We start from the raw sequence: 55,111 nt of genomic DNA on the forward strand, positions 1-55,111 counted from the left end.
CACCGGGTCATCGGAGAACACCGTGGAATCTTCCATGCGGCCCTGGCGCAGACGAACACAGGCACCGTCTTTGAGATCGATAGCGGGAATAATCAGCATCTGGCAAACCTTCAAATTCGATTGTTCAGCTTCGCTCGAAAATCAGTTTTTCTCGAGCGCCCACAAGTCGCTTTCGATGCTTTCGAACCTCTCTTTGAGGTGCGTCTGCACATCGAAAATCGCCCTGTTGTAATAGTGCGGAGCAATTTCACGGGTAAACAGCTCAAGGATTTCAGCCGCTTCGAACGAACCCAGGTCCAGTTCGAAGCGATCTTCCATGAAGCGTTTGATCTTGTGATTGGCCTCGGCCTCCTGTTCGGGAGTGAGGGTCAGGATCGGCGGCTTCTTCTTGACGGCCATTTACCAGCGACCATCCCACGCAGCGAAGTTCTGCAGCAATTGCAGGCCATGGGTATGGCTTTTCTCCGGGTGGAACTGCACGGCGAAACGCGAGCCGTCGGCCAGCGCGGCGGCGAAATCGACACCGTAGTGACCGCCACCCACCACCTGCCGCGCGTTGCCGGCAGCGATGTAGTAGCTGTGCACAAAGTAGAAACGCGCCAGGTCCGGAATGTTGTGCCACAGCGGGTGACTCACCGTCTGCTTCACTTCGTTCCAGCCCATGTGCGGGACTTTCAGGTGTTCGCCGTCTTCGTGCAGGTCCTTGCCGAAGAACTTCACCTGACCCGGGAACAGGCCGATGCAGTCGACGCCGTCGTTCTCTTCACTGCTGTCGAGCAAGGCTTGCATGCCGACACAGATGCCAAGGAACGGACGGTCCTGGCTGACTTCACGCACCAGCGAATCGAAGCCCAGGCGACGGATCTCCGCCATGCAATCGCGAATCGCGCCGACGCCGGGGAATACCACCCGGTCAGCTTCGCGAATCACATCGGCATCGCTGGTGATCAGTACCTTGCCGGCACCGACGTGCTCGAGGGCCTTGGCCACCGAGTGCAGGTTGCCCATGCCGTAATCGATAACCGCGACCGTCTGCATTACAGAACGCCTTTGGTCGACGGCATTTGACCAGCCATTCGGTCATCCAGCTCTACCGCCATGCGCAATGCGCGGCCGAAAGCCTTGAACACGGTTTCGATCTGGTGGTGGGTGTTGTGCCCACGCAGATTGTCGATGTGCAGGGTGACGTTGGCGTGATTGACGAAGCCCTGGAAAAATTCCTGGAACAGATCAACGTCGAAACCGCCGACGGTGGCACGGGTGTAGGGAACATGCATCTGCAGGCCTGGACGGCCGGAGAAGTCGATCACCACGCGCGACAGCGCTTCATCGAGCGGCACGTAGGCGTGGCCGTAGCGACGGATGCCTTTTTTGTCGCCGATGGCTTTGGTGAAGGCCTGACCCAGGGTGATACCGACGTCTTCCACGGTGTGGTGGTCGTCGATATGCAGGTCGCCCTTGCTGACAATATCCAGGTCGATCAGCCCGTGACGGGCGATCTGGTCCAGCATGTGCTCAAGAAAAGGAACACCGATATCAAATCGGGCCTTTCCGGTGCCATCCAGGTTGATCGAGGCTTTGATCTGGGTTTCCAGAGTGTCGCGCTCGACTGACGCCTTACGTTCGGCCATCACCAGCTCCGCAAAATCATTGGGCGAAAAAGGCAACCATTATAGGGGCGCGGGCCGGAAACAGAAACACGAGAGGTGATATCACTGACGGACAGAATCCAGCGCAGTCGGGGATAGACATGTCCATACAACCGATTTCGATGCAAAACCGCAAAACAAATGTGGGAGCGAGCCTGCTCGCGATGAAGCCATAACATTCAACATCTCTGTCGACTGTCAGACCGCTATCGCGAGCAGGCTCGCTCCCACAGGGGTTCGATGCCTTGCAGGACTGGTCCGAAGACCAGTCCGAGGCAATCTTAATGGAACAGTACCGCTGTCTTCTGCAGGGTCACCCAAACACCCCACGCCAACGGAATACCTACCACCAACCATGCAGCAACCGCCAAAGGCTTGGTGCCCGCAGCCGCTTTCCACTCCAGCACGGTGCTGCTGTCAGCGCCCTTGTCGTGGCCCAGCGCCTGTTCGGCAGCCAGCTCAGCGTCGGTCATGAAGTACTTGTCGGCTACCGGACGCACCAGCAGGTTGCAGATGAAACCCAGCACCAGCAGGCCCGCAAGGATGTACAGCGTGATGTCGTAAGCCGCGGCACGTTCAACGCCGATGCTCAATTGATACTCACGCAGGTAGTTCACCAACACCGGACCCAATACGCCCGCCGCCGCCCACGCCGTCAGCAGACGACCGTGGATCGCACCGACCATTTGCGTACCGAACAGGTCAGCCAGGTAAGCCGGTACCGTGGCAAAACCACCGCCGTACATCGACAGGATGATGCAGAACGCCGCTACGAACAGTGCAACGTTGCCCAGGTGACCGAGGTTCGGGATCAACGCGTACAGCGCGAAACCGAGGGCGAAGAACACGAAATAAGTGTTTTTGCGGCCCAGGTAATCCGAGAACGAGGCCCAGAAGAAGCGACCACCAATGTTGAACAGACTCAGCAAACCGGTGAAACCGGCAGCAATCGCGGCGATCGAGGCCAGTTGCCCGGCGTCCAGCTGACCGAACGTCTGGTCAGTGCCCAGCAGTTTGCCGGCGAACACTTCCTGCAACAGCGGCGAAGCCATGCCGAGGATGCCAATACCGGCGGATACGTTCAGGCACAGCACCAGCCACACCAGACGGAATTGCGGCGTTTTCCACGCCACATTCACGTGCACGTGACGATGAGTGATCATCGCGTTCGAGGCTTTTTTCGCCGGAGCAGTCCAGCCTTCAGGCTTCCAGCCAGTTGGCGGAACGCGGTAGGACAGTGCGCCACCGATCATGAACACGAAGTAGATCGCGGCCATCACCAGGAAGCTCTGCCACACGCCGACGCTGGTTGGCGAAGCGAAGTGGCCCATCAAGGCTGCTGCCAGCGGAGCACCAACCATCGCACCACCACCGAAGCCCATGATCGCCATGCCGGTCGCCATGCCGCGCTTGTCCGGGAACCACTTGATCAGGGTCGAGACCGGCGAGATGTAACCCAGGCCCAGGCCAATACCGCCTATGACCCCGGAGCCGATCCACATCAGCCAGATCTGGTGGGTATAGACCCCCAGCGCCGAAATCAGCAGACCGCCACACCAGCACAGCGCCGAAACAACACCAGCCTTGCGCGGGCCTGCGTGTTCGAGCCAGCCACCCCAGATCGCTGCCGAGCAGCCGAGGAAGATGAAGAACAGGGTGTAGATCCAGCCGAGCATCGAGATCGGCCAGTCACACTGGGACGAGAAAACTTGCGAGATGAAGCTCATGTCCGGCGCGCAGGCTACTGCTTTAGTCACGCCCAAGGCTTTGGACAGTGGCAGCCAGAACACCGAGAAGCCGTAGGCCATGCCGATGCAGAGGTGGATGGCCAGAGCGGCCGGTGGCACCAGCCAACGGTTGAAACCGGGCTTGGCGATGATGCGTTCCTTGGACAGGAACGAGGGCTGGTCGGCTTTGATGCCGTCCGCCGTAATGCTCGTGGTCATTGTGTATCCCCCAATTATTAGTATGGTTCGCCTGCACTCCTCACCCCCAGCCTTTATGCGCACGCATGACTGTTTTTTAGGGTGAAGCTCCATTTTGGTGCGACATCACGTCGCAGAAGGACGGACGAACTGGCAGAGGTTACCATTTGCACGTGACAGAAAAACCAAACTGATATCACGTTTTTTCAAGTCATCTGTTCTCGCACCACTTAAGGAACCGCCATGCCGATCATTGTCGAGCCTCTGAACGAAGCTACTTACCAGGACCAGCAAGACCTGCAGAAGATCTACCGCGATGCTCCGGACTGGCTGTTTACGCCTTTTTCCGGGGATTTGCAGCTGATCGAAGGCTGTCTGCGGGACGGTTCGCTGATCGCCGGTCGTTTCAACGATCGACTGTTGGGCGCGGCGCGCCTGCAACGGCACCAGAATGTCTGGCACTTGTCCCAATTGTGCGTACGAAAAGTCACCCGTCGCCGTGGGGTGGCCGAGCGCCTGGTGAACGAAGCACAGAAAATGGCGTGGCAATCGGGCGCGACTTTAAGGCTGCAGGCGCCGGCCGGGCACCTTGAGGTTCAGGCTCTGGCGGCCAAGTTGAAAGTGCCGCTGGATGTGTTGCCGACGTGATCGCTGACCGGTCGTCCGCTTCGGAGCGCTATACTCCCCGGCTAAATTTCGAATTCGACTAACTACAAGGACTCGCCCATGAAAGCGTTCGGCAAAATCCTGGGTCTGGTGCTTCTCGGGCTGTTGCTGATCATTGTGGCGCTGGGCTTTGCCCTGACCCACCTCTTCGATCCCAACGACTATAAAGACGAGATCCGCCAGATTGCCCGCGACAAGGCCCACATCGAGCTGACGCTCAATGGCGATATCGGCTGGAGCCTGTTCCCGTGGCTGGGTCTGGAATTGCATGACGCCAGTGTCGCGACCCTGACCAAGCCCACCGAACCGTTTGCTGACTTGCAGATGCTTGGCCTGTCGGTACGCGTGATACCGCTGCTGCGTCGTGAAGTGCAGATGAGCGATGTACGCGTCGAAGGCCTGAACCTGCGCCTGAACCGCGACAAGGACGGCCACGGCAACTGGGAAGACATCGGCAAGGCCCCGGCACCGGCCACCCCGGCCACGCCTCCCGCCGCCGCCAGCGAACCTGTGCCCGAGACCACCGCCCAAGGTGAAAAACCGGCCCAACCGACCCGCCTGGACATCGACAGCCTGACCATCAACAACGCCCGCGTTGAGTACAGCGACGAGAAGACCGGCAAGCAGTTCAGCGCCGAAAGCATCCAGCTCAGCACCGGGCCAGTGCACGATTCCACCAATATTCCAGTCAAACTCACCGCATTCCTGGGCACTAACCAGCCGGTCTTGCGCGTGCGCACCGAACTCAACGGCGAGTTGCGTTTCGAGCGCGCGTTGCAGCGCTACAAATTCGAAGACATGAAGCTGTCCGGCGAAGTCGCGGGTGATCCGCTGCAAGGCAAGACCATGACCTTCGCTGCCCAGGGTCAGTTGTTGCTGGATAAAGCCGCGAACGTCGCCGAATGGACCGGTATCAAAATCTCCGCCAACCAACTGCGTGCGCTGGGTGAGTTGAAGGTCAACGACCTCGACAAGACCCCGCAAATCAGCGGCGGCCTGTCGATTGCCCAGTTCGACCTGGCAAAATTCATCGACAGCATCGGCCAGAAACTCCCGGCCATGGCCGAAGGCAGCCTGAGCAAAGTTGAACTGGTCAGCCGTCTTTCCGGCACGCCGAGCAGTGTGTCGTTCGACGACATCAACCTGAAAGTCGATGACAGCACCTTCAGCGGCCGGATCGCCGTCGAGGATTTCGCCAAGCAATCGCTGCGCGCAACCCTCAAGGCCGATACCTTCAACGTCGACCGCTACCTGCCGCCAAAATCTGCCGAAGCCAGCAGCGCGACGCAGGCGCGTCAGGCCGAAGTTGCCAACACCGAAGCCGATGCCATGGCCGGCGCGGGCAGCACACCGCTGCCGGACGCCCCGACCAAAGGCGCGTGGAGCACCGAACGCCTGTTGCCGGTGGAACGCCTGAGCAAACTCGACGTGGACGCCGACCTGACCTTCGGCCAGTTGACCCTCGAAAAACTGCCCATTCAAAACGCTGCGCTCAAGGCCACCGGCCAGGGCGGCTTGCTGACACTGGAGAACCTGCGCGGCGACCTGTACGACGGCAACTTCGAAACCAAGGGCACCCTGGATGTGCGTCAACAGGTACCGGCGCTGAACATGCAAACGCGCATCAGCAAAGTGCCGGTGGAAAAAATCCTCGAAAGCCAGGGTAAAAATCCGCCGGTCAAAGGCCTGGTGACGGTCAACAGCAACCTGACCGGCAGCGGCAACAGCCAGAAAGCGCTGATCGAAACCCTTAACGGCAACGCCAGTTTCGTCATCAACAACGGCGTGCTGCTCAATGCCAACCTCGAACAGCAGCTGTGCAAAGGCATCGCCACCCTCAACCGAAAAACCCTCAGCGGCGAGCCACGTGGCAAGGACACACCGTTCGAGGAGCTCAAGGGCAACCTGACCTTCCGTAACGGCGTCGCCAGCAACCCGGACCTGAAAGTGCGCATCCCGGGCATGACCGTCAACGCTGACGGTGACGTCGATCTGCGGGTGCTGGGCATGGATTATCGCGTTGGCGTGATCGTCGAAGGCGACAAGAGCGACATGCCGGACCCTGCTTGCCAGGTCGGCGAGAAGTTCGTCGGCATCGAGTGGCCGCTGCGCTGCCGTGGCCCGCTGGAACTGGGCGCCAAGGCTTGCCGTCTGGATAACGAACGCATGGGCCAGGTCGCCACCAAACTGGCCGGCGACAAGCTCAGTGAAAAAATCGACGAGAAACTTGGCGACAAGGTCAGTCCGGAACTGAAAGACGCCTTGAAGGGGCTGTTCAAGCGATGAGAGCCGAGCAGTTTTCATCGGCGGTGCTGGATTGGTACGACCGCCACGGCCGCCACGATTTGCCTTGGCAACAGGGCATCACCCCTTATCGAGTGTGGGTCTCGGAAATCATGTTGCAGCAGACCCAGGTCAGCACCGTGCTGAATTACTTCGACCGTTTCATGGCCTCGTTGCCGACGGTCGAAGCCCTGGCCGCCGCGCCGGAAGACGAAGTGCTGCACCTGTGGACCGGCCTGGGTTACTACACCCGCGCGCGCAATTTGCAGAAGACCGCGAAGATTGTCGTTGCCGAATACGGCGGCGAGTTTCCGCGGGATGTGGAAAAACTGACGGATCTGCCGGGTATCGGCCTGTCCACGGCGGGTGCCATCGCCAGCCTGAGCATGGGCCTGCGGGCGCCGATCCTCGACGGCAACGTCAAACGGGTGCTGGCGCGCTTTACCGCGCAAGAGGGTTATCCGGGCGAGCCAAAGGTCGCCAAACTGCTTTGGGCGAACGCTGAGCGCTTGACGCCGCATGATCGGGTCAACGCCTACACCCAGGCGATGATGGATCTGGGTGCCACGCTCTGCACCCGCAGCAAACCGAGTTGCCTGCTCTGCCCGCTGGAAAAGGGCTGCGAAGCGCACATGCTTGGCCTGGAGACCCGCTACCCGATTCCCAAACCGCGCAAAGCCGTGCCACAGAAGCGCACGCTGATGCCGATGCTCGCCAACGGCGAAGGCGCGATTCTGCTCTACCGTCGCCCTTCTACGGGCTTGTGGGGCGGTCTCTGGAGTTTGCCGGAGCTCGATGACCTCGACGACCTGCAACATCTCGCCTCGCAGCATTCGCTGGAACTGGGCAGCCAACAGGCATTGCCAAGCCTGGTGCACACCTTCAGCCACTTTCAGTTATCCATCGAACCCTGGCTGGTTCAGGTCCAGGAGGCCGGCCATCACGTGGCCGAGGCCGACTGGCTCTGGTATAACCTCGCCACCCCGCCGCGCCTGGGCCTTGCCGCCCCGGTCAAAACCTTGCTCGAACGCGCGGCCGCCGTATTGAACGCAGGAGAGTCGTCATGACCCGCACCATCATGTGCCGCAAGTACAAAGAAGAATTGCCCGCCCTGGAACGCGCTCCATTCCCGGGTGCAAAAGGTCAGGACATTTTTGACCATGTCTCGGCCAAGGCCTGGGCTGACTGGCAGAAACACCAGACCCTGCTGATCAACGAAAAACGCCTGAACATGATGAACGCCGAAGACCGCAAATACCTTCAGGGCGAGATGGACAAGTTCTTTTCCGGCGAGGAATACGCCAAGGCTGACGGCTACGTTCCGCCAGCTGAATAATCCCGCTTTCTTGGGGGGCGGATCGTAAGCGACGGTAATAATTAAATATTTTTTGAAAACTTGCTTGACGCCCCCCTGAAAAACCCGTTTAATGCGCCCCGTTGCCCAGATAGCTCAGTCGGTAGAGCAGGGGATTGAAAATCCCCGTGTCGGCGGTTCGATTCCGTCTCTGGGCACCACCTTTCGTTTTCAGGTGGTTCCAACACCACCCGAAACACCCAAGAAACCCGCCTAGTGCGGGTTTTTTGCTTTCTACGGTTCTCAACCGTTCCCTTGTAAGCCCAAACATATGTGAGTAGATTTGTGAGTAGGCCCAGTTCGGTCTTGAAATCTACTCACACCAAGACGGCAAAACGCCCGCCTGGTGCGGCCTACAAGGAGGCTGCTTTGCCACTCTCAGATACCACCATCCGCACCGCCAAGCCGAAGGACAAGCTTTACCGGCTAACGGACGCCAACGGTTTATGTCTGGAAGTAGCACCGACAGGCACCAAGCTATGGCGTTATCGCTACCGCTTTAACGGCAGTGCAAAAATGCTGGCGCTGGGTAAATACCCTGCTGTCACTCTGGTGAAGGCCCGCCAGCTACGCGATGAAGCCCGCCAATTGCTTACGGAAGGCACCGACCCCGGCGAATACAAAAAAGCCGCCAAACAGGCTCAGAAAGTCGACGGTCTGACTTTCGAGACACTGGCGCGGGAGTGGTACGACTACAGCTCGCCACGGTGGGCGGAGGCGACTGCCTACAAAACCAAGCTGTACCTCGATAACGACATCATCCCCGGCATAGGTGCCCGCCCGATAAAAGCCATTACTCGTCCCGAGCTGGTCGAGCTGGTGCGCACAGTCGAGGCAAGGGGCACGCTTAATGCCGCTGGCAAGATTCGCCAATGGCTACACCAGATATTCCGCTTCGGCCTGGCAAGGGGGGTCGTCGAGGTCAATCCGGCCACTGACTTAAACGTGGTCGCTGCGCCAACCAAAGCCGCTCGCCATCACCCACACGTCACCTTTGCCGAATTGCCCGAGCTGCTGGGCAAGGTCGAGGCCGCGAACATCCATTCCCTGACCCGACACGCCATACGCCTGCTGACGCTGACAGCGGTTCGCCCTGGTGAGTTACGCCAAGCGCCATGGTCGGAGTTCGATCTAGACGCCGCCACCTGGACGATACCCGCCGCCCGCATGAAAGCCCGCCGCCCGCATATCGTCCCCCTGCCCCGCCAAGCCGTCGCAATCCTGCGCCAGCTCTACGAAATCACCGGGCGTTACTCGCTGGTCTTTGCTGGCGCCAACCCTGAACGCCCCATGAGCGAGAACACCATCAACAAGGCTTTGCGACTGGCTGGGTACGAAGGCCGACAAACAGGCCACGGCTTCCGCCACCTACTCAGCACCGAGCTGAACGGGCGCGGATACAACAAGGATTGGATCGAGCGCCAGCTTGCCCACGGCGACAGCGACGAAATACGCGGCACCTACAACCATGCTGCCTATGTCGATCAGCGCCGGGAAATGATGCAAGCCTGGGCTGATTCGATTGACGCCCTGTGCGCCGGTGCCAACGTGGTGAGCATCAAGCGTAAGGCATAGTTTCCTAGGTATGCGCGGGTTCGGTTGGGAGTGGTTGGGCTTTGCTGATAACATAATGGCTATCGCTGTACATTCGTACAGCTGGCGCATATGAGCTTGGCAGATGTCGGGATCTGGTGGGGACGAGCAGTTAGAACCTTTCGGGCGCATAAGGCTCGATAGGATCTATTCCGACTGGGCGTCAGGTCATCATATAAACCCTCGCCTTCTAGCATCTGAAGTCGCCGCTACGCTAGCAACGTCCTCTCGTTTGGATCAACCAATTAACACCATGCATGCGTGCATCTTTTTTGAAGGTCGATCTGACAGAACCATCCCGGTTACATACGGCGCACTCGTTGACTACTTCGACGCCGCCAGCGCGGGCCAACACGCCCAGACAATTGCAACCACCTCAGGCCCGATCCCGGCAACTAACGTTCTGATATGGCGGAAGTGGATTGAGCGCTTTGTAGATGAGGCCGCCGAGCGAACCGAGAATGCTGCAGGGTTTGCTCAGCCTGCAAATGACAGCGCCAGCATAGCGATGGTAGCCAACAGCAATCCAGCAAATAGCAAGGCAGCCAAACTACCCCACCTATCGGGAAGCGCCCCGTTCCTATTGCAAATCCAACAGGCCCGACTACGCCAGCAGGGCGAGGACAGTGCAAGCGAACAGCTCGAATCGAAACAACAACTCTTTGACCAAGCAATACTTGAAGCAGCTAAGTGGAAAGCCATGTACGAAACAGCTGAGATGAGGCTACAGGTGCGAGACGAGGAGCTAGAGAAAGTAACCCGCGAACTGAGCGCCAAGCATAGAGCGCTAGTAGAAGCGGAGGATGAAAATATCCACATGGAAGAACAGCTTGAGGATGCAATGGTATTCGCGGAATGCCTACGAGCTGAAAATCCCGTGTCGCCTCCAGAGATCCGCCTTGCCTTCCTGTGCTGGCGGCATCTCACGGTAGATGGCACGGAAAACCCGTCTGGTGCGGGAGGGCGCGGGGTTCACGGGTTAGTGAGAGGCTGGCTAAAAGACAACAACTACCAGCTCAATGAAGATCAGATAGTTCGGCTCTGCGCGATGGTTAGCTGGCGCAAGCGAGGAGCAGGGGCCATCCCCTCTAAATAAATACCCGGCCTATTTCAAGCCCCCGCTAGGCTTGCTCGAAAGCCTAATTCTCATACCCAACAAAACAGAATACCCGACCTAATTCTTAGATTACCCGGCCTATCCTGTGGATAAGTCAACGGCCAGCATAAGCCCATGTTCTCAACGCCACCCAAGGAGGCGCACAACATGGCAGGCCCTACCCTCTCCCAGCTTCACCAAAACTCGAAAGCCGAACTTGAACGACGCACGGAAGCCGCCATGGCCCGCCGCTTCATCAAGTTGGCCGAAGTCCGCAGTCTGACAACCCTTTCCACATCCGAGATTTACCGCCGCATTGCAGCTGGGCGATTTCCCAAGCAAGTAATGCTGGGGCCAAAGTCCGCCGTCTGGATCGAGGCCGAGGTAATCGCCTGGTGCGACTCGCTTGTCGCCCTGCGAGCGGAGGCAGCGTAAATGACAAACAAAAAAATGGCCGACCAACAGGCCAGCCACGAAATTTCTCACGTCGATAATACCAGCGGAACAGCACAGCGCGCTCGTCTTTTGGAGCGTTTGCAGGCTGGCCCGATTGACACCTTTACCGCCATCCGCGAGTTGAACATCGTCCGCCCTGGTGCCCGCATCAACGAGCTGCGTGGCCTGGGTCACAAGATCCTGACGCACCGCCTCGTCCTTACCGACGATCAAGGCCGCACCCATCGCGGTATGGCTCTGTACTACCTCAGCACCAACCCACCAGCCGGGGTGGCCGCATGAGCGCCCGCATCATTCCCTTCGACTACGAAGGCCAGGTCGTGCGCTTCAACGCGGACGGCTGGCTTCACGCGACCGAGATCGCGGAGAGGTTTGGGAAGGAGCCTGCGCAATGGCTTCGCCTCGACTCCACCAAGGAATACATCGATCGACTTTCCGAGCGCATGGGAAAAAGTAATGTGGGGAAATCACACATTACTCTGGTGACGACACGGCGTGGCAATACCGCAACCAGCGGCACCTGGCTCCATCCCAAGCTGGCGGTGAAGTTCGCCCGGTGGCTCTCCGTGGACTTTGAGATCTGGTGTGACGAGCAAGTAGACGCCCTGCTGCGCGGCGAGTCGAAGCCGTGGGCCAGCTCACGGCGTGAGGCTGCTATCGGCTACCGCGCCGTGTGTGATGCGCTGGCGCTCAACTGCGAAGCCCGCGGCAAGACGCCTCAGCGCCACCACTTCATCAACGAAGCCAGGCTCATCAACGAAGTAATCACCGGGGCTTTCACTGGCCGTAACCGTGACCAGTTAAACGCGGGGGAGCTTGAGCTTGTCACCCTGGCTGAGCTGCGCGACACGGCACTGATCGGCGCGGGCATGGCCTACGCCGAACGCAAATCCAGCCTGCTGCGCTATGTGCGTGAGTTGCAGAGCAAGCACCAGCGGAGGATTGCTGCATGACGCCCATAACCCACCCAGCACCGTCGGCGCTCAATCTGAAACCGAGGGTTGCACCCGCCATCACCCGCATGTATGGTTTGCTCATCGCCCATATGGCGAGCGGGCGTGAGAACCCGGCAAAGCAAAAGGCGCGCAGCGCCCCAGACTCTATCTCAGGCGTTTTTTTATGCCTGAAATATCGTTTTATGGTGGCTGTGTGTGGGCAGGCTTCGGCCTGGCTGGGTTCCTTTTGCCCCAGTATTCTCACCCCGCGCACAGCCGCCACCCCATCCCGTGAGAAGGATCGTGGCGGCTCCTCGAAAGCAAAAGGAGCTCCACCTATGCACGCCCTCATTCCGTCCGCAATTCGCGCCATTGCTCACCGCCGCATGGCCCTGAGCGCACTCCGCGCAGACTCCAGCCTTGCAACACGCCTCAAGCGTTACTCGCACCACATGGCCATCGTCCGCACCCTGGAAAACGTCGGAGGTGCTGTGTGACCTACCCTATCCAATCCGCTACATCGTCCGCCGATAGCACTCTCGATGACCTGCGCGACGTGCAAGGCATCCTTGTATTGCTGAGTCTGGCGCTTGCCGTCATCGCCTCGCCCACCACTCCAATCATCGTCGCCCGTGTCGCCGCCGTGATGGCGCAGCACACCGCCATGGCCTGGGCTGATCTGCTGGAAGACGTGATTGAGTCGAACGGGGGTGAGCAATGAAAGCCTCTGAAATTGCCGATGAAGCCCTCGAATTGGTACGGGCATCGTATGAGCGTTGTAATCAAATGGCAGCGCTGTTTCGGGCCATCAGTACAGGTATGGAACATGGCAGCCCTCCTGACTTAATAACACTTTCCGACCTTGGCAAAGAGATCATCACCGACTGGGCCAATCATCTCGACTGGCAGGAAACAGATTTGCGGCGGTCGCTCGACGCAGTGGAGGTGAGCCAATGAACGTCGCAGTTAAAGCCCCCATCCTTTGCCGTGAAGACCTGAGCTTCACAAAACGCGATGCCGAAGGATCGCTCATCAATTGGCCTCGAAACAATCCGGGCGTGGCTGCCGACTGGGAGAAAGGCATTGCCTTCTTCGATAGCGAGATTGCCGAGCTGGCGGCCAACGATGAAACCGAAGCATTCCACGCCATCGAGTTCGCAATTCTTGGCATGGGAGGGTGCACCACCTGCCTTGAATTCGGTTTTGCTGAGTCAGTAGCGAGGGCAGCGGTTCTAGGCCTGAGAGCAATGCGTAACGGCACCCAGCGGTTCGAACCTAAAGACTTCGAGGAGGCTTAACCATGACGATTTTAAAAAAGCGCCCTGTAGCGCTGACGGGATCGGCTTGCCCGAAGAAAGCCACTAAGCTCTGGTATGTCACCCACCCAAAGGTGCTTAAAGCACTGCTGGGGCCGTTCATGACCGAGGCTGACGCCGAGTGTGGCCGCATCGTAATGCGCAGCGCTGATGCCGTGGTGACTGCCTGTCTGGTCGATTCAATCGACGACATTACCTACTCGCACGCGGTGAACAATGGCCAGGTCTGTCGGGCCTTTGCTGGGAGCGCCAGCCATGGGTGACGTGATCCAGTTCGACCCACTCACCAGCATCGTGCGTGACGACGTACTGCCCCACATGGACGACTTCGGGCGCGTGCTGCTGATCGGCGCATTCGGTGATCTGGTGAAACTACGAGACGACGCGGCGGACAAGCACAGCCGCCAGAAGACCGACGCAATTGTTAAGCAGATCGGTCGTGTGTTGTCGCGATACGAACCGGAGGGCGCCGCATGATAGACGCCACGATCCTTTTCCGTGACGCGCTCCAGTCGGTCTATGGCCCACTCGACTGGATTCCCGTGCCCGACAGCACCATCCACCGGTTCCGCGTCCCGGACGACAAACCCGGCACCCTCAATGGTTGGTATGTCCTGTACCTGGACGGTATCGCCTCTGGTGCGTTTGGCAGTTGGAAGTCCGGAGACGCCAGCACATGGTGTAGTCGGGAGCCTGTGGACGCCCAGGAGGCCGCGCAGATCCGCGAGCGAGTTGATCAGGCCCGACGCCAGCGCGAAGCCGAGCAGCACCGGCGCCAGCAGCAGGCCGCTGAGCTGGCCAACCGCTGGTGGCGCAACGCACGTCGCGCCGCACCCGATCACCCCTATCTCGCCGCCAAAGGAGTTCGCTCCCACAGCCTGCGCCAGCGTGGCGCTGATCTGCTGGTACCGCTGTACCTCGATGGTCGCCTGGTCAACCTGCAGAGAATCGCCCCTGACGGCGCCAAGCGTTTCTTGCCTGGCGGCCGCGTGAAGGGCACGTACTCGCCGCTAGGCATCATCGAGCCCGGTTCCGTGCTCTGCATCTGCGAAGGATGGGCGACGGGCGCCAGCCTCCACCAACACGGCGGCCATGTCGTCGCCGCTGCCATGAACGCGGGCAACCTGATCCCAGCGGCAATGGGCCTTCGCTCCCGCTACCCGAGCCAGCCGATCGTTATCGCCGGCGACGATGACCGGCTCACTGACGGCAACCCGGGACGTACAGCGGCGAACGCAGCCGCGGCGGCAGTGGGCGGCCAAGTGGCTTTCCCGGAGTGGCCAGAAGACGCGCCCGATGACCTCACCGACTTCAACGACCTCGCAAACTGGAAGCTCGCCAATGGCTAAACCTGATACCAATGTGATCAACCTTCGGCCAGAAGCAGCGACCATCACGCCCGATCGTCCCTGCTGGGCCGTGTACGAGCACTGGGTGACCAATGAGAGAGGCCGCAAGCTACGCCCAGGCGTTTACTGGCACAGCTTTAAACGCTCCTCGACCGATCAGGACGACGCTGAAAGCGATGTCGGCGATCGACCTATCACAGATGAATGGATCTCCAGTCCTGTCACGGTATTGGCTCGCACCACCAACAGTGACGACGGCAGCGAGGGGCGGCTGCTCCGCCTGGTGACCGAGGGCGGGATCAAGGAATGGATCATTGCCATGGAAGTGTTCGGCGGCAGCGGAGAGGACGCCAGGCGCGCGTTGTTCGGCATGGGCGTCATCATTGCGCTCAAGAAGCGCGGCACGTTCATGGAGTACCTGCTCGATCAGCATCCTGCAGAAGTATTTGCCACCACAAGCCGGCCGGGCTGGCATGAGTCGGGGGCGTTCGTTCTCCCCGGGCGAACAATCGGCAGTGCCAATGTGCGGTACCAGGCCAGCAACAAGGCTCAGGTGTTATTCAGTCGACGCGGCGAGCTGGCGCTGTGGCAGTCGGAGGTGGCCGCCAAGTGTGCTGGTAACCCGGTACTGACGTTGGCGATCGGCTGCTCATTGGCCGGCCCCCTGCTAAGCCTAGTCGGCGTGCTGGGTGGAGGTGTTCACCTTGTGGGCGACAGCTCGAGCGGCAAGTCGCTGGCGCAACTGATCGGCTCGTCGGTATGGGGCGACCCGGGCGTGTTCGCTGCCAGCTGGGACATGACCAAGGGCGGGCTTGAGATCGAGGCGTCTAGCCGTAACGACACCATCCTGCCGCTGGATGAGATCAAGCGCGCCGATCCCAAGCGGGTACAGGAAATGGCCTACTCCCTCGCCAACGGCCAAGGTAAGGGGACTATGACCCGTGAGCGCGAAGGCCGGGCCAAACTGAGCTGGCGCCTGCTCACGCTTTCCAGTGGCGAGCGCTCGCTTTCCGAACACGCTGCAATATCCGGTAACGCCGCTCACGCTGGCGCCGAACTACGCATGGTCGACGTGAACGCCGGCACCCGCACGCACCGGGCCTTTGATGAATTGCATGGGCTTGAGGGGGCAGACTTCCACCGGCAGCTCACTGTGGCGGTTGGCGCTCACCATGGACAACTTGGGCCTGCGTTCGTCGAGAAGCTGCTCGCCAGCGATGACCGACCAGGACTGCTGAAGGACTTCGCCGGGATTCGCGCCAGCTTTGTAGAAGACAATGCCCAAGCCGGTCGTGTCGCAGACCGGTTCGCTGTGATTGCGCTCGCCGGCGAGATGGCGACCGCTTACGGCCTTCTACCTTGGGAGCCTGGTACAGCCCTTGCCGACTGCCGTTTGTTGTATGGCGAATGGCTCAGCCGGGTTGGCAGCGGCAATGCCGAGGATCGCCAGATCCTAGCCGGCATTCATGACTTCATCGATCGCCACGGCAGCAGTCGCTTTTCCGATATCGACGACCAAGTACCTGACACCAAAGTGTTCAATCGTGCGGGTTACTGGGAGCTGGTTGGCACCAACCGGCTGTACCTCTTCAACAAGCCGGCGCTTATCGATGCCGCTAATGGCTATGGCCTGAATCGCATCATCAAGGCACTGGAGGGAGCCAGCGTTCTCGCCTGCCATAACACCGAACGCAAAACCAAAAACTACCGACTCCCAGGTGGCGGCCAGGCGCGTCTCTACGTGATCGATCCAGAGAGCATCGATCGCGAAGGAGGTGGAGCATGAACGTCCCCCAAGCACCATCCGCCCGGAATGCCCAACTTCACAGGAACCTAGAATCACTGGCAACAGTGGCAACACCGGCAACGGCCTTGTGGGGTGTGGCTTGCAGCCGTTGCCACCCTATAAAAAAAGTGGCAACAACTGGCAACGCACACCTCATTTTCAACTTAAGAGAGCGGCTCAGCCCATCGGCTTGGGTATCACTGTTGCCAGTAAAAATCCGGTGGCAACGATTTGGAAGCATCGGCAACACCTGTAGGCCACGACTTACGGGGCTGTTGCCATTGTTGCCGCTGTTGCCGGTGTTTTTAAGATCACAGGAACATTGGATTAGGAGCAATCAGGGCGAGGTGGCGCAATGAGTCTCCTTTCACCATTGCTTGATCACGTTTTGCCAGCCTTTATCGGTACCGAACCCGAGAAAGCCGGTAAGCCAATGTCACGCACACACCTCGCGCTGGTCACCCCCGCGGAACGCCCTCCTCAGTTCGTCACCGGCCCGCATGCGAACGCCGCCACCGCCACACCCAAGTGGCGACAGACTCGCGACCAATACCTGAACCACCTCATGGTTTGCAGCGCCTGCTATGCGCCTACAGGGCGCCATTGCACGGCTGGCGCCACCCTGCGCGCCAGCTATGACAACGCGTCAATGGAGAGCAACCCATGAGCCCCGTTCGGCCCGAAGCTGCCGCCCACTCTGAGCAACGTCGGCAGGTAAGCGACCTGACACGCGACACGTTTTGCGGATAACGAAAACGTGTCGCGGCATCGAGCAACAAAACCGGGCATCAGCCCATGACCAGCGCCAGCGGCGCACCAGAGGTACACATGACTGAACAGGACAGCAATACGGCGAGCAAACCGCCAACACATGAGGAACGCTTCGCCGAGGCGAGCAAGACAAACAGCTTTGAGTCGTACCCAATGAAACAGGGACCTGATTCTGGATACCTGGCGTGGGATGTCCAGCACGTCCGTGATGGACAGAAGGTGACTATAGACGGTCCTTTCTTCACCGAGGAAGAAGCGCGCGTCTCGGCCGATCTGCTCCGCGGGACGTTCCGTGGCGCCCGGGCCTACAAGGCGATCTATGACCGGATTTGGAATTACGACCCGCAGCGTGAACAGGTGACATTCGACCAGGCGCGGATGTCGCGATTCCTTCTCGCCATCCGCCTAGGCGTGAGCGCCCCCACTAACAGCGCCACGGGCGCGCCGGAGTAAATCATGACGCTTACCACTAGCCACAACTGGGAAACCCGCTTCCAATCCGATGCAACTGTTGAGGTGCTGCAATGAGCGATATCGTTAAACACCCCATGACCCGCATTCTCCTGTCCGGCAGTCTGGCAAAAACCTTTGGCCGCGAATATTTCCGCCTATTGGAGACGGGCACCACTCGCGAGGCGTTCAGCGCTTTGCAGCACACCGTCGAGGGCTTCGCCGACTTCATCCGCGACTCTGCCCGCCGCGGCCTGCGCTTTGCCATTTTCCGCAACCGTGAAAACGTTGGAGAGCGCGAGCTCACCTTGAGCGGGACCGCCGAGATACGAATCGTGCCAGTGATCGCTGGCAGCAAGAGCGGTGGGATATTTCAAACTATTCTCGGCGTGGTGTTGATCGCAGCATCCGTGATCATTACCGCCGTGTCTGGCGGCTCGGCAACGCCATTTACATCCGGAATGATGGCGATAGGTATCGGGATGGCCTTGGGCGGCGTCGTCCAGATGCTCACACCGGTTCCGAAGTCAGGCAGCCAGCAAGAACAAGCGAGCACCGAAAACAAGCCGAGCTATCTGTTCAACGGCGCGTTCAACTCGACCCAGCAAGGCCTTCCTGTGCCTGTGGTTTACGGAAAGATGCTGGTCGGTTCAAGCGTTGTTGCAATCGGCACCTGGGCAGAGGCTTTGCCCGTCTGATTGAGCAGTTAGACGCACCAAGGCCTTACACAGATGTTAGAGACCGACGGTAACGATCGCCGAGGTCGTTCCGTCTGTCTCGCTGCCCGGCGCTGATGTCAACAGAGCCAGTAACACGGCAGCCAGCCGTTCACAACCTGCCTGTAGGCGCGAGTGGGCTTGCTTAGGGCTGGATAGTCCTTTCATACCTTGGCCCGTCACCAGGAACCAGACGCAGTCTAAATTTGTTCATTTGGCCGGAAGTAATTTCCACCTCCGACTCGCCCGGAGGCTCACTGAATGGATTTGGATTGCCTTCTGCTACAAAAATATATTTGCCGGGCGCCAGATAAATTTCCACTTTCTCGCCAGCCTTCAGTGCCGCTATAGGGCTGGTGTTGACCTTAAAAATCATTTGCACACCGCTACCCATAAATCCGTTATCTCGTACAACAGTTACGAGCTCGCTTCGTTGGGTATCCGGCCTTAGGTAGCTCCGGTCGAAAACCCGCTCCTGAGGTGGCAAAGGGGCTGATTGGCTAGGAGCGGGTGTGGTAGCACACCCCGCAAGCAGACAGAATGCGACGGCTAAAAAAACCAGAGACCTCCATTTCATGCTTCAACCTTCCACGTTAGTTATCAAAGGCAGTCGGTATTCACCTAATACCCACAGCTTAGGCTGATTCGGCGCTGATACCACCAGAGCAGCATTAACACTGGTAGCCACTAAGGTAGCCAGTAGCTTTTCGCTGGCGCTGCGCAACCTTAACAATTGCTAACAAAATGGCGGGCGAGGGCTCACCGACGCACATCAAACTGCTATTTCCGTAGCAGTTTCCGACGTTAGGTTTTGTTAGGTTCTGGTGCGCGCTCGATGACAGGTTTTGACAGGTTTTCGCCCTGAAAAAAGGTTAAGTTTTGATAAGTCGCTAGTGCTAACCAAGTCGCCCGGTAACCACTCTGGTACCCACCAGACCGGGCTTTCGAGCCGGATACCAGCTCCAGTGATTAAGCGCGGCGACCACCATCAGTGACCACTTTTCGCTGATCACAAAACCATCAAACCAATTTGGGGAAACACGACCCCATGAATGAGCCGCGTCAAGTGCCTATCGGCGTGTTTTCACGCAGCCGTCACGCATGACGATCACGCACCGTGAACGAAGCGTGAGAGCCGGCAACCTTGTATGGATTGTTATAGTTCGCACCGATAGTTCGCACCCGCCAATGCGAACCAGTGACCACCTTTAGTGACCATTTCGGCGGTCGTGAACGCATTGAATGCGTGTTTGGGAAATCAACCCCATGGAAGGCCTGCGTCAAGTACCGACTGGTATGTTTTTGCGCAGTCTTTCGCGCACGATCTTCACGCACCTGGAGTGCGCGAAACCGCCTCAGCAGTAGGGTGGTCCGGCATTGGGTCGCAGGCTGGTACGCACCATCGGTACGCGCCCGCAAATGCGTCCCGGCAGCAAGTTCGCACCAGTAGTTCGCACGATAAGTTCGCACTTCTGGTTCGCACCTTCCCACGCGATGCTGGCGCGAACCTGGCTGTTACCAGCGCGGTTACCACGAAAAGTTACCAGAACGGTCAGTTGCCAAGCGTCAGGTTTCCACTGTGGTTTCCACGGTATTGCAGTGGTTTCCACTGGCAACTTGATCAGTTTCGGAACAAACCTATGGAGCTGGCGCAGAGAGCTTACAGCCCCTTCACAAACGGCGACGGCCGCGTAGGATCAAGTTGCGCAAATGGGAGGGCGCCCCAATGAAATTGATCATGGACTTCAAGGCTGACTGGCACGACACACTTAAGGAAATCATGAGCAACGAATGGGGGATGGACACGACAGGACTTACTAAAGACGTCCCCGTTCATTACTTCAACGCAGCACAAAGACGCATATCCGCGAGGCCTAGGACGCTACTTGTATCGGATACCTTCCAGTGCCCAGCAGAGCACCAAGCCGGCTGGGATCTAATTCAACAGAAAGTGAAAGATGGACAAGATCTAACCCCATATCTGAGCAAGCTGATTGATAAGCCGGAAGCAACAGATCCGATGCTTAACGATTGGGGGGTCTACCACTTACACCTAGGCACTGAGATACAGAATGGCTTTGCACGTAGGACAGGGCCTCTGCTCTTTGCCAGAGTCACGGATGAGTATTTCTATGCCATAGATGTTTTCAGCCATGGCGCCTGGACAGAGAGCGAAATCGTCGAGACAGTCCATCGCAACTGGCCCAAGTCTGTTGCGCATTGGGTAATGCAAGGTACGCGAGGAAGTCAGCTCACAAACGATCAACGAACTGCGTTACGGAAGAAACACCTCAATGTCTTCTTTCTTACCAAGGATGGCACTACCTACGGCCCCATAGGCGGCGGCATGATGGCGTCGGGACACAATTTTTCCTCAGTCGTCCAAATGGATATCGAGCATGATCGCCTTGAGTGCTTGGAACGTCGGCTGGCTGAAATTACCGACGAGGTGCTGCCAGAGCTCAAAAAAGCTGGTTACACAAACGCGGCGGAAGTGACTGCCAAGCTCGTTCTTACGGAAGGCTTTTACGCTGCCCTCTTCCCTGAATACCGGCTCCTGGTGAGCTTCTATCCCCGCACCGCTTGAACGATTCGTCGACCGGTATCGAGTGTTTGGTTGAGCGCTAACACTTTGACCACACTTTGACGGAATGTAAGACAAGCATGAGACGAAACCCGCACCGTGTAGGCGTCTGAGTCTTATTCCATGCGGGAGCCGTCAAACAAGGGGATTTGGCCGTCTCATACCACAGACAGACCCCAGTCGAATTCTGGACAGGCTCTAGACGGATTGTGACCAACCGCAGCAGCCTGATCGCCCGTAAAGCAGCGGCAGGCCTGCTGTGCAGAGGATCGCACCGCATTCGAGCTCCGCACCCCGTCAAGAATTGCTAGCACCTTGACCAGCCTTGACGAAATTTTTGACAGGGTTAGACGGATTGGCGGACCACGATGCGCCAGCGCCTGGCTGGACGCTTTGATCTTTAAGGGCTGGCGCTTACTTATCGGGTCGACAACAAGTGCGGCCCGTCAAAAATTACCGGGGCGCTCGTCAAGGGACGATTTATCAGCGGTGGCTGGCGCCAGTATGGGGAAGATCCGCAGGCTTGCCAGGGAATCCCCGGGCACCGAAATTACCAGTTCAAGTAGTCTCGACCGATATTGGTAGTTTCGGCCTGGTGCGCGCCGAACTACCGGGATCACGGCAGTTATCAGATAATCGAACTCCAGCTCAACGACCGTTGAACACGGCCACATCTGCGAGGGCTACCCCATGTCCATTATCGACTGCGACTACCTGCCCGCCGACAAGGTGGTGTTCCCGCCCGAGTTGGCGCTGCTGATAATCAGAAAGGCTGAAGCTATGGCGGCAGCGTTTGAGGAGCAGGCGCTCGATCAGCTCACCAAAGACGCGAGGCGCGCGCTATCCCTAGGCACTGAGCCGCGGCGAATCATCAGGGAAATGCGTCTGTAGGCGCCTTACTCGAACTAACGGGATTCCAGCAACTACCCTACCGACTTGGAAGGCCAGGTTCAGCAGGGGCCCTCCAGATCAACCGAACTTCTGTTCGAGGCTTGTCAGCTTGTCACTAAGCAAGTTGGCCTCTTGATCAACAAATGCGTGAAGGTCCGAAAACTTGCTGGCCCAGACAGTGAAGTCATCTGGCGCAAGCACGTCGCTCGCCTTATCTGTAAATACGTACAGCGATACAAGGCGCGATTCCAAAAAACCGCATATGTTTGAAAGCTCCACACCGTTTCGAGCAGCCAGTACATCGATCGCCGCACAGGAATCTTTCAAAGTAGCGATAAGCATCTCGGTAATTTTACGATCGGCCAATACTGCGTTGACGAAGTACTCGTTGTGGTTGTTGTGGAAGCGGAAGAAAAGGTTTGCGCTGGCGATCGCCAAATGGGATTTAAGGCGCTGACTGGCCACCATCGCCTCCCAAATCAGGTTGAGATATTTTCCATGGGTGATCTGGCGCTTCCATATGTCGAATCCGAACACCGCTATCCCGGCAGCAGTAAGGCCGGCCGCGCCCCCGAGAAACGAGCCCACATGGTCCAGGGCCTCAAGTCCATCTTTCCAGCCGCTGCTCAGAAAGATGATCGTCAACTCTAGAACAATGACCACACCTAACAACGCCGCATTGACCATCCCTGACATTTTATCGAGCACGGCGCTAATCCCTGATCAAATCGAAGCGGCCATATTGAGCCAGCCACGTGTCGGTGAACACCCTTTAGGGATCAGTTGCAGCTTTGCGAAAACCGAACCCCATGAATGAGGCAAAACACCCAAAAACAACGCCGAACGCCCTCTTGGGGAAACACCCCATGAACGACCTCGATTGAACAACGCTGCTACGCTTTCATTTTCTCGAATGGAGTCGAAGCGATGCCCCCCCTGAATACTCTCTCCCTGATGTCCTTGAGCGCATGTATCACAACCAGCTAGCCCTCGAGGCGGCTCTGATGGAGCTGACACTGCTCGTCGAGAGCCAGGGTCATGTCGAGGCCGGCGAAAACGTCCGGGGAGCCTTGAACGCGATCGGCGAAAACGCCGGACATATCAATCAGGGGTTGGCCAGACTCAAGGCTCAGGGCGCGACATAAGCCAACAGCAGAACAAGGATTGCGTATGGACGATGAATGCGAAGTGGTGTTTGTTGTCGGCCTGGCAACGATGCTTGGCCGAACTGAAGCGTCGATCAGAGAGGGAATGCGCCGGGGCGTGGACTGGCTGCCCAAGAGTTTCAGGATGGGCACCAGACAATGCTGGCTCAAGGAGGACGTGCGGGAGTTCCTACGCGCATGCCGGGACGGCGAGAACAAGGCGCCGAAGGTCGGTAGACCGCGGCAGACACCGCCAACACTGAGAAATATCAGGAGATGACAGAAAGCATCGATCGTTTCCTGCGCCTCGACGAGGTGCTTCACATCACCGGCTTGGGCCGAAACACGGTTTATCGCCGGATCAGGGAAGGCACCTTCCCAAAACAGGTCAGGATAGGGCCCAACTCAGTAGCCTGGCGTCAGTCAGCAATCGCTAAATGGATGTCCGATTTGAGCCCAGTCGGCGATTGAAGGGCTGAGGATCGGGATGTAGGACAGAAACGAAAAGCCCGGCGCTTTGCCGGGCTCTCAATGGCCAAAGGCCTACATTATTTCAGGCTTTTCGGGGCATACATTGCGCCAATCTGTAACGCCTCGGCTTTGCCGCCAGTGAGCTGCGGCGCTTTTTTCAGAATGTACTCGGGAAATTTCGTGACCAGGTAATCGTATCTGAACCAGCGGCGAAATTCTGCGAGAGCGTCGTTTGGGTAGGCGCTGGCATCTTGCGGATTACTTTTTGATTGAGGATATCTGGCGGGGTAATGATGCTGGCACGAAACTCTGTCCCCAAATATCGAGGAGTAGTTGAATTCTCTCCAGTGCTTTGCCCACATAAGGCCGACGCTGATATCAGGAATCGTTTTATGATTCACCGTGAGATCAGCGTTGATTAAATCAACAATAAGACCCGTTATCTCATTGAAAATTATGAAATAACCAAGTGGAGCGGCGTTATTGAGGATTGAAACTCGCTCGTGGTGGAATTGCCATTTATCACCTGGGCTGTAGTTAAGCGACTCATAGATGAAGCGTCGAAGACCCAGCGCTGCAAAACTCCGGTAGTTATCCGTAGCTTGCTTATTGGGCGATCTAGTTTCGAACGCGTAATACTCGAGAATTGCCATGCAGACGACGTCTGGGTAGGCATAATGCGGGCTGCCGTCTCGGACGGTCTCGATAAAGAGCGAACGATCGGTGTAGCCGCGGCTGAACAAATACTCCCTTATGAACGAGATCCGATCCTTGGACATGACTACATCATCGAAGTGCTCAACCCACTCCTGAGTAATCTCCTGGATAGCGCTTCGTGAAGCCCCAGTTACCAGTGCCAGCCCGCGCTGAGTGAAAAAAGGGATTCCGTTCTCAAGAACGCCCATTTCAATCCCATTTACATCACCTTGCACCTCCACGCCGAGATCAAGCTTGATCTGTTGAGGGGTGGCCTGCAAACCTTTGCTTTTCATAGTCAAGTCCTTGATAAATATGATTAAAATGGCGGCCTGCTAGGGGATTTATTTAGCCTCGGACGTCTACATTTCCCCGCCACGCCAGATAACCCGGCCCTGGCGGCGGCTAAAGCAAATGACTATCTCAGCTATATATAACGCGAGCCAAAATGTAAACGAACAAACTGAGGAGCGCGAAAAATGCGCTATTTAACCGTCAGAAAATTTTCCAGCGACTCGGGATACACCGAGGCCGCGATTCGCTCGAAGATCGCAGACGGCACCTGGAGGAAAGATTACGTTTGGCGGAAGGCCCCAGATGGGCGAGTGCTGATCGATGTCGATGGCTACGAAGCTTGGGTAGAGATGGGCAAACCATCAACGGCTAATCGAGTAGATAAGTCTCGGTCGGGACAGAGCCCCGCGCCACCGATTAGCAAAGGGTCAAAACTCGGAAGTCCAAAGCCACTGGTTTGATACCGTCTGTCCGACTGATATGGCTACGAAAACACTACTGGCGGTGACGCGTAGATGATGGAAAAACGGTGCAAGATTATAAAAAGTGAGTAGATTTGTGAGTAGATTGTATTTACCGCCTACATATTATTCATCTAATACAGTAGGTTATATCACAAGTTCGATTCCGTCTCTGCACCAAATACCGAAAACCCTGAATCGCAAGATTCAGGTTTTTTTTATGCCTGGGATTTGGTGAGGCACTGTTCCAGTCACCATCGAAGCGCCGGACGAAGCATCAATTCCCCACCTCCTATCGCCACGCCAGCAAGCGCCTGAAACGCTTTCCGGAGCTGAGTCCCGAGCTGTGTCAGCATCGTCGATCGGCCCTTCTTTGCGTCTCTCGGGTTTGTCGGAACGCTCCGCATGCCTTAACGGAAATGGATGACATACGCTGATCATCGGATTGGGCAGAATCGGAGGAAGAGCTGCCGCATAACCGGGAGCAGATACACAACAGGGATGTAGACAATGACTGACGCCATTGAACAGGATGTCGAAAACGCTGAGCTTTTTACTGAACAAGAAATCAGAATTTTCAGCTTTAATATTCGGCAGTCAGCATGGCTTCACAAGTTCGCCGAAGAACTGGCCGCCATCGGCGGGCCGCAGGCACCAGGAGCCGAGTCCAAAGCCTCTCTGGCAGCCACAGAATTAAAGTTCTCGTTTTCCAAAGACCAATGCGAACTGCTGGCTGCCTACTCCAATGGCCTTGTTTGCGTGTTGATCTTTGAAGGGCTGCAAAAAATCACCGATGTCGGCCCTCCAAATAAACTACCAGACCTGACATCCCTGGATAATCGATACGACGTCCTTTTCCTGGCCGCCCGTAATCAGATCTTGTTGAAACTCGTGGATAACAGTTCCTTTGCCTATGACATGGATAACGAAGGAAAACTGGTTCGATTGGTGGCCAACTTCAAGGGTGGCGGACTCATCAAAATCAATGCAGAGCTGGAAATCAAAGAACTGAGTTCCCATTCCGGCCTCGCGCTTGGCCCGCATACCGAGGCGCCTTACTGGTGCGCCGTGAACGCGAAAGACGGGCACTCGCCCTCTCCGTCGTCGCTCATACTTTCCGCCCTGTGGAACCCGAGCCTGGAACCTACGCGTGTCATTCCGCTGCCGCCCATACTAGAAAAAATCGGCGTCACCAACTGCCTCGCACTGACCACGGGTAACTTCCAATTCACTCGTAGCGACTCCTTTGTCAGTGGCAAAGGGGAAGATGGCCGCAACGTTTCAATTCTGGAGTTTGACGACAAGGTCGGGCTCGCAGCCCGCTTCAACTCTTATCGCTTTTCGGTCAATGACAACGCCTCGAATTTTGTCAAAACGGCCTACGCCGCCCTTTGCCGGGGGGTAGGCGAAGCAACGCCAGTCGAGTACACGCTGACGCAAGAGTCGGCCATGGTCATCAATAACGTCCGAGCCCTGCACTGTCGCGATGTCATTAAAGACAACAGACGGGTCCTGGTTCGTATTTTCGGGCTTTCAAAATTTTCTTCCCCTATCGTTATTTCAGAGGACCCATTACTGCTGCAGGGCTGATTTTTTAAGTGTTCCGGCTGTTGAACGACCAGTCATGTGATTACTGGCCAATAACTATAAAGAGGGAATGTATGTCTTGGGATTTAATTGGCATGTTGGCGCTCGTCGCTTTTTGCGCCGGTTTTTTTGATGCGATTGCCGGTGGTGGGGGCTTGATCACCTTACCTGCATTGTTTCTGGCCGGTGTAGATCCGATCAGTGCAATTGCAACGAACAAGTTCCAGGCCGCTTCAGCAACTATTTCGGCAACTGTAACCTTTGCTCGCAAAGGAATGATCGAGTGGCGCGAAGGCCGCTTCCTCGTGATCTGCGGATTTATCGGCGGCGCCAGTGGTGCCTTGCTGGTCAGCTCTGTGGATAAGCGATATTTGGAAGTTTGCGTGCCTATTATGCTGATTCTGGTGGCCATCTATTTTGCGCTCTCTCCAAAGCTGGCCAATGAAGATCGACGCAAGAAAATCGGCATTCTGCTTTTTTCGTTTACCGTGGCGCCGATCCTGGGCTTTTACGACGGTATATTTGGCCCCGGGGTGGGCTCTTTCTTCATTGTCGGGTTTGTACTTCTCTGCGGCTTGGGCATGATGCGGGCCATGAGTTTTACTAAACTTGCCAACGCCTCATGCAACCTGGGTTCTCTGTCGGTCTTCATTACCAAAGGTGTGATTATCTGGCCGATTGCCATAGCCATGGCTTTGGCGGCCTTCATCGGCGCTCAATTGGGTGCACGAGCCGCTGTTCGGGTCGGCCCACGGTTGATTAAACCGATGTTGATCGTGGTCTGCTGCGCCTTAGCCATCAAACTGCTGAGCGTAGAAACCAATCCTTTGCGCGTCGCGGTCTTTAAATCTTTGGCTTCGTTATGATCACCGGTGCGGCGCTGAGCGGCGCTTCTTGTCTTCAGTTTTGATCGCAGCCGACCCGCCCTGCGCTTTACTTTTTAGAGACTTTAGAGGGCTATCAACTTGAAGGTCGCGTGCTGTCGAACCCCCGTGTCGGCGGTTCGATTCCGCCCCCGGCACCAAATACCGAAAACCCTGAATCGCAAGATTCAGGGTTTTTTATGCCTGGGATTTAGTCAGCTTCGACTACAGGCCGTTATCTACGACGTCGAACACAGTAATAAACCGCAGCGTGCTGCGGTTTATTACAGGATCAATTGAACGGTGTCGGGCGCGGAGTCTGCGCCGAAGACGGCGGCAATACAGGCAGCTTGAAGCTCGGTTGATCGCCGGTCAGTGTGTCGAGGAAAGCGACGATCTGACTGACTTCATCAGCGCTCAACTTACGCCCCAATTGCAGCCTGGACATCACATCTACTGCGTCCTCCAGTTTCCAGTAGGCACCGTCATGGAAATAGGGATAAGTCAGCGCGACGTTACGCAGTGTTGGCACTTTGAACATCATCCGATCCGTATCCTTGCCCGTCAGGCCAGCGACGCCCTGGGCCGGGTTTTTGGTGGCATACGGTTCGACCATTCCCATTTTCTGGAATGAACTACCACCCACTGCCTGACCATTATGGCAACCGACACAACCGATGCTTTTGAACAGTTGATAGCCTTGCAGGGCTGTCGGGCTGATGGCCTTTTTGTCTCCGAGCAGCCAGCGGTCAAAGGGAGCCCCAGGTGTGACCAGAGTCTCCTCGAACGCAGCGATGGCGTTGGTTACATCCTCGAACTTAATCCCATCATCGCCATATACCTTTTTGAACGACGTTCGGTATTGGGGAATGGAACGCAGCACATCCACGGCCAGATCATGAGTGAACCCCATCTCGCCCGGGTTGGCGATAGGGCCGCCAGCCTGTTCCTGGAGATTGGCCGCGCGACCATCCCAGAACTGCGCAATGCTCATGCTGGAGTTGAGCACCGTTGGGGAGTTGATCGGCCCTTGGTGCCAGTTATGACCGACAGATGTCGGTAAGTTATCGCTGCCGCCCATGCTCAGGTTGTGGCAGGAGTTACAGGAAATGAATCCGGATTTGGATAAACGCGGATCGAAAAACAGCTGTTTACCCAACTCAACCTTGCTTGCATCAGTGATTTTTGCAGGTTGCACCGGCAAGATGGGTTCACTGGAGGCTGCGTCAGCCGGAGCCGTGCCGCCCAGCATTAATCCTAAAATCAGTATCAACGGTCTGTACATGGCGTTCTCTCAACAGGCTTATAGTTTGAATCACCATGTGCCGAACAATGGCCTATTGCTATGACCCAGATCAATCAAGCGAACGCCCCGCCTGCGACCTGCTTTCGCAGGCTATGACCTGATACCGAAAACAACACTCGCCACCAGCAAAGCTATGTAGTAGCGTTGCGCCACTAACTCAACAGACGCCACGGAAAACGGCCGAGTTGATGCAAATGCAATCCCCCCTGCCCCAAAACGCAGTTGGGGTACGCAGCCAAAAAAAGGACAGGCAACGACGCAAGGAATGCTTCCCCTGCAATACCCACCAAAGCGTTACCACTACACATACCCCTAAGTCACAGGACATGGAAAAGTTATGTCAACAATCAATGAGCTAAAAGACAAAGTCGATACTAAAACCTTGAATATGTTCCTGCTGTCGCTAGCGACCGCCGGGATTTATCTTATTTTGTGGATATATAAAAATAACAAAATAATCAGCGAGACCACAAAAACACGACTGGTTGATGATAATTACATTATCTGGCTGGCAGTCTGCGTCGGGCTAAGCGGCGCGTTCACCAACTTAGGGGACGTGCTTTTCGACACGCTGTCCGGGATTTTCACCATTGCCTCTTGTGTGCTGTACATCGTGTGGGCATTCAAGGCCAAAAAGGCACTGTCGGAATATGCACTCAGCGAACATAAAGTCGACTTGAGAATGAACGCCTTTTATACATTCTTGTTCAATCTGTACTACATCAACTATTGCATCAACGATCTACCTGAAGAACAGCGTAAACAGCTGATTCTGAGAGGCCAGGCAGCGCAGGTCTGAAACGACGCAATGGGCGGACAGATTTGATTCACTGCCGCCCATTCGCCTGAACAAGAAATGGGCATGTTAATCCCTGCCAGATGGCGCCTAGTTTTCACCGGCCCAGTGAAAGACCAGATTGCGGGCGGCACTACTTCCTACGTCTGCAGTATCACGCCGCTCCTCACCATTGCGCGTCGCAACCACGGTGTACTTGCCGGGCGGTAGCTGGATATAAACCAGTGGACCAGCCTGACTCAGCGTCAACACGGTCTGGCCTTGGGCTTTCTGAATGACCACGTCAACATCGGGAATGTACTTATTCTCCGGCCCGACAGAAAACGTCATGTGTAGGTTATAGCCAGTGGTTTGCTGGATGGCCTTGGACTCATCCTCGCCGATACCACCAGACAGGTAAGTAATCCCGTTTTGCTCTTGCCGCTGAACTTGCACGCCTGAATTGTCGATCGGCTCAAGACTGGCGGCACTCAGCATGACTGGAAACATCAATGCGCCAATAGCGGCGATGGCCAACATGAATGAAAGGACGGACCTCATAATGGCGACTCCCGGGCTCCATTGAACCCAATCGTTACCCTCTTTAGATTTCCTGATGAATGGCCAAGTTTTAGATTGATTAGTACTTGAGCTCACTGCGAATCGGACTACACGCTGTATTCCTCAAGCGCGGATCACAGTCGGTGAAATCCCGCAAAATAAATCGATTGTCCGTCCGATTTACCAGACCCGCCCGGCATCGTCGGCCAACTCTCCCCTGCAATCCTCTTCTGCCTGTTCATCCAGCCGCGGAAGAATTCAATGCGGCTGTTTTATCAGCCGTTTCCAATTCGAGACGCACTGCGTCTCGAATTGAGCTGACCCCACTACCGCAGGCTGCTGCGAGTCGACAGTGACAAGGCACGCAACTGGTACATGGACGAAGCCGCCAACCAGAACTGGGCAAGTCGCGCCCTGGAACGCCAGGGCAACGAACAACTGTTCGCCAGCAAGTACAAACTGGTGCTGCCAAGCGAGGATGAACTCCGTGCAAAACTGGATCGAGAACGGGCGGCGCTCGAAGAGCGACTGCTCGATCAAGCTACACGATAAACACGGATGGATTGTTCACACGTTGCGCGAAGACTATCGTTGGCAGCTACCCGCAAAAGGTACGAAGCCGATGAATTTACAGGACATGCCTTCACTGGCCCCGACTCAGATTGAGTTGCCGCTGCCCACCTACACTGCTGGCGAACCGTTCAAAGAACCCGCCGCAGACGGCTTCATCCTCGGCGGTTTCACTTGGCGGCACGCCTCTCAGGACACCGAGCGCCCGGTCGTCATCATCAACGCCGCCACCTCCGTCCGCTGTCGCCACTACTCGCGCTTCGCCGATTACCTGTTCGCCAACGGCTTCGACGTCATTACCCATGACTACCGTGGCATTGGCGAGTCGCGACCCGCGTCATTAAGAGATTTCGACGCTTCATGGTCCGACTGGGGCGCGCTGGATTTCGAGGCGATGCTCAAGCGCGCTCAACGTGAGTTCCCCGGCCAGCCCATCGATGTCGTCGGCCACAGCTTCGGAGGCTGTGCGGCAGGCCTGGGAGCCTCTGGGCATCTGATCCGGCATCTGGTGACCGTCGGTGCGCAATTTGCCTACTGGCGCGATTATGCGCCCGTCCATCGCTGGCGGATGTTCGGCAAGTGGCATCTGGTGATGCCCTTGGTGACGAAGCTTTACGGCTACTTCCCCGGAAAACGTCTCGGCTGGCTGGAAGACACGCCCGCCGGCGTGGTCCGCGACTGGAGCACACCCACCGCCCACTACGAAAAGCGTCCCAGCGGTCGCATCATCCATGCACGGCTCGGCCAGCTCCCTTTCGCCAGAGTCACCGCGAAAACCCTGGCCATCAGCATCACCGACGATCCTTACGGCACGATCCCGGCCATCGAACGCCTGCTCGGCTACTTCACCGGCAGCACAAACAGTCACTTGCGAATCGCCCCCGAAGACATCGGCGAAGAAGAAGTCGGACATTTCGCCTTTTTTCGCAGCCCATACCAAGCCACACTATGGCCCATTGCATTGTCCTGGCTGCAAAACGGCGAACTGGCCCCCGATACCCCTGGGCGGCTAGTGCCACGCAGTTGATTGACGTGCCCACTCAACGAAATACGGAACGACGCCCATGGCCTCCGCCAACAAGCAGCAAAAACGCGCCACCCGCGCCAAAGCCAAGGCCAAGCAGAACCGCACCCAACGAGCCGCCGCGCCGGTAGAACTGGACCCGAACGACGATCGCATCGACTTCGAATCGGTGGACCTGACCGAACTGTTCAAAAAGATGATCGACGCCGAAAAAACCAGCCAGCAAGCCATGTGCGTTGCCTTCCTGGAAGACCCGCTACTGGAACTGGTGCTAGAGCAGGAAGGCGAAGAAGGCGCGATGGACTTCATCCTCGCCGCGCTGATCGAGTATCGCCAATGGTCCACCGAGACTGACGAAGCCGGCGCCCTGGCATGGATCGAATCCCCGGCCTTCCAGGCTGACTACGTTGCAGCGTCCGACATCATCGCCGCCCAAACCCAACAGAAACCGAACTGAGTTCCCATGGCATCCCTGAACAAGCAACAGAAACGCGCCAAGCGCGCCAAGATCAAAGCCAAGCAAATCAACATCCACGGCAGAAAACCCGCCGCACTGGACGATGACCTGGGCGAAATCGGTGAGCCGATCCCGGAATACACCTTGGCAATGTTCAGCAAAATGCGCGACGCGGAAGCCACCAGCCGCAACGACATGCTGCTGACCCTGCTGTCAAACCTCGCCGAAATCATCAGCGACCACCCAGAACTGCTGGACATGGAAAACGCCGACAACGAAGCCATGGCCGCCACTCACCTGGCCGCCGACATGCTGATCGACTACCGCATGTGGGCCGACGGCATGGACCGCGACGCCGCCCAGGCCTGGCTAACCGATCCGCAGTTCATCACCGACTTCGGCGATGCGCTGGACAGCTATCGCCAGTCACTGGACGCGCAGGAAGAAAAGGGCGAGTAACCATTCGCCTCAGAAACAAAAACGGCCGCTTGTCATCACTGACAGCGGCCGTTTTGCATCACGGAGTACGAATCAGTTCAGCACCACCGCACCCACCTTCTGCAACTTGCGACGGCGAGCCACAAACAACCCGGCAGCCACCACGCACAGGCTCAGCAAACCGGTCGCGAGGATCTCCACGCGATGGGCATCCTGGAACAGCATGATCGTCAGGGCCGCGACAATGAATACGATCACCGCGTAGGTCAGGCCCGGGAACAGCCACATGCTGAAGGCGATTTTTTCACCGCGAGCCATACGCTGTTTGCGCATACGCAGTTGCGAAATCGCGATCACCAGGTACACCAGCAACGCGATGGCGCCGGAGCTGGCCAGCAGGAAATCGAAAACGGCAGCCGGGGCCACGTAGTTGGCGAACACCGCGAGGAACGCGGCGCCCGTGGACAACATGACGGCCCAGTACGGCGTGCCGCTCTTGTTGGTGCGCTGGGAAACGGCCGGCGCATCGCCGCGCTTGCCCAACGAGAACATCATGCGCGAAGCGGTGTACAGCGCCGAGTTCAGGCAACTGGTCACAGCAACCAGAACCACGATATCGACGATCAGCTTGGCATTCGGAATGCCCATGCGTTCCAGCACGGTCTGATAGGAACCGACAGCGGCCAGTACCGGGTCATTCCAGGGCACCAGCGCCACGACGATGAAGATCGACACGAGGTAGAACAAGCCAATCCGCCAGATGACCGAGTTGGTGGCCTTGGAAATCTGCTGGCCAGGGTTCTTCGATTCCGCGGCCGCGATGGTCACGATCTCGGTGCCCATGAAGGAAAACATGGTAGTCAGAATGGCGCCCAGCACCGCACCCATGCCATTTGGCAGGAAGCCTTGGGTATCGAACAGGTGCGAAACACCACTGACCTGGCTGGTGGGCAGGAAGCCGAAGATCGCCAGAATGCCAAGACCAATAAAACCGATGATCGCCACGACTTTGACCAGGGCGAACCAGAATTCGAATTCACCGTAGTTCTTCACGCTGAACAGGTTGGTCACCGTCAACAGCAAGGTGATGACCAACGTGAAGGCCCAGATCGCCACATTCGGGAACCAGGCATGCAGGATGGTTGCGGCGGCGTTGGCTTCCAGAGGAATCACCAAAACCCAGAACCACCAGTAGAGCCAGCCGATGGTGAAACCGGCCCAGTGACCGATCGCGCGATCGGCGTACGTTGAGAAGGAGCCTGTGTCTGGCGATGCGACGGCCATCTCGCCGAGCATGCGCATTACCAGAACCACCAGAGCACCGGCAGCGGCATAGGCCAACAGCACGGCTGGGCCTGCTGCGGCGATGGCGTGACCCGAGCCGACGAACAGGCCGGCACCGATAACCCCGGCGATCGACAGCATGGTCACATGACGCGGTTTGAGCCCCTGTTCGAGGCCATTGGAGCTTGGGGTACTGCTCATTGAAACTACCTTTGTAAGGAAAAGCGAATGCATCCATCCCGCCTGGCGTTCCTTCTCGTAAAAAGAAACCAACGGGGCGTTCCTTATTCTGCACGCAATAATTGCGCCAAAATGTTACAAGCCCCTCAAACCCGGGGCCTATAGCGCGACCGGTCAGTCATCGCAAGCCATTGAGATTAATGGCAATTCGCCAGAGCGTTACCCTGCGACCCACTTTATGAACGAATCAGCGCACCAGAAACACACCAAAAAAATGCTCAACGCACAATAAAAGTGCGCATCAGGAACGTTTGGCCGGTTAGCGCTTCCAACACCCCGCCAAAGCTGGCAACATCGCGCCATTTTTTACGGGACAGCCGCGCCACGTCTGGTTCAAACGGCTGTTCGGTTGATAGCAGCGCGACAGTCTGCTGTACCGATGCGACAACCTGCCACATGCCACCCGTTTACCGCCCGTAGCGCTGTTGGCTGCCATTCAGACGCTATGCTAGCTTGGCCGCCTCGCCAGGAAGGCCCGCCAATAGCAGGAGCGCAACACACTATGAGGAACGCACATGGCTGAGGCCACGCCCGCGCTTGAAATCCGCAACTTGCATAAACGCTACGGTTCGCTGGAGGTGCTCAAAGGCATCTCGCTGACCGCCCGCGACGGCGATGTGATCTCGATCCTGGGTTCCTCCGGTTCCGGCAAGTCCACGTTCCTTCGTTGCATCAACCTGCTCGAAAACCCGCACCAGGGCCAAATCCTGGTAGCCGGCGAAGAACTCAAGCTGAAAGCCGCCAAGAACGGCGAGCTGGTCGCTGCCGACGGCAAGCAGATCAACCGCCTGCGCAGCGAGATCGGTTTTGTATTTCAAAACTTTAATCTGTGGCCGCACATGAGCGTGCTCGACAACATCATCGAAGCCCCGCGCCGCGTGCTCGGCCAGAGCAAGGCCGAGGCCATCGAAGTCGCCGAAGCCTTGCTGGCCAAGGTCGGCATCGCCGACAAGCGCCACGCCTACCCGGCGCAACTGTCCGGCGGTCAACAACAACGCGCGGCCATCGCCCGCACGCTGGCGATGCAGCCCAAGGTGATCCTGTTCGACGAACCCACCTCCGCCCTTGACCCGGAAATGGTCCAGGAAGTACTTAATGTCATCCGCGCATTGGCCGAAGAAGGCCGCACCATGCTGCTAGTCACCCATGAAATGGGCTTCGCCCGTCAGGTGTCCAGCGAGGTGGTGTTCCTCCACCAGGGCCTGGTAGAAGAGCAAGGATCGCCACAGCAGGTGTTCGAAAACCCGCTTTCGGCGCGCTGCAAACAATTCATGTCCAGCAACCGCTAACGGAGCTACCCGCATGCAGAACTACAAAAAAATCTTCCTGGCTGCTGCCGTCACCCTGGCCTTCAGCGCCGGTGCCGCCGCCGAAACCTTGAAGATGGGCATCGAAGCGGCCTACCCGCCGTTCAACAATAAAGATGCCAGTGGCAATGTCGTCGGCTTCGACAAAGAAATCGGCGATGCCCTGTGCGCCAAGATGAAAGTCGAATGCACCGTGGTCACGTCCGACTGGGACGGCATCATCCCGGCCCTGAACGCCAAGAAGTTCGACTTCCTGATCTCCTCGATGTCGATCACCGACGAGCGCAAGCAAGCGGTGGACTTCACCGACCCGTACTACTCCAACAAACTGCAATTCATCGCACCGAAAAACGTCGATTTCAAAACCGACAAAGAGTCGCTGAAAGGCAAAGTGATCGGCGCACAGCGTGCGACCCTCGCCGGTACCTGGATGGAAGACAACCTGGAAGGCGTTGAAGTCAAACTCTACGACACCCAGGAAAACGCTTATCTGGACCTGACTTCCGGTCGTCTGGACGGCATCCTGGCCGACAAGTACGTCAACTACGAGTGGCTGAAAAGCGACGCCGGCCGGTCCTACGAATTCAAGGGCGACCCGGTGGAAGAAAGCGACAAGATCGGTATCGCTGTACGTAAAGGCGACGCGATCCGCGACAAGCTGAATGGCGCGCTGAAAGAAATCGTCGCTGACGGCACCTACAAGAAGATCAACGACAAGTACTTCCCGTTCAGCATCTATTGATTCTGACCTGCCGGACCGGCGCCGTTTTCTGACGGCGCCAGTCCCCGGCATTGCCTGCCGCGATTTGAAAAGAAATCCATGACTATCGATCTCTACGGATTCGGCCCGGCGCTCGCCGCTGGCGCGCTGATGACTGTGAAACTGGCACTTTCGGCCCTGTGCCTGGGGCTGGTGCTCGGATTGCTCGGCGCCTTGGCCAAGACTTCCCCATACAAGCCGTTGCAATGGCTTGGCGGCACTTATTCGACGCTGGTGCGCGGCATCCCGGAATTGCTCTGGGTGCTGTTGATCTACTTCGGCACGGTCAACCTGATGCGTGCCTTGGGTGAGTTTTTCGGCAAGCCCGACCTCGAACTCAACGCCTTCGCCGCCGGCGTAATTGCGCTGGGCCTGTGCTTTGGCGCCTACGCCACAGAAGTGTTTCGCGGTGCGATCCTCGCCATCCCCAAAGGTCACCGTGAAGCTGGCGTGGCGTTGGGCCTGTCGAAATTCCGCATTTTCACCAAGCTGATCATGCCGCAGATGTGGCGCATCGCCCTGCCCGGCCTGGGCAACCTGTTCATGATTCTGATGAAAGATACCGCGCTGGTGTCGGTCATCGGTCTGGAAGAAATCATGCGCCACGCGCAAATCGGCGTGACCGTGTCCAAGCAGCCGTTCACCTTCTATATGGTGGCCGCGTTCATGTACCTGGGCCTGACGATTCTCGCCATGACCGGCATGTACTTTATGGAACGACGCGCCGCTCGCGGCTTTGCGAGGAGCACCCAATGAACTGGGAAGTCATCATCAAGTGGCTGCCGAAACTGGCCCAGGGCGCGACACTGACCCTGGAACTGGTGGCCATCGCCGTGATCGCGGGTTTGCTGCTGGCGATTCCGCTGGGCATCGCGCGCTCGTCGCGACTCTGGTACGTGCGGGCATTTCCCTACGGCTACATCTTCTTTTTCCGTGGTACACCGTTGCTGGTTCAACTGTTCCTGGTCTACTACGGCCTGGCGCAGTTCGACGCGATTCGTAACAGCTCAATGTGGCCGTACCTGCGCAATCCGTTCTGGTGCGCCACCGCGACCATGACCTTGCACACCGCGGCCTACATCGCCGAGATCCTGCGCGGCGCGATCCAGGCGATTCCGCCGGGCGAGATCGAAGCGGCACGGGCGCTGGGCATGTCCCGGCCCAAGGCGCTGTTCTACATCATCCTGCCCCGTGCCGCGCGCATCGGCCTGCCGGCGTACAGCAACGAAGTGATCCTGATGCTCAAGGCCAGTGCCCTGGCCAGTACCGTGACCCTGCTGGAACTGACCGGCATGGCCCGCACCATCATTGCCCGGACCTACCTGCCGGTGGAGATCTTCTTCGCGGCGGGCATGTTCTATCTGCTGATGGCTTATGTTCTGGTGCGCGGCTTCAAGCTGCTGGAGCGCTGGCTGCGCGTCGATGCCTGCCAAGGACGTTGATTCCTACGTGCTGACGGGTGAGGACCTACTCACCCGTTTCACGGCGCTGGATGCTTTTCTGATTGAGCATCAGGCGCTGTGGAAGCCTCGTCCGTTTACTCATCTGCGGCTTCCTTGGGAAGCGTCCTACCCGGAGTTGTCTCTTTGGCTACGGGGAAGGTCGCTGGAAGATGCGGAAAGCAGTCACAACCAACCTTGTTTGCTGGAGGCGCCGGAGCCTTTTGCTTCATTGACGGCATTGTCCCTTGAGTTGAGCGCGGCAGGTGAATTGCCGGCTCATGCACTCGAAGCGGCCGGGCATCGGCTGAATGTCGATGTGCCGGGGCGCAAGTGGCAACAGATTGAGGCGTTTGCCAGTCGCTTGGGTTTTACCGCTGCTCCGAAGCATTGGCTGGACTGGTGCTCTGGCAAGGGCCACTTGGGGCGACGGCTACTGCAAGCCGGTCAGCAGCTCACTTGCCTTGAACACGATCCAGCGCTGGTCCTTAGCGGCCAGGCGCTCAGCCAACGTCATCAACTGCATGCGCTGCACGTCGAGCAAGATGTACTCGCTGCGGACGCTGCCTCTTTATTGAATACCGATCACACGCCCGTAGCGTTGCATGCTTGCGGTGATTTGCATGTGCGGCTGATTCAGCTCGCGAGCGCGGCGGGCTGCAAACAAATGGCCATCGCGCCTTGCTGCTACAACCGGATCAGTCTGAGCGAATATCAGCCGATTTCCTCGGCTGCCCGGCGCTCTGACCTACAGTTATCCCTCGATGATCTTTCGTTGCCGATGAGTGAAACCGTCACCGCCGGTGCCCGTGTCCGACGCCAGCGCGACACTTCCATGGCCCGGCGCCTGGCCTTCGACCTGCTTCAACGGCAATTGCGCGGCGTTGACGAGTACCTGCCAACACCTTCCCTGCCCAGCGCATGGCTGGACAAATCTTTCGCCGATTACTGCCATCATTTGGCCGCACTCAAAGAGTTATCCACAATCGGCCCGCAGGATTGGTCAGCACTCGAAGCCGCCGGTTGGATGCGACTGGCCAAGGTACGTAACCTGGAGCTGCTACGAGGCCTTTTCCGACGCCCGTTGGAGCTTTGGTTGATCCTCGATCGGGCACTTTTCCTCTCCGAGCAGGGTTACGCCGTTCGCCTCGGAACGTTCTGCGAAACAGCGCTCACACCGCGTAACTTCCTACTGTTGGCAGAACGCTGCTAAACAGCCGCAGCCTGTGGATAACTCTGTTGATGAAATTATCGTGGATCCAATATCCATGCCTGTTTCAGGGCTGAAACTAAACTGTTCACTTTTCGTACACATGAATAAAAAACCGGAAAAACAGGCATTTGCGAGAAAATGAGAATGGATCCACATTTTCGATCTTAATCGCGTGCACCGGACGTCCCGTTGTGCATAAGCATTAAGCCAAAAGAACATAAACGACGTCGCAAACCTCAACTATCTTTGCCATGCGCCAGAATTCTCTGGCGTCAGGACAGCAAGGAGCTGGGAAAAATGAGCACATTGAACAGTGCGCAGGAAGCCGTCGATACCGTCGCCAACGAAGCCATTTACGCTGCGCTGCAGCAAACCTTCGCCGTGGGTGGCGCCATCATCAACAACGCAACGGGCGAAGTGATCGCCGCGCTGCACAACAACGTGTTGATGCCTTTCCCCGGCAGCGCCACCCCTTACTTTTTACCCCATGACCCGACCGCTCACGGTGAGCGACAGTTGGTGGACTGGTACTACGAAAACGTCGCGCCCTTGAACCTGCCACCGCCCGGTCAACTGACCGTCGTCACCACACTGGACCCTTGCGCCATGTGCGCGGGTTCGCTGCTGACCGCAGGATTCAACGTCGCCGTCAGTGCGATCGATGACTACGCGGGCATCAACTACAACAGCCAGTTCACCTTTCCGTCGCTGCCGCCGCAGATCCGTCAGCAGGCGCAGGACACGTGGGGTTATTACGCGATTGCTGCACCTGTCAGCCGCGCCTATCAGGGGTCGACCAGCCCGGTGTTCGGCGGCCAGACCATCGATTCGGCGGCGTACTTTCTTTGCAGTTCGATCTTCTCCGCCAGCGTCAACACCGTGCGCGAGGCCAGCAACAACAGCGGCCTGCCGCCAGATCAACTGCAAAACCCGGCAAACCTCCCGGCCAACAGCAAAGTGCGCCAGGCACTCACTGCGCTCAGTCCATTTGCACTAACCGTACAATCCGCCAACCCACGCGATCCCGGCGCAGAACTCGCTGCACCGCTGCTGAAAACCGCGCAGCAAAGCAATGTATTCAACTCGGTGGCGCTGATCGATCCTTTCGGCAACCTGTTGGTGTGCCTGGGCGGCGTCGAGAACCAGTCGCCAATTCGTACAGCGTTCATGGAAACGACCCGCAACTACGCGGTCATGCGCTGGACCCTGATGAACGACCCCGACCCAGCCGTTCGCGCCGAAGCCGGGCAATACCTGACCCATCCGAAGTACGGCACCTTCGTCTTCCTCTATGCCCCCGACCCCACCACACCGCAAGCCGTGATGACCTTCGGCGCGTACGGTTCGACGATGGAAGGCCCCGTGCCGCAGAGCTATCCGTCCAACCTGCAATACGTGCTGCTGCCGGGCAACACCACCGCCCAAACGTTGTCGACACTGGCCCAGAACCTGCCGCCGTTCTACACCCAAAGCGTGCAAGTGGCGCCCGCGCAGGTGCTCAGTCAGGACCTGATCAACGCGGTTAAAAACGGCGTGTGATGCTTTAAAGCAATCGCGCAGGCCAGCCCCGCAGAAGCGTCCGCGAGGCTGGCCTGATGCCTGCGCAAAAATAGTCTGAATTCAGGGGTTTACAGAACCAATCCAATCGCTATAATCGTCGCCCTAACACGCCGGTATAGCTCAGTTGGTAGAGCAACTGACTTGTAATCAGTAGGTCCCGGGTTCGACTCCTGGTGCCGGCACCATACAAGGTTCCATAGAAAGCTTTCAAAGCCTCTGGAACCCCCGAAAAACCCGCCTTCTGGCGGGTTTTTTCGTTTTAGCGTTCCATCGGTTTCCGTCAGAAACTGGTGGATTCCAACCGTTTTAAGGGTAGAGTTTGGGGTACAGGTCACTTCGATAAAAGGGAGTACCCTTATGTCGCGCACCACAGCTCCGCTCTCCGACGCAGCTTGCCGCCTGGCAAAACCTACAGACCGCGCCTACAAGCTTTTCGACGGCGATGGCCTCTACCTCCTAGTCCAACCCAATGGCCGCAAAGGCTGGCGGCTCCGTTACGTCAAACCTGACGGACGCGAAGGACTGACCTCGTTTGGCAACTACCCCGTCATTGGCCTCGCCGAAGCGCGCCGCAAGCGCTTGGAAGTCAAACGAATGCTGGCGGATGGCGTTGACCCTATAGAGACCAAGCACCAAGCCAAGGCGGAAGCCGTAATCAAAGGCAGAACCTTTGAAAGCGTTGCGCTCGACTGGCATACGGAAATGTCGGCCAAGTGGGCACCAGGCCATTCCAAGACTGTGATGAGTCGCCTCAAAACCCACGTGTTCCCGCTGATCGGCGCCCGCGCCATTGTCGACCTCGACACCCATGACCTCATGCAGCCCTTGGAAGCGATCAAGAAGCGCGGAACGATAGACGTAGCTTTAAGGGTACAAAACTACCTGCAGAGCATCATGCGCGAGGCAAAACGCCTCCGGCTTATTAATGCCAACCCTGCTTACGACCTCGAAGGCTCGATTAAAGCCCCGCGGGTGGTACATCGCCCCGCTCTACCCTTATCGCGACTGCCGGAACTGCAAGAGCGGATCGACACCTATAAAGGCCGGGCACTTACCCGTCTGACGGTGATGCTGTCGCTGCATGTGTTTGTACGATCCAGCGAGCTGCGTTTCGCACGCTGGAGCGAGTTCGACCTCAAGCGCGGCACCTGGGAAATCCCAGACACTCGGCCAGCGCTGGAGGGAGTACCCTTTTCCACAAGGGGTACGAAGATGGCCGGGGACATCCACCTTGTACCCTTATCGCCGCAAGCTGTGGCCTTGCTTGAACAGATCCACGCACTCACCGGTAAATTCGACCTGGTGTTTGCAGGCGATGCCAAACCCTGGAAACCCATGTCCGAAAATACCGTGAACAACGCGCTTCGGACGATGGGATACGACACCAAAACCGATATCTGCGGACATGGGTTTCGTTCGATGGCCTGCAGCGCACTGATCGAATCAGGCTTGTGGTCCGAGACCGCCATTGAAAGGCAGATGAGCCACAAGGAACGCAACAACGTCCGCGCCGCTTACATCCACAAGGCAGAGTTCATCGAAGAGCGCAGGCTGATCATGAACTGGTGGAGCCGGTACCTGGAGGCCAACCATCAGGAGCATGTCACTCCACACGAATTTGCGAACCAGACCGGAGCGAACGTCACTCGCCTAAAAGCAAAACGTGGCGCAACCGAGTAAGCGCTCGGTCTTCATATCTCATTGATCCGCTTGTCCACGCGGGTCCATCCAAACAGGGCTGCAAAGCCGCCCTGCTTGGATGGACCTCACTTAAAATCTAAAGCCCACCAACTGTCTGTGGAAAACCACTGATTTCCACCGGTGGATAATTTCATCCACAGCAGCAGAACTCCCGAAAATTCGAGCCTTGACCCGAATTATCCACAGGCGTAGAAAAGATCGGGCAAAGCGCTGTCGTTGACAGCAACCCAGGTAGCCAGAGCCTTTGAGGCTACGCCACACCGTGGTGGTTCTCCCAAAGTGCGATTAGCGTCCGGCGGCTCGCACGGTCACAGCGATGTGATGGATGCCTACTTCTACCAGAGTGCCCACTGCGGCAACTCATACCCCTTTATAGCTGCCCTGCAGCAACCTATCCGCTTGGCCATTCCCGTGCGCCAATCTGCCGCCCGTCTCTTTCTCCCGGAAAGAGACGGGCGCTCCTACCACTGCTGCAGGCCACATCGTACAAGGCTTTGCGGCATTCCCCCTCGTGACAATCGGCGTGACAAAAACCGAAGTCACCAGCAACAGCGATGTAGATGATGGTGCCGCAGCCCAAGGAATGGACTGCACCCGACTGACAGTCAGGCATGCCCCGGTCATCGCATCACTGCCTTCACCCGACTCAGGATCTCGCGCCACTGGTCTCGTCAGCCAGTGCAACCTCCACCCGCCCACTTCTTCGGAAGTGCTCAGGAGGTCAGATCATGAGATACCCAAGCTCCCGGTCGTAAAGAGCCGTAAGTCCCGCGTTAGTGGACACCCCTCACAGGTCGCAGGGACCTTGATCCCTGATAACACTCAACATTCTTGGCGGGATGACGTGGGGATAACGCTTCAGTCGATGGGCTTCGGGAGGAACAAGGCTATGCCACTTGTTGGAAGAAGGGGTGGACGGAATTTTGGATGGGGTCGACAGCTGAGTTATGCCGGACGGCAGGCGTTAAAGGATATGTTTGGCAACGGGCACTATTCCACGGTCAAAGCCCACGCAGACCGCTGGGTAGCCTTCGCCGAATGGTGCCGGTCCGAACTCGATCCAAGTATCAATGACGCCCGCAAGATCGACCAGCAAACGCTATTCGACTATGCCCAGCACCTGAGCCAACAGGTCGAGCGAAGCGGCCTGAAAATCGCTACCGCACAGAACCGACTTTCCAGCGTGAACCGCACGCTGGAGGCGATTCGTGGTGATCGTTCGGTACGGGTCACCAGCCCCAGCCAAGCCCTCGGCTTGCACAGGTCCACAGTAAGAAGCGAGGCACCCAATGGACAAGATCGCAAGCACCTGAAAACCGTCATCAAAGCGCTCAACGCCCTGCAGCAGCAATGTGTCAGCGCAATCCTGCACCTTGTCCGCGAAACCGGCATGCGCCTGCGCGAAGCCATCCTGGCCGACCTGCCACGTTTGTATCGCGAAGCCGAGCGACTCGGCCGAATCAACATTCAAGACGGCACCAAGGGAGGTCGTTCAGGCGCATACGCACCACGATGGATAACAGCGACAAAGAACGTACGGGACGCACTGCAAGCCGCCCGTAACGCCTCGCCCATTGGCAGCAACAACCTGCTCGCCCAAGACGAAAGCTACAAGACCTTCCTGCAGCAAACCGTGAAACCGGCACGCGAGTTCCTGCACGTATATGGCTTGAAAGGCTTCCACGAATTGCGCGCCGCCTACGCCTGCGAACGTTACAAACAACTTACTGGCCATGCAGCGCCGATCAACGACGGTACCTGCTTTCAGGAAAACCGTGAGCTCGACCAAACAGCACGCCAGCAGATCAGCCTAGAGATGGGCCATAACCGCACTGACGTGATCGCAGCCTACATAGGAGGACGGAGATGACTAAGTCCTTCGACATGAGGCTTTTCCTTGATGCCGTACTCACCGGTTCCCATGCCACGCGGCAGCGCCACATTAGGCAGGCCCAAACAATACAAAAGGCCATTCGGAAACGCTTCGGCCGAGACAATCCGTGGAGTTGGCAGCTTAAACATTTCCGGTGGTTTGAGGAGCAACACCTGAAGTCCCGCAGCCCGGCGACGAGGTATTACTACCAGCTAACCGAGTGGTTGATTATAAAGCGGCTTGGTAAACCTGGGCTTGCACAAGAAAGAAGCAAGAAAAACTGAGACCGCCCTGCCGGGTGATTGCAAACGGCGGCGAAATGGACCTGATCGCCTTCACAGCGCTAGGCGACACATTGTGTGGCTCGCATCAGGAAGATGTATAGAGCAGCCCAGCCACCAAGACTTCCACGCTAGTGTGATTGGCTATTTCAAAGCGGACCCGCCTCTATAGAGCGCCTACTGAGCAAAAAGTGTTGACAGCACGAGCCAACGGGGAGATATTGCTCTCGCCATCTAATCAGTACGTCTTGTACAGAGAAAAAATGAGGCGCGGCAGGTTGCACCCTGCCGCTATTGCAATAACTGACTCGTTAGGAGAGCTAGAGCTATGAAACTGTACCAAATTACCTATGACCTGCGTAAGAAACGTGATTACCAATCCCTGTATGAGCGCATTAAAGCCTACGGCACTTGGTGCCGGCCGCTGGAGTCTACCTGGATTATTGCCACGACCCAGACAGCGGCTCAGGTGCGAGATAACCTCAAAGCAGTAATGGATGCTGATGACGGGTTGCTTGTAACTCGTCTTAAGGGCGACGCTGCATGGTATAGGCTGGCAGCCGAGCAAGCCAAATGGTTGCAGAACCAGTACCAACGCTGCGAAGTCTGACCACACTTGTCGCGCCAAGGATGGCGCTTTTCCCCTGAGCTATTTATGCCAACCCAGTTATTCAAGTTGAGCGAACTGGCTGATGTCCGCTCCGGATACACCTTCCGCGGCGCGCTGGAGCATGACCCGTCTGGCGATGTTCGAGTACTGCAGATCAAGGATCTGCGCCAAAACGCAGTGATTGAACCCGATACGCTAATTGCCGTTACCTGGGACATTCGTACCGCTCCGCCTCTGCTTCAGCCTGGCGACATCACCGTGATCGCCCGTGGTGATAGCAACAAGGCCGTACTGTACGCAGGCGAGCAGGCAGTTGTAGCGACCAGCCAGTTTTTTATTGTTACAGCGAAACAGTCACAGGTGCTGCCGGCATTCCTGTGCTGGTTAATCAACTTGCCACAAAGCCAACGCAGCCTTGAGCGAAGCGGCAGTGCGATTCAAGCCATCGGCAAAGCGTCCTTGATGGACATGCAGATCCCCCTCCCACCGCTCGCGATCCAGCAGAAACTGATTGCCCTGCAAGCGGTGTGGGATGAAGAGGATGAACTGATCGCGCGCCTGCAAACCAACAGAGAGCACATGCTGCAAGGCATTTACCAGCAACTTATAAAGGCTTGATCCATGAACGACAAAGTAAACCAGGACGATATTAACAAGGCGCTGTGGGCAGCCTGCGACACCTTCCGCGGCACCATCAGTGCGGACACCTACAAAGACTTCATCCTCACCATGCTGTTCCTCAAGTACATCAGCGATGTCTGGCAGGATCACTACGACAACTATAAAAAGGAATACGGTGACGAGCCGGAGCTGATCGAGGAAATGCTCAAGAACGAGCGATTCGTGTTGTCAAGTGACGCCAGCTTCTATGCCCTCTACGAGCGTCGCCATGAGCCAGGAAACGGTGAGCGAATTGACCAGGCGCTGCACGCTATTGAGGAAGCTAACGGCACCAAACTCAAGGATGCCGGCAAGAGCGTGTTCCAGGACATCTCCTTCAACACAGACAAGCTCGGTGAAGAAAAACAGAAGAACTCTATCCTGCGCCACCTCCTAGAAAACTTCGCGGGGGCCGAACTCAACCTTAAACCGTCCCGTGTCGGCAGTTTGGATGTGATCGGTAATGCCTATGAGTACCTGATCAAGAACTTCGCCGCCAGCGGTGGGCAGAAGGCCGGTGAGTTCTACACGCCGCCGGAAGTCTCTGAGCTAGTCGCCGAACTGCTAGACCCGCAACCGGGCGATACCATCTGCGACCCGGCCTGCGGCTCAGCGTCACTTCTAATGAAGTGCGGACGCAAGGTGCGCGAACACCACAACAGTAAGCAATACGCCCTCTATGGCCAGGAAGCTATAGGCTCCACCTGGTCGCTGGCCAAGATGAATATGTTTCTGCACGGAGAAGACAACCACAAGATTGAGTGGGGGGACACCCTGCGAAACCCCAAACTTCTCGACCAGAATGGTCAGTTGCTAAAGTTCGATATTGTAACCGCCAACCCACCGTTTTCGCTGGACAAGTGGGGTCATGAAGAGGCCGAGCACGATCAATTTGGTCGCTTCAAACGCGGCATCCCGCCAAAAACCAAGGCCGACTTCGCCTTTATTCTGCACATGATCGAAACCCTGAAAGCCAAGACTGGGCGAATGGCAGTAATCGTGCCCCATGGCGTACTGTTTCGTGGCTCCAGCGAAGGCAAGATTCGTCAGCAACTGATTGAAGAAAATCTGCTAGATGCCGTCATCGGTCTGCCGGAAAAACTCTTCTACGGCACAGGTATCCCCGCCTCAATCCTGATTTTCAGTAAGGCCAAAGCTGACGAAAACGTTCTGTTTATCGACGCCAGCCGCGACTTTAAGGCCGGCAAAAACCAGAATATTCTGGGTGATGAGCAGATCAAGAATATTCTGATCACTTACCGCCATCGCATTGGTTCGGACAAATTCAGTCATCGCGCCAGCCTGCAGGAAATCCGTGATAACGACTACAACCTTAATATTCCGCGCTATGTAGATACCTTCGAGAAAGAGGGAGAGATCGATCTGCTAGCAGTGCGTAACGAGCGCGAACAGCTCAAGGCACAACTCGTCAAACTGGAAGTGCAGATGGATGAGTACTTGAAGGAACTTGGTTATGGTTTTTAACGAGTGGCCACGCAGCAGCCTAGATGCTATTTCAAAAGTCATTGACTGCAAACACAGGACTCCTATTTATGTTGACTCCGGCATTCCCGTGGTATCCCCTGGGACATTAAAATGGGGGCAGCTAGATTTGGCATCGCCAAGCAAGCGAGTAACAGAAGAGGACTATCAATCACTGATGGATCACTGTGTAGTCGATATTGGCGATCTAGTAATTAGCCGCAACCAGTCCATTGGCGTGGCAAGTTATGTCGACACGACAGAACCGTTTATTCTTGGTCAAGATACAGTTTTGATCAAGCCAAACTCTGAAAAAGTTAATAAAAAATTCCTATATTTCAAGTTTCAATCAGAGCGTGTTCAGCTAGACATTCTAAGGCTGGCTGGCGGCTCGACTTTTTCACGTATCAACTTGTCAGAACTACGCAAGTTACGTTTTAGCATCCCACCGATTCAAGAACAGACAAAAATTGCAAAAATTCTGTCCGCATGGGATCAAGCCATCACCACCGCCGAATATCTTGTAGAGAATAGCAGGCTCCAGAAGAAAGCGTTGACGCAGCAATTACTGACGGGTAAAAAACGCCTGCGTGGTTTTCAAGAAGACTGGCGACAAATCCGCCTCGAAAAGCTCTTCCGTAGAGTCACAACAAAAAACACTGAAGCAAATACCAATGTGATGACTATTTCAGCTCAACAGGGCTTAATCCGCCAAGAAGATTTTTTCAGCAAAACCGTCGCCTCAGAAATTCTAGACAACTATTTTCTACTCAAGAAGGGACAGTTTGCCTACAACAAAAGCTATTCCAATGGTTATCCTATGGGAGCTATAAAGCGCCTGAACAAATACGATAAAGGCGTGGTCACTACACTTTATATTTGCTTTGAGACCGTCAACGAAAACACCTGCACTCCAGAGTTTTTTGAGCACTATTTTGAGTCTGGCTTGTTGAACAAAGGCTTGAGCAAAATCGCTAACGAAGGCGGTCGCGCGCATGGCTTGCTTAATGTCAAACCAAGCGACTTCTTTGGCCTACAGGTGTTTGTCCCCGAAGGTATAGAGCAAAATGCAATTGCTGCTGTGCTCACCACCGCTGATCAGGAAATCCAACGACTTCAAGCCAAACTTTCCTGCCTGAAGCAAGAGAAAAAAGCATTGATGCAGCAATTGCTAACAGGCAAACGCCGAGTAGTGGCAGATGAACAGGAAGTAGCTTGATGGCTAAAAAACACGTCCCCTTTGTGATTGCCTACGATTTCGACGGCACCCTGTCTCCCGGTAATATGCAGGAGTACAACTTTGTACCGGCATTGGGCATCAAGCCGGCTGAATTCTGGCGCGCAGTCAAGGCTATGTCTCAGGAGCAGCAGGCGGACGAGATTTTGGCTTATATGCGGCTGATGATCGAGAAAGCGCAGGCCGCCCGGGTGCCGGTGCACAAAAAGGACTTTGCCGATTTTGGGGCGCATATTCAACTATTTCCAGGCGTGCAAGACTGGTTCAAACGTATCACTGAATATGGCCGCGCCAAGGGCGTAAAGGTCGAACACTTCATCATCTCGTCGGGGCTGCGCGAGATGATTGAGGGGACCCCGATCAACAAGCATTTCACACGCGTCTATGCCTCAGGCTTTATGTACGACCATAACGACGTCGCGCACTGGCCAGCCTTAGCGGTGAACTACACCACCAAAACCCAGTATCTGTTCCGCATAAACAAGGGCAGCCTGGATGTGCACGATAACTCGGTAATCAACAAGTTCGTAGAGCCAGCCGAGCGGCCTGTGCCGTTCAGCAATATGGTGTTTATCGGCGATGGTGAGACCGATATTCCCTCCATGCGCCTGGTCAAGAATCAGGGCGGCCATTCGATTGCCGTGTACGGCAAGGGCAAACGCGGTGCCCGCGAAAAAGCACTCAAGCTGGTCAAGGAAGGGCGTACCAACCTGGCGACCACTGCCGATTACACCGATGGTTCAGCCATTGATCGCGCCGTGAAGGCGATGATCGACAAGGTGGTATCGGATCGCACAATCGCAGAAGCGAATGGCTGACACCACAGGTAGCGACCTACAGAGATGATGGTTTGAGGCAGTTCACCCAGCGCGGAATGGATGCTCGACCATAGTGGGTCATTGACCAACATAGCAGTTAAATTCATGAGCTGATTGGTTCCAGCAACAGCTGGCGGGCGGCTTGGAGAACTACAGCGGATGATACCAACACCTAAATTCCAGGAAGAATACAGTGCGAAACTTCCAGCTTTGGCTCTTCTGTGCAACCTCGGCTGGCAGTTCCTCTCGCCCGCGCAGGCACTGACAGCAAGGAGCGGCAAGAGCGACGAGGTAGTTTTGCGTGATGTACTGCGCGAGCAACTGAGCAAGCGACGTTTCTTGTTTAGCGGGAGTGAATATCCGCTATCGGCCAAGGCCATCGACAACCTGATCGGTGAGATGTGCAGCCCAGCGCTCAACGAAGGGCTACAGGCCGCCAACGAGCGGCTGTACAACCATTTGCTGTATGGCATCTCGGTGACGGAGTTCGTGGATGGTAAAAAAGCTAACCCGACCGTGGCGTTGATCGACTGGAACAATCTTACAAATAACAGCTTCATCTTTACCGAAGAGTTTCGCGTGCTGCGCAGCAGTGGTGTGGAATCGCGGAGGCCGGATATTGTTTGCTTCGTCAACGGTATTCCGCTGGCAGTGATCGAGGCCAAGCGCCCCGATAGCAATGCACAGAAAGGCCCGACCATCGACGAAGGCGTTTCGCAGAGTTTGCGCAACCAGCGTCACGACGAAATCCCAAGGCTATTCGCTTACAGCCAATTGTTGCTGTCGATCAATGGCAGCGACGGGCGCTACGCCACATGCGGCACGCCTGCGAAATTCTGGGCGGCTTGGCGTGAGGAAGATATCGCCACCGCAGAGTTGTATGCGCTGAAGAACCGCAAACTGAGTGCCGCGGAGAAGGCCTCTATTTTTAGCCACCGCCCTCCCCGTGATCGGGACTGGTATGACACCCTGATCGCTGGCGGCGAGCTAGCGCTAACCGGCCAGGATCAGTTGCTTATCAGCCTGCTCTCTCCTGCCCGGCTGCTGGAGATTACTCGCTACTTCACCCTGTTCGATAAGAAGGCTGGCAAGATTGTTGCTCGCTATCAGCAGGTATTTGGCATCAAACGGCTGATCGAGCGGATTACCCACAAGCGCAAGGACGGTGGCCGCGAGGGCGGGGTGATCTGGCATACAACAGGCTCGGGCAAGTCATTCACCATGGTTTTTCTGAGCAAGGCGCTGATCCTGCATGACTCGCTCAAACAGTGTCGCATCGTGGTGGTCACCGACCGGGTCGATCTGGAAAACCAGCTGAGCAAGACTTTCGCCTCGGGCGGCGAACTGGCAGGCAAGAAGGATCGCGGGGCCGCGATGGCCACTTCCGGGACGCGCTTGGCCGAGCAGATCGGCAAGGGTAATGAGCGCATCATTTTCTCCCTAATCCAGAAGTTCAACAGCGCCACCAAGCTGCCGCAATGCGTGAACACTAGTGCTGACATCATCGTGCTGATCGATGAAGGTCACCGCAGCCAAGGCGGTGAAAACCATATCCGCATGAAACAGGCGCTGCCCAATGCGGCTTTTGTGGCGTTTACCGGCACGCCCCTGCTCAAAGACGACAAGACCACAAATAAGTTTGGTCCCATCGTGCATGCCTACACCATGCACCGAGCCGTGGAGGATCAAGCGGTGACGCCGTTGCTCTATGAAGAGCGCATCCCCGATCTGGATGTGAACGCGCGCGCTATCGATAGCTGGTTCGAGCGCATCACTGAAGGGCTGAGCGAGCAGCAGAAGGCCGATCTAAAGCGCAAGTTCGCCAAGAAAGGACAGATCTACAGCGCAGATGATCGAATTCGCTTGATTGCACTTGATATCGCCAACCACTTCGTGAAAAACATTGATGAAGGCCTCAAAGGGCAGTTGGCCTGTGACAGTAAGGCGTCGGCGATCAAGTACAAGCAATACCTGGACGAAGCGGGTCTTTTCGAAAGCGCTGTGGTGATGAGCCCACCGGATAGCCGCGAAGGCAACACCGAAGTGGATGAAGCTGCTTCACCGGAGGTAACTCAATGGTGGAAGAACAACGTTGGGAGCGCGGATGAGCAGGTCTACACCAAGAAGTCGATTGAGCGTTTCGATAAGGATGATTCGCTCAAGCTTTTGATCGTAGTGGACAAGCTGCTGACGGGCTTCGATGAGCCGAAGAATACCGTGCTATACATCGATAAGCCGCTCAAGGAGCACAACCTGATTCAGGCCATTGCACGGGTCAACCGATTGCATCCCCTGAAGAAGTTCGGCCTGCTGATTGACTATCGCGGCATTCTTTCCGAGTTGGATACCACGATTCAGAAATATCAGGATTTGGCTTCACGCACTCAGGGTGGCTATGACATAAATGACATCGCCGGCCTCTACAGCCAGATGAGCAGCGAGTACAAACGGCTACCTCAACTGCACGAAATACTCTGGGCGATTTTTGCCGATGTGAAAAACAAAGGCGATATCGAACAGTTACGCCAGGTACTGGTACCCAAGATGCAGGAGCGCGACGGTGAGTTTGTGGATGTAAATCTCAAAGTGCGCGAGGACTTCTATGAGGCGCTAACCGAGTTCGCCAGTTGCCTGAAGGTTGCATTGCAATCAGCCTCTTTCTTCGAGGACACCAGCTTTAGTGACGCTGACCGCGCTCACTACAAGGAAACGCTCAAGCAGTTCTCCAGCCTACGCCAACTGGCCAAACAGGATGCCGGTGAGACGGTGAACTATGACCAGTACGCCGAACAGGTGCGCAAGTTGCTGGATAAGCATGTAGTCGGCGTGGAGGTTAGAGATCCAGGTGGTGTTTATGAAGTTGGCAAGATGGGGCAGCAAAAGCCTGAGCAGTGGAGTGAGGACAGGGTGCGCAACGAAACCGACATCATCAAGACCCGCGTGAGCAAGATGATTGAGCAGGAGCTACGTGACGACCCCTATGCCCAAGAAGCATTTTCTAAGCTGCTGCGCCAAGCCATTGAAGATGCCGCAAAGCTGTTCGATCATCCGCTCAAGCAGTACCTGCTATTCCACGAATTTGAGCAGCAGGTGCAGGCGCGCAAGCTAGATGAACTGCCGGACGTATTGGCGGGTAACCGCCATGCCCAGGCTTACTTTGGTGTTTTCAAGAAAAGCCTTCCGGAAGCCCTGATCTCAGCCGATGAACAGGTACAGGGGCACTGGGTGAAGCTGGCTTTTAGCCTGGATGAAATGGTCATGACCTCTGTGGCCGAACATTCTATCAACCCACAGAACATTGAAAGCGATATCCGCAAGAAGTTGTTACCGCTGCTCTTCAAGGAGTGCAAGGCGGTGGGGGCCGGCATGGATCAGGCGAAGGCCATGGTTGAGTGGGTGGTGCAAATTACGCGGGTGGGCTTGTCCGGTCTATGAGCGCTCCCATCGTCACGAATGCGCCGTCTAGTCCACCAGGGCAAAGCCGGCTGAGCTTTTACTACGCCGATGAGTTGATACAGGTTGAGCGGGCCCCACGGGGGCGCGAGGTTTCGCGCATTCTGATCAAGGTCGATCCAGATTGCCGCGTGCGGGTCAGTGCACCGGCCGGCGCTAGTGATGAACAGGTATTGGGTGCACTGAAGCGGCGCGGCCGTTGGATTTATCAACAGCTTCGTGAGTTCCGCGCTCAGCTCACGCATGTCCGCCCGCGGCAATACATCAGCGGAGAAAGCCACTACTATTTGGGCAAGCAATATGTGCTTAAGGTCGTGGAGGCTCCTGATGAGCTGCAACAGGTGCGTCTATTGCGTGGCAAGCTGGAGGTGTCTGTCCGGATGAAGTCGGCTGGAAAGGTACGCGAGCTACTGCACGCTTGGTACAAGACCCGCGCCCGAGAGGTTTTTGATCGACGTCTGGAGGCAGCCTTGCAGCAAGCCCTTTGGGTTTCTGGCAAGCCGCCACTGCGCATCCTCAGCATGCAAACGCAGTGGGGCAGTTGCTCCCCCGCCGGGCGCATCACTCTCAATCCCCACCTGGTTAAGGCGGCTCGTGAGTGCATTGACTATGTAATCCTGCATGAGCTTTGCCATATCGCGGAGCATAACCACAGCGAACGCTTTTACCGGCTAATGCAGCAAGTGATGCCACAGTGGGAAAGTGTGAAAAAGCGGCTAGACGGTATGGCGGCTTCCCTACTCAACGGCGGTTGATTTTGATTATACATCTGGATGCCGACTCTAGAATTACTACTGACCAAAAGCAGCCTCCTAGTTAGTCGGCACTATTGATCCGATTTTTTGCCGAAAGATCAACTTTCTTGATAGAGACCATCGCTGATGGGACACGACTTTAAAGTATGGAAAAGTGTGAGCTACACGTTCACTTAAATGGCCTCGTCAGTACGCGCCTAGTTATTGATTTACTTCAGCAGCAGGGAGCAGAAATTCCTGATAATTTCGATTTAGAAAGAGACCTCACCAGGTTTACACCTTCCCCTGACCTTCAGACATATCTAAAGCCTTGGCAAGTTTTAAGGCTTATTCCTCAAGGTCGCACAGCTCTCAATTTAATGGTTTTTAGTGCATTCGAAAACCTAGCAGCTCAGAATGTAAAGTTTGTCGAGTTACGGAGTAGCGTAATTTATCTTGCACTCCTTAATAACGTCACAGTACCCGAGGCGCTCTTGTGGTTGACCGAAGAGATTTACAGCGCCTCATTAAAATACGGCATTAGGGGCGGGCTGATATTAACGGTTTCACGCGGGGATTACGCTGCGGAACATCTACGCACCCTCTTAGCCGCTTATGCATCCATTGGTAAGCCCGGAATAATAGTGGGGCTAGATTTAGCTGGCAACGAAGATACCGTATCTCCAACAGAGCTCCCTCAGTTATATCGGAAAGCAAAATCTGATTTAGGATTAAAAGTCACTATACACGCAGGGGAAACAGGCAACCCCCAAAATATTATAGAAGCTATAGCCGAGTTTGATGCTGACAGAATTGGGCACGGTACAGCCGCATTCAAATCAACTAAAATTATGGAATTGATGCAAAAACGCGACATATGTGTAGAGGTATGCCCTATTAGCAACCGCCTAACAGGTGCTGTAAAATCAAGCGAGTCCCATCCTGTATGCGAGTTCATTAAATTCGGTGTACCGTTCGTTATTTGCTCGGACAATCCGGCGATTCACGGTGCGAGCATTAGCGATGACTATAATGAGTTCTATAAAGAAACAGAAAATAGTGCCATCCTCGAGAACATGCTGACTTTACAAAGAAAATATAGCTTCATGGAAGATAAAAATGAAAATTAGATTTGTTTCAAAAAACAACTTTAAAGTCCAAGAAGTCCAACAAATACTTCAGGATGCTGGGGTAGAGGTCGTTGCAGCCCGATACTCAATTGATGAAATCCAAACTGAGAATGTTGATAGTTTGGTCAGAGATAAATTACTGAAGGCTTTCAAGATAATAGGACGCCCTGTTTTCGTCGAGCATACTGGTCTCTATATTGACAGCCTCAATGGCTTCCCAGGTGGATTAACACAGATTTTTTGGGACAAGCTTCAAGCTGACAAATTCTCGACCCTGTTTGGATCCGGGGAAAATACTAACTTGGTCGCAAAAACGATAATTGGATATTGCGACTCTATGAAAATCCATCTTTTTGAAGGTGCAATAAAAGGTACCATATCTGCTGAACCCCGAGGAAACAGGGACTTTCAGTGGGATTGCGTTTTTATCCCCGAAGGCTTTACTGAAACTTTCGCGGAAATGGGGGATAGAAAAAACGACATATCGATGAGGCGTATTGCATTCGATAAGTTTAAACAGTTTCTTAAAGATGGAAATACTTGATGGAACAGTTACTATCATCTTTTAAGCAAGGCAACGTTATACTTTTCGTTGGTGCTGGAGTATCCACCAATCTGGGGCTTCCATCTTGGGGCGAACTGATCGACAAAATCGCTCAAGAACTAGGGTATGACCCTGAGATTTACAAGACATTTGGCGATCATTACGCCCTTGCCGAATATTATAGGATCAAAAAAGGTAGTATCGGTCCCCTCCGAAGCTGGATGGACCGAAGCTGGCATGCTCCGACTATCAATATTGAATCGTCGAAAATTCATGAACTGATTGCAAAAGCCAACTTTCCAATAATTTACACTACA

62 protein-coding genes, 2 tRNA genes and 1 pseudogene (2 of these 65 running past the window's edge) are annotated in these 55,111 nt (G+C 56.2%); 53 read left to right on the forward strand and 12 right to left on the reverse strand.

Annotation, left to right across the window (positions count from 1 at the left end; all coding sequences use genetic code 11):
* The 5 genes from hisA to ACYZUD_RS22195 form a co-directional block, all read right to left on the reverse strand.
* A protein-coding gene (hisA, locus tag ACYZUD_RS22175; protein WP_008149420.1) for a 1-(5-phosphoribosyl)-5-[(5-phosphoribosylamino)methylideneamino]imidazole-4-carboxamide isomerase crosses the window boundary here: on the reverse strand, nt 1-99 show its start. The gene continues 639 nt to the left of window position 1, outside the view; only the first 99 of its 738 coding nucleotides appear in the window; its start codon is at nt 97-99; its stop codon lies off the left edge, out of view.
* A gap of 42 nt (nt 100-141) precedes the next feature.
* Complete coding sequence (locus tag ACYZUD_RS22180; protein WP_462020151.1) at nt 142-399, reverse strand: DUF2164 domain-containing protein; 258 nt, start codon at nt 397-399, stop codon at nt 142-144.
* Nucleotides 400-1,038 carry an imidazole glycerol phosphate synthase subunit HisH gene (gene hisH / locus ACYZUD_RS22185; RefSeq protein WP_010464592.1) on the reverse strand — a complete coding sequence of 213 codons (639 nt, stop codon included), beginning with the start codon at nt 1,036-1,038 and terminating at the stop codon, nt 400-402. It abuts the gene before it with no gap.
* Complete coding sequence (gene hisB / locus ACYZUD_RS22190; RefSeq protein WP_003186751.1) at nt 1,038-1,631, reverse strand: imidazoleglycerol-phosphate dehydratase HisB; 594 nt, start codon at nt 1,629-1,631, stop codon at nt 1,038-1,040. Before hisB ends, hisH begins: the two co-directional genes overlap by 1 nt.
* Nucleotides 1,632-1,930: 299 nt before the next feature.
* Nucleotides 1,931-3,595, reverse strand: a complete 1,665-nt coding sequence (locus ACYZUD_RS22195) for an OFA family MFS transporter (RefSeq protein WP_462020152.1) — start codon at nt 3,593-3,595, stop codon at nt 1,931-1,933.
* Between the two features lie 222 nt (nt 3,596-3,817).
* Between ACYZUD_RS22195 and ACYZUD_RS22200 the strand changes: the two genes are divergently transcribed.
* The 21 genes from ACYZUD_RS22200 to ACYZUD_RS22300 all read left to right on the forward strand — a co-directional run bounded on the left by ACYZUD_RS22200 (nt 3,818) and on the right by ACYZUD_RS22300 (nt 18,327).
* The gene (locus tag ACYZUD_RS22200) at nt 3,818-4,222 is read left to right on the forward strand and encodes an acetyl-CoA sensor PanZ family protein (protein ID WP_462020153.1); all 405 of its coding nucleotides are present in this window, start codon (nt 3,818-3,820) and stop codon (nt 4,220-4,222) included.
* Nucleotides 4,223-4,300: 78 nt separating this feature from the next.
* Nucleotides 4,301-6,526, forward strand: coding sequence for an AsmA family protein (locus ACYZUD_RS22205; RefSeq protein ID WP_462020154.1), 2,226 nt, complete (start codon nt 4,301-4,303; stop codon nt 6,524-6,526).
* Nucleotides 6,523-7,590, forward strand: coding sequence for an A/G-specific adenine glycosylase (mutY, locus tag ACYZUD_RS22210; RefSeq protein ID WP_462020155.1), 1,068 nt, complete (start codon nt 6,523-6,525; stop codon nt 7,588-7,590). The genes ACYZUD_RS22205 and mutY overlap by 4 nt, the downstream gene beginning before the upstream one ends.
* Complete coding sequence (locus ACYZUD_RS22215) at nt 7,587-7,859, forward strand: oxidative damage protection protein (protein WP_008149405.1); 273 nt, start codon at nt 7,587-7,589, stop codon at nt 7,857-7,859. Before mutY ends, ACYZUD_RS22215 begins: the two co-directional genes overlap by 4 nt.
* Nucleotides 7,860-7,962: 103 nt before the next feature.
* A tRNA-Phe gene (locus ACYZUD_RS22220) sits at nt 7,963-8,038 on the forward strand.
* Between the two features lie 208 nt (nt 8,039-8,246).
* Nucleotides 8,247-9,452 carry a tyrosine-type recombinase/integrase gene (locus ACYZUD_RS22225; RefSeq protein ID WP_462025093.1) on the forward strand — a complete coding sequence of 402 codons (1,206 nt, stop codon included), beginning with the start codon at nt 8,247-8,249 and terminating at the stop codon, nt 9,450-9,452.
* A 250-nt stretch (nt 9,453-9,702) separates the two neighbouring features.
* Nucleotides 9,703-10,566 carry a hypothetical protein gene (locus tag ACYZUD_RS22230; protein ID WP_462020156.1) on the forward strand — a complete coding sequence of 288 codons (864 nt, stop codon included), beginning with the start codon at nt 9,703-9,705 and terminating at the stop codon, nt 10,564-10,566.
* 240 nt (nt 10,567-10,806) lie between these two features.
* Nucleotides 10,807-11,001 carry a helix-turn-helix transcriptional regulator gene (locus ACYZUD_RS22235; protein WP_462025094.1) on the forward strand — a complete coding sequence of 65 codons (195 nt, stop codon included), beginning with the start codon at nt 10,807-10,809 and terminating at the stop codon, nt 10,999-11,001.
* The gene (locus tag ACYZUD_RS22240; RefSeq protein WP_462020157.1) at nt 11,002-11,304 is read left to right on the forward strand and encodes a helix-turn-helix domain-containing protein; all 303 of its coding nucleotides are present in this window, start codon (nt 11,002-11,004) and stop codon (nt 11,302-11,304) included.
* Nucleotides 11,301-11,975 carry a KilA-N domain-containing protein gene (locus ACYZUD_RS22245; protein WP_462020158.1) on the forward strand — a complete coding sequence of 225 codons (675 nt, stop codon included), beginning with the start codon at nt 11,301-11,303 and terminating at the stop codon, nt 11,973-11,975. The genes ACYZUD_RS22240 and ACYZUD_RS22245 overlap by 4 nt, the downstream gene beginning before the upstream one ends.
* 320 nt (nt 11,976-12,295) lie before the next feature.
* Nucleotides 12,296-12,454, forward strand: coding sequence for a hypothetical protein (locus ACYZUD_RS22250; RefSeq protein ID WP_462020159.1), 159 nt, complete (start codon nt 12,296-12,298; stop codon nt 12,452-12,454).
* Nucleotides 12,451-12,678, forward strand: coding sequence for a hypothetical protein (locus tag ACYZUD_RS22255; RefSeq protein ID WP_462020160.1), 228 nt, complete (start codon nt 12,451-12,453; stop codon nt 12,676-12,678). The genes ACYZUD_RS22250 and ACYZUD_RS22255 overlap by 4 nt, the downstream gene beginning before the upstream one ends.
* The gene (locus tag ACYZUD_RS22260; RefSeq protein WP_462020161.1) at nt 12,675-12,914 is read left to right on the forward strand and encodes a hypothetical protein; all 240 of its coding nucleotides are present in this window, start codon (nt 12,675-12,677) and stop codon (nt 12,912-12,914) included. The genes ACYZUD_RS22255 and ACYZUD_RS22260 overlap by 4 nt, the downstream gene beginning before the upstream one ends.
* Nucleotides 12,911-13,255 (forward strand): hypothetical protein, encoded by a 345-nt coding sequence (locus ACYZUD_RS22265; RefSeq protein WP_462020162.1) that lies wholly within the window; start codon nt 12,911-12,913, stop codon nt 13,253-13,255. The genes ACYZUD_RS22260 and ACYZUD_RS22265 overlap by 4 nt, the downstream gene beginning before the upstream one ends.
* A 2-nt stretch (nt 13,256-13,257) precedes the next feature.
* The gene (locus ACYZUD_RS22270; RefSeq protein WP_462020163.1) at nt 13,258-13,536 is read left to right on the forward strand and encodes a hypothetical protein; all 279 of its coding nucleotides are present in this window, start codon (nt 13,258-13,260) and stop codon (nt 13,534-13,536) included.
* A complete protein-coding gene (locus ACYZUD_RS22275; RefSeq protein ID WP_462020164.1) occupies nt 13,529-13,750 on the forward strand; it encodes a hypothetical protein in 222 nt (73 codons plus the stop codon). Before ACYZUD_RS22270 ends, ACYZUD_RS22275 begins: the two co-directional genes overlap by 8 nt.
* On the forward strand, nt 13,747-14,622 hold the full coding sequence (locus ACYZUD_RS22280; protein ID WP_462020165.1) for a toprim domain-containing protein: 876 nt from the start codon (nt 13,747-13,749) through the stop codon (nt 14,620-14,622). The genes ACYZUD_RS22275 and ACYZUD_RS22280 overlap by 4 nt, the downstream gene beginning before the upstream one ends.
* Nucleotides 14,615-16,408 (forward strand): DUF927 domain-containing protein, encoded by a 1,794-nt coding sequence (locus ACYZUD_RS22285; protein WP_462020166.1) that lies wholly within the window; start codon nt 14,615-14,617, stop codon nt 16,406-16,408. Before ACYZUD_RS22280 ends, ACYZUD_RS22285 begins: the two co-directional genes overlap by 8 nt.
* A 355-nt stretch (nt 16,409-16,763) precedes the next feature.
* Nucleotides 16,764-17,075 carry a hypothetical protein gene (locus tag ACYZUD_RS22290; RefSeq protein ID WP_462020167.1) on the forward strand — a complete coding sequence of 104 codons (312 nt, stop codon included), beginning with the start codon at nt 16,764-16,766 and terminating at the stop codon, nt 17,073-17,075.
* 161 nt (nt 17,076-17,236) lie between these two features.
* On the forward strand, nt 17,237-17,632 hold the full coding sequence (locus ACYZUD_RS22295; protein WP_462020168.1) for a hypothetical protein: 396 nt from the start codon (nt 17,237-17,239) through the stop codon (nt 17,630-17,632).
* Nucleotides 17,633-17,703: 71 nt separating this feature from the next.
* On the forward strand, nt 17,704-18,327 hold the full coding sequence (locus ACYZUD_RS22300; RefSeq protein ID WP_462020169.1) for a tail assembly protein: 624 nt from the start codon (nt 17,704-17,706) through the stop codon (nt 18,325-18,327).
* 163 nt (nt 18,328-18,490) lie between these two features.
* Here the strand turns inward: ACYZUD_RS22300 and ACYZUD_RS22305 are convergent, their stop codons facing one another.
* The gene (locus ACYZUD_RS22305; RefSeq protein WP_462020170.1) at nt 18,491-18,721 is read right to left on the reverse strand and encodes a hypothetical protein; all 231 of its coding nucleotides are present in this window, start codon (nt 18,719-18,721) and stop codon (nt 18,491-18,493) included.
* 1,350 nt (nt 18,722-20,071) lie between these two features.
* On the opposite strand from ACYZUD_RS22305, the gene ACYZUD_RS22310 reads away from it, so the two are divergent.
* On the forward strand, nt 20,072-20,932 hold the full coding sequence (locus tag ACYZUD_RS22310; protein WP_462020171.1) for a hypothetical protein: 861 nt from the start codon (nt 20,072-20,074) through the stop codon (nt 20,930-20,932).
* A 687-nt stretch (nt 20,933-21,619) separates the two neighbouring features.
* Nucleotides 21,620-21,820, forward strand: a complete 201-nt coding sequence (locus tag ACYZUD_RS22315) for a hypothetical protein (protein ID WP_462020172.1) — start codon at nt 21,620-21,622, stop codon at nt 21,818-21,820.
* A 78-nt stretch (nt 21,821-21,898) separates the two neighbouring features.
* Here ACYZUD_RS22315 and ACYZUD_RS22320 read toward each other — a convergent pair whose 3' ends face one another.
* Entirely contained in the window at nt 21,899-22,528 is a 630-nt protein-coding gene (locus ACYZUD_RS22320) for a hypothetical protein (protein ID WP_462020173.1), read from the reverse strand.
* 296 nt (nt 22,529-22,824) lie between these two features.
* On the opposite strand from ACYZUD_RS22320, the gene ACYZUD_RS22325 reads away from it, so the two are divergent.
* A complete protein-coding gene (locus tag ACYZUD_RS22325; protein ID WP_462025212.1) occupies nt 22,825-22,965 on the forward strand; it encodes a hypothetical protein in 141 nt (46 codons plus the stop codon).
* A 276-nt stretch (nt 22,966-23,241) separates the two neighbouring features.
* Nucleotides 23,242-23,436, forward strand: coding sequence for a helix-turn-helix transcriptional regulator (locus tag ACYZUD_RS22330; RefSeq protein ID WP_462020174.1), 195 nt, complete (start codon nt 23,242-23,244; stop codon nt 23,434-23,436).
* Between the two features lie 77 nt (nt 23,437-23,513).
* Here ACYZUD_RS22330 and ACYZUD_RS22335 read toward each other — a convergent pair whose 3' ends face one another.
* The gene (locus ACYZUD_RS22335; RefSeq protein WP_462020175.1) at nt 23,514-24,428 is read right to left on the reverse strand and encodes a hypothetical protein; all 915 of its coding nucleotides are present in this window, start codon (nt 24,426-24,428) and stop codon (nt 23,514-23,516) included.
* A gap of 969 nt (nt 24,429-25,397) precedes the next feature.
* On the opposite strand from ACYZUD_RS22335, the gene ACYZUD_RS22340 reads away from it, so the two are divergent.
* The gene (locus tag ACYZUD_RS22340) at nt 25,398-26,477 is read left to right on the forward strand and encodes a hypothetical protein (protein ID WP_462020176.1); all 1,080 of its coding nucleotides are present in this window, start codon (nt 25,398-25,400) and stop codon (nt 26,475-26,477) included.
* A 71-nt stretch (nt 26,478-26,548) separates the two neighbouring features.
* On the forward strand, nt 26,549-27,340 hold the full coding sequence (locus ACYZUD_RS22345; RefSeq protein ID WP_462020177.1) for a TSUP family transporter: 792 nt from the start codon (nt 26,549-26,551) through the stop codon (nt 27,338-27,340).
* A gap of 289 nt (nt 27,341-27,629) precedes the next feature.
* Here the strand turns inward: ACYZUD_RS22345 and ACYZUD_RS22350 are convergent, their stop codons facing one another.
* Nucleotides 27,630-28,535, reverse strand: coding sequence for a cytochrome-c peroxidase (locus ACYZUD_RS22350; protein WP_462025095.1), 906 nt, complete (start codon nt 28,533-28,535; stop codon nt 27,630-27,632).
* Here ACYZUD_RS22350 and ACYZUD_RS22355 point away from each other — a divergent pair.
* Nucleotides 28,447-28,686, forward strand: a complete 240-nt coding sequence (locus tag ACYZUD_RS22355; protein ID WP_462025213.1) for a hypothetical protein — start codon at nt 28,447-28,449, stop codon at nt 28,684-28,686. The two genes, ACYZUD_RS22350 and ACYZUD_RS22355, sit on opposite strands and share 89 nt — an antisense overlap.
* Before the next feature lie 294 nt (nt 28,687-28,980).
* On the forward strand, nt 28,981-29,442 hold the full coding sequence (locus ACYZUD_RS22360; RefSeq protein ID WP_462020178.1) for a DUF4234 domain-containing protein: 462 nt from the start codon (nt 28,981-28,983) through the stop codon (nt 29,440-29,442).
* Between the two features lie 87 nt (nt 29,443-29,529).
* Here the strand turns inward: ACYZUD_RS22360 and ACYZUD_RS22365 are convergent, their stop codons facing one another.
* Nucleotides 29,530-29,979, reverse strand: coding sequence for a carboxypeptidase regulatory-like domain-containing protein (locus ACYZUD_RS22365; RefSeq protein ID WP_462020179.1), 450 nt, complete (start codon nt 29,977-29,979; stop codon nt 29,530-29,532).
* 261 nt (nt 29,980-30,240) lie between these two features.
* On the opposite strand from ACYZUD_RS22365, the pseudogene ACYZUD_RS22370 reads away from it, so the two are divergent.
* From ACYZUD_RS22370 to ACYZUD_RS22385, 4 genes and pseudogenes are all read left to right on the forward strand, one after another.
* A pseudogene (locus tag ACYZUD_RS22370) lies at nt 30,241-30,531 on the forward strand (DUF1016 N-terminal domain-containing protein); the annotation flags it as partial.
* 70 nt (nt 30,532-30,601) lie between these two features.
* Entirely contained in the window at nt 30,602-31,576 is a 975-nt protein-coding gene (locus ACYZUD_RS22375) for an alpha/beta hydrolase family protein (RefSeq protein ID WP_462020180.1), read from the forward strand.
* A 37-nt stretch (nt 31,577-31,613) separates the two neighbouring features.
* Entirely contained in the window at nt 31,614-32,030 is a 417-nt protein-coding gene (locus ACYZUD_RS22380) for a hypothetical protein (RefSeq protein WP_462020181.1), read from the forward strand.
* A 6-nt stretch (nt 32,031-32,036) separates the two neighbouring features.
* Nucleotides 32,037-32,489 (forward strand): hypothetical protein, encoded by a 453-nt coding sequence (locus ACYZUD_RS22385; protein ID WP_131061278.1) that lies wholly within the window; start codon nt 32,037-32,039, stop codon nt 32,487-32,489.
* 72 nt (nt 32,490-32,561) lie between these two features.
* On the opposite strand, the gene gabP is transcribed toward ACYZUD_RS22385, so the two are convergent.
* Both gabP and ACYZUD_RS22395 read right to left on the reverse strand, forming a co-directional pair.
* Entirely contained in the window at nt 32,562-33,953 is a 1,392-nt protein-coding gene (gene gabP, locus ACYZUD_RS22390) for a GABA permease (RefSeq protein WP_462020182.1), read from the reverse strand.
* Nucleotides 33,954-34,210: 257 nt separating this feature from the next.
* Entirely contained in the window at nt 34,211-34,390 is a 180-nt protein-coding gene (locus tag ACYZUD_RS22395) for a hypothetical protein (protein ID WP_462020183.1), read from the reverse strand.
* 117 nt (nt 34,391-34,507) lie between these two features.
* Between ACYZUD_RS22395 and ACYZUD_RS22400 the strand changes: the two genes are divergently transcribed.
* From ACYZUD_RS22400 to ACYZUD_RS22495, 20 genes are all read left to right on the forward strand, one after another.
* Nucleotides 34,508-35,281: an ABC transporter ATP-binding protein gene (locus tag ACYZUD_RS22400; protein ID WP_007972784.1), complete on the forward strand. Its 774-nt coding sequence runs from the start codon at nt 34,508-34,510 to the stop codon at nt 35,279-35,281.
* Nucleotides 35,282-35,294: 13 nt separating this feature from the next.
* Nucleotides 35,295-36,041, forward strand: coding sequence for an ABC transporter substrate-binding protein (locus ACYZUD_RS22405; RefSeq protein WP_462020184.1), 747 nt, complete (start codon nt 35,295-35,297; stop codon nt 36,039-36,041).
* A gap of 78 nt (nt 36,042-36,119) precedes the next feature.
* Nucleotides 36,120-36,815 (forward strand): ABC transporter permease, encoded by a 696-nt coding sequence (locus ACYZUD_RS22410; protein ID WP_462020185.1) that lies wholly within the window; start codon nt 36,120-36,122, stop codon nt 36,813-36,815.
* Nucleotides 36,812-37,501 (forward strand): ABC transporter permease, encoded by a 690-nt coding sequence (locus ACYZUD_RS22415; RefSeq protein WP_462020186.1) that lies wholly within the window; start codon nt 36,812-36,814, stop codon nt 37,499-37,501. Before ACYZUD_RS22410 ends, ACYZUD_RS22415 begins: the two co-directional genes overlap by 4 nt.
* A complete protein-coding gene (locus ACYZUD_RS22420) occupies nt 37,482-38,711 on the forward strand; it encodes a methyltransferase (protein WP_462020187.1) in 1,230 nt (409 codons plus the stop codon). Before ACYZUD_RS22415 ends, ACYZUD_RS22420 begins: the two co-directional genes overlap by 20 nt.
* A 297-nt stretch (nt 38,712-39,008) precedes the next feature.
* Nucleotides 39,009-40,250 carry a nucleoside deaminase gene (locus tag ACYZUD_RS22425; protein ID WP_462020188.1) on the forward strand — a complete coding sequence of 414 codons (1,242 nt, stop codon included), beginning with the start codon at nt 39,009-39,011 and terminating at the stop codon, nt 40,248-40,250.
* A 130-nt stretch (nt 40,251-40,380) separates the two neighbouring features.
* Nucleotides 40,381-40,456 (forward strand) — tRNA-Thr (locus tag ACYZUD_RS22430).
* 172 nt (nt 40,457-40,628) lie between these two features.
* Nucleotides 40,629-41,951: a tyrosine-type recombinase/integrase gene (locus ACYZUD_RS22435; RefSeq protein ID WP_462020189.1), complete on the forward strand. Its 1,323-nt coding sequence runs from the start codon at nt 40,629-40,631 to the stop codon at nt 41,949-41,951.
* Between the two features lie 910 nt (nt 41,952-42,861).
* Entirely contained in the window at nt 42,862-43,842 is a 981-nt protein-coding gene (locus tag ACYZUD_RS22440) for an integrase domain-containing protein (protein WP_462025096.1), read from the forward strand.
* Entirely contained in the window at nt 43,839-44,129 is a 291-nt protein-coding gene (locus ACYZUD_RS22445) for a hypothetical protein (RefSeq protein ID WP_462020190.1), read from the forward strand. The genes ACYZUD_RS22440 and ACYZUD_RS22445 overlap by 4 nt, the downstream gene beginning before the upstream one ends.
* Before the next feature lie 325 nt (nt 44,130-44,454).
* A complete protein-coding gene (locus tag ACYZUD_RS22450) occupies nt 44,455-44,736 on the forward strand; it encodes a hypothetical protein (RefSeq protein ID WP_462020191.1) in 282 nt (93 codons plus the stop codon).
* A 66-nt stretch (nt 44,737-44,802) separates the two neighbouring features.
* The gene (locus ACYZUD_RS22455; RefSeq protein WP_462020192.1) at nt 44,803-45,354 is read left to right on the forward strand and encodes a restriction endonuclease subunit S; all 552 of its coding nucleotides are present in this window, start codon (nt 44,803-44,805) and stop codon (nt 45,352-45,354) included.
* A 3-nt stretch (nt 45,355-45,357) separates the two neighbouring features.
* Nucleotides 45,358-46,881 (forward strand): type I restriction-modification system subunit M, encoded by a 1,524-nt coding sequence (locus tag ACYZUD_RS22460; RefSeq protein ID WP_462020193.1) that lies wholly within the window; start codon nt 45,358-45,360, stop codon nt 46,879-46,881.
* Nucleotides 46,871-48,097, forward strand: coding sequence for a restriction endonuclease subunit S (locus tag ACYZUD_RS22465; RefSeq protein ID WP_462020194.1), 1,227 nt, complete (start codon nt 46,871-46,873; stop codon nt 48,095-48,097). The genes ACYZUD_RS22460 and ACYZUD_RS22465 overlap by 11 nt, the downstream gene beginning before the upstream one ends.
* Nucleotides 48,097-48,933 (forward strand): HAD family hydrolase, encoded by an 837-nt coding sequence (locus ACYZUD_RS22470; protein WP_462020195.1) that lies wholly within the window; start codon nt 48,097-48,099, stop codon nt 48,931-48,933. The genes ACYZUD_RS22465 and ACYZUD_RS22470 overlap by 1 nt, the downstream gene beginning before the upstream one ends.
* A gap of 159 nt (nt 48,934-49,092) precedes the next feature.
* Nucleotides 49,093-52,368 carry a type I restriction endonuclease subunit R gene (locus ACYZUD_RS22475; RefSeq protein ID WP_462020196.1) on the forward strand — a complete coding sequence of 1,092 codons (3,276 nt, stop codon included), beginning with the start codon at nt 49,093-49,095 and terminating at the stop codon, nt 52,366-52,368.
* On the forward strand, nt 52,365-53,141 hold the full coding sequence (locus ACYZUD_RS22480) for a M48 family metallopeptidase (protein ID WP_462020197.1): 777 nt from the start codon (nt 52,365-52,367) through the stop codon (nt 53,139-53,141). Before ACYZUD_RS22475 ends, ACYZUD_RS22480 begins: the two co-directional genes overlap by 4 nt.
* A gap of 146 nt (nt 53,142-53,287) precedes the next feature.
* Nucleotides 53,288-54,250, forward strand: a complete 963-nt coding sequence (locus ACYZUD_RS22485; RefSeq protein WP_462020198.1) for an adenosine deaminase family protein — start codon at nt 53,288-53,290, stop codon at nt 54,248-54,250.
* Nucleotides 54,240-54,794, forward strand: a complete 555-nt coding sequence (locus tag ACYZUD_RS22490) for a non-canonical purine NTP pyrophosphatase (RefSeq protein WP_462020199.1) — start codon at nt 54,240-54,242, stop codon at nt 54,792-54,794. The genes ACYZUD_RS22485 and ACYZUD_RS22490 overlap by 11 nt, the downstream gene beginning before the upstream one ends.
* Nucleotides 54,794-55,111: the start of an SIR2 family NAD-dependent protein deacylase gene (locus tag ACYZUD_RS22495; RefSeq protein WP_112196099.1), read on the forward strand. Its footprint extends 471 nt past the window's final position; 318 of the gene's 789 nt are visible here — the first part of the coding sequence; its start codon is at nt 54,794-54,796; its stop codon lies beyond the right edge, outside the window. Before ACYZUD_RS22490 ends, ACYZUD_RS22495 begins: the two co-directional genes overlap by 1 nt.

This window comes from Pseudomonas sp. XS1P51 (genome assembly GCF_054897845.1).

What these genes read in the sequence shown, in the direction of transcription:
- ACYZUD_RS22180 (WP_462020151.1), bottom strand. Translation starts at nt 399, where the DNA reads ATGGCCGTCAAGAAGAAGCCGCCGATCCTGACCCTCACTCCCGAACAG.
- hisH (WP_010464592.1), bottom strand. Translation starts at nt 1,038, where the DNA reads ATGCAGACGGTCGCGGTTATCGATTACGGCATGGGCAACCTGCACTCG.
- hisB (WP_003186751.1), bottom strand. Translation starts at nt 1,631, where the DNA reads ATGGCCGAACGTAAGGCGTCAGTCGAGCGCGACACTCTGGAAACCCAG.
- ACYZUD_RS22195 (WP_462020152.1), bottom strand. Translation starts at nt 3,595, where the DNA reads ATGACCACGAGCATTACGGCGGACGGCATCAAAGCCGACCAGCCCTCG.
- ACYZUD_RS22200 (WP_462020153.1), top strand. Translation starts at nt 3,818, where the DNA reads ATGCCGATCATTGTCGAGCCTCTGAACGAAGCTACTTACCAGGACCAG.
- ACYZUD_RS22205 (WP_462020154.1), top strand. Translation starts at nt 4,301, where the DNA reads ATGAAAGCGTTCGGCAAAATCCTGGGTCTGGTGCTTCTCGGGCTGTTG.
- mutY (WP_462020155.1), top strand. Translation starts at nt 6,523, where the DNA reads ATGAGAGCCGAGCAGTTTTCATCGGCGGTGCTGGATTGGTACGACCGC.
- ACYZUD_RS22215 (WP_008149405.1), top strand. Translation starts at nt 7,587, where the DNA reads ATGACCCGCACCATCATGTGCCGCAAGTACAAAGAAGAATTGCCCGCC.
- ACYZUD_RS22235 (WP_462025094.1), top strand. Translation starts at nt 10,807, where the DNA reads ATGGCCCGCCGCTTCATCAAGTTGGCCGAAGTCCGCAGTCTGACAACC.
- ACYZUD_RS22240 (WP_462020157.1), top strand. Translation starts at nt 11,002, where the DNA reads ATGACAAACAAAAAAATGGCCGACCAACAGGCCAGCCACGAAATTTCT.
- ACYZUD_RS22245 (WP_462020158.1), top strand. Translation starts at nt 11,301, where the DNA reads ATGAGCGCCCGCATCATTCCCTTCGACTACGAAGGCCAGGTCGTGCGC.
- ACYZUD_RS22250 (WP_462020159.1), top strand. Translation starts at nt 12,296, where the DNA reads ATGCACGCCCTCATTCCGTCCGCAATTCGCGCCATTGCTCACCGCCGC.
- ACYZUD_RS22260 (WP_462020161.1), top strand. Translation starts at nt 12,675, where the DNA reads ATGAAAGCCTCTGAAATTGCCGATGAAGCCCTCGAATTGGTACGGGCA.
- ACYZUD_RS22265 (WP_462020162.1), top strand. Translation starts at nt 12,911, where the DNA reads ATGAACGTCGCAGTTAAAGCCCCCATCCTTTGCCGTGAAGACCTGAGC.
- ACYZUD_RS22270 (WP_462020163.1), top strand. Translation starts at nt 13,258, where the DNA reads ATGACGATTTTAAAAAAGCGCCCTGTAGCGCTGACGGGATCGGCTTGC.
- ACYZUD_RS22275 (WP_462020164.1), top strand. Translation starts at nt 13,529, where the DNA reads ATGGGTGACGTGATCCAGTTCGACCCACTCACCAGCATCGTGCGTGAC.
- ACYZUD_RS22280 (WP_462020165.1), top strand. Translation starts at nt 13,747, where the DNA reads ATGATAGACGCCACGATCCTTTTCCGTGACGCGCTCCAGTCGGTCTAT.
- ACYZUD_RS22285 (WP_462020166.1), top strand. Translation starts at nt 14,615, where the DNA reads ATGGCTAAACCTGATACCAATGTGATCAACCTTCGGCCAGAAGCAGCG.
- ACYZUD_RS22290 (WP_462020167.1), top strand. Translation starts at nt 16,764, where the DNA reads ATGAGTCTCCTTTCACCATTGCTTGATCACGTTTTGCCAGCCTTTATC.
- ACYZUD_RS22295 (WP_462020168.1), top strand. Translation starts at nt 17,237, where the DNA reads ATGACTGAACAGGACAGCAATACGGCGAGCAAACCGCCAACACATGAG.
- ACYZUD_RS22300 (WP_462020169.1), top strand. Translation starts at nt 17,704, where the DNA reads ATGAGCGATATCGTTAAACACCCCATGACCCGCATTCTCCTGTCCGGC.
- ACYZUD_RS22305 (WP_462020170.1), bottom strand. Translation starts at nt 18,721, where the DNA reads ATGATTTTTAAGGTCAACACCAGCCCTATAGCGGCACTGAAGGCTGGC.
- ACYZUD_RS22310 (WP_462020171.1), top strand. Translation starts at nt 20,072, where the DNA reads ATGAAATTGATCATGGACTTCAAGGCTGACTGGCACGACACACTTAAG.
- ACYZUD_RS22315 (WP_462020172.1), top strand. Translation starts at nt 21,620, where the DNA reads ATGTCCATTATCGACTGCGACTACCTGCCCGCCGACAAGGTGGTGTTC.
- ACYZUD_RS22325 (WP_462025212.1), top strand. Translation starts at nt 22,825, where the DNA reads ATGGAGCTGACACTGCTCGTCGAGAGCCAGGGTCATGTCGAGGCCGGC.
- ACYZUD_RS22330 (WP_462020174.1), top strand. Translation starts at nt 23,242, where the DNA reads ATGACAGAAAGCATCGATCGTTTCCTGCGCCTCGACGAGGTGCTTCAC.
- ACYZUD_RS22335 (WP_462020175.1), bottom strand. Translation starts at nt 24,428, where the DNA reads ATGAAAAGCAAAGGTTTGCAGGCCACCCCTCAACAGATCAAGCTTGAT.
- ACYZUD_RS22340 (WP_462020176.1), top strand. Translation starts at nt 25,398, where the DNA reads ATGACTGACGCCATTGAACAGGATGTCGAAAACGCTGAGCTTTTTACT.
- ACYZUD_RS22345 (WP_462020177.1), top strand. Translation starts at nt 26,549, where the DNA reads ATGTCTTGGGATTTAATTGGCATGTTGGCGCTCGTCGCTTTTTGCGCC.
- ACYZUD_RS22355 (WP_462025213.1), top strand. Translation starts at nt 28,447, where the DNA reads ATGAATCCGGATTTGGATAAACGCGGATCGAAAAACAGCTGTTTACCC.
- ACYZUD_RS22360 (WP_462020178.1), top strand. Translation starts at nt 28,981, where the DNA reads ATGTCAACAATCAATGAGCTAAAAGACAAAGTCGATACTAAAACCTTG.
- ACYZUD_RS22365 (WP_462020179.1), bottom strand. Translation starts at nt 29,979, where the DNA reads ATGAGGTCCGTCCTTTCATTCATGTTGGCCATCGCCGCTATTGGCGCA.
- ACYZUD_RS22375 (WP_462020180.1), top strand. Translation starts at nt 30,602, where the DNA reads ATGAATTTACAGGACATGCCTTCACTGGCCCCGACTCAGATTGAGTTG.
- ACYZUD_RS22380 (WP_462020181.1), top strand. Translation starts at nt 31,614, where the DNA reads ATGGCCTCCGCCAACAAGCAGCAAAAACGCGCCACCCGCGCCAAAGCC.
- ACYZUD_RS22385 (WP_131061278.1), top strand. Translation starts at nt 32,037, where the DNA reads ATGGCATCCCTGAACAAGCAACAGAAACGCGCCAAGCGCGCCAAGATC.
- gabP (WP_462020182.1), bottom strand. Translation starts at nt 33,953, where the DNA reads ATGAGCAGTACCCCAAGCTCCAATGGCCTCGAACAGGGGCTCAAACCG.
- ACYZUD_RS22395 (WP_462020183.1), bottom strand. Translation starts at nt 34,390, where the DNA reads ATGTGGCAGGTTGTCGCATCGGTACAGCAGACTGTCGCGCTGCTATCA.
- ACYZUD_RS22400 (WP_007972784.1), top strand. Translation starts at nt 34,508, where the DNA reads ATGGCTGAGGCCACGCCCGCGCTTGAAATCCGCAACTTGCATAAACGC.
- ACYZUD_RS22405 (WP_462020184.1), top strand. Translation starts at nt 35,295, where the DNA reads ATGCAGAACTACAAAAAAATCTTCCTGGCTGCTGCCGTCACCCTGGCC.
- ACYZUD_RS22410 (WP_462020185.1), top strand. Translation starts at nt 36,120, where the DNA reads ATGACTATCGATCTCTACGGATTCGGCCCGGCGCTCGCCGCTGGCGCG.
- ACYZUD_RS22415 (WP_462020186.1), top strand. Translation starts at nt 36,812, where the DNA reads ATGAACTGGGAAGTCATCATCAAGTGGCTGCCGAAACTGGCCCAGGGC.
- ACYZUD_RS22420 (WP_462020187.1), top strand. Translation starts at nt 37,482, where the DNA reads ATGCCTGCCAAGGACGTTGATTCCTACGTGCTGACGGGTGAGGACCTA.
- ACYZUD_RS22425 (WP_462020188.1), top strand. Translation starts at nt 39,009, where the DNA reads ATGAGCACATTGAACAGTGCGCAGGAAGCCGTCGATACCGTCGCCAAC.
- ACYZUD_RS22435 (WP_462020189.1), top strand. Translation starts at nt 40,629, where the DNA reads ATGTCGCGCACCACAGCTCCGCTCTCCGACGCAGCTTGCCGCCTGGCA.
- ACYZUD_RS22440 (WP_462025096.1), top strand. Translation starts at nt 42,862, where the DNA reads ATGCCACTTGTTGGAAGAAGGGGTGGACGGAATTTTGGATGGGGTCGA.
- ACYZUD_RS22445 (WP_462020190.1), top strand. Translation starts at nt 43,839, where the DNA reads ATGACTAAGTCCTTCGACATGAGGCTTTTCCTTGATGCCGTACTCACC.
- ACYZUD_RS22450 (WP_462020191.1), top strand. Translation starts at nt 44,455, where the DNA reads ATGAAACTGTACCAAATTACCTATGACCTGCGTAAGAAACGTGATTAC.
- ACYZUD_RS22460 (WP_462020193.1), top strand. Translation starts at nt 45,358, where the DNA reads ATGAACGACAAAGTAAACCAGGACGATATTAACAAGGCGCTGTGGGCA.
- ACYZUD_RS22465 (WP_462020194.1), top strand. Translation starts at nt 46,871, where the DNA reads ATGGTTTTTAACGAGTGGCCACGCAGCAGCCTAGATGCTATTTCAAAA.
- ACYZUD_RS22470 (WP_462020195.1), top strand. Translation starts at nt 48,097, where the DNA reads ATGGCTAAAAAACACGTCCCCTTTGTGATTGCCTACGATTTCGACGGC.
- ACYZUD_RS22475 (WP_462020196.1), top strand. Translation starts at nt 49,093, where the DNA reads ATGATACCAACACCTAAATTCCAGGAAGAATACAGTGCGAAACTTCCA.
- ACYZUD_RS22480 (WP_462020197.1), top strand. Translation starts at nt 52,365, where the DNA reads ATGAGCGCTCCCATCGTCACGAATGCGCCGTCTAGTCCACCAGGGCAA.
- ACYZUD_RS22485 (WP_462020198.1), top strand. Translation starts at nt 53,288, where the DNA reads ATGGAAAAGTGTGAGCTACACGTTCACTTAAATGGCCTCGTCAGTACG.
- ACYZUD_RS22490 (WP_462020199.1), top strand. Translation starts at nt 54,240, where the DNA reads ATGAAAATTAGATTTGTTTCAAAAAACAACTTTAAAGTCCAAGAAGTC.